Below are 48,911 nucleotides of genomic sequence, written 5' to 3' on the forward strand. Positions count from 1 at the left end.
CATTGATATGGAGGTCTCCCTGTCGCATAAGGATACGCACAACAAGCTCCTCCTCTTCCGTCAGTTCCGGAAAGAGATTACGCTGAATGCCTTCTATCCGGACAGGCTGCTCCGCTACAGCCCAGCCCATAATCCGCACAAATTCTTCCGCATCCTGGATAAGGGCGGCCTTGTTGTCGCGTATCAACCGGTTGCAACCGATGGAGGATTCATCCGTGATACGGCCCGGAACGGCAAAGCAGTCGCGATGATACCCTTCCGCCAGTTCGGCAGTGATAAGGGAACCTCCCTTTGCGGCAGACTCCACAACAATGGTAGCATCACTCATACCTGCCACAATACGGTTGCGGCTGACGAAATTATGCTTGTCCGGATTCGTCCCGGTAAGGAATTCGGTCAGCAGACCGCCTTGCGGCAGCATGTCGATGGCTGTTTTCCGGTGGACATACGGATAGATGCGGTCCAGTCCGTGAGCAAGAACGGCAACGGTGGAAAGATGATTTGCCAAGGCAGCGCGATGGGCATGGATATCTATGCCATAGGCCAGCCCGCTTACTACCAGCGCATCGGGACAAAGAACGGCCAAATCGCGCAGGAAGTCGGCACAGAATTGCTTGCCGTAGTCGGTAGCGCGTCGTGTACCTACCATATTGATGACATGCAGGCGATTGAAATCGGTGTTCCCTTTAAAGAAAAGTACAATCGGTGCATCTTCACATTCGCGCAAGCGGGAAGGATAAGCCCCGTCCTTCAACGTCAGGCAGGAAAGGCGGTTCTTCTCCACGAACTCCATCTCCCGTTCGGCACGCAGAAAGGCAGCAGGACAGTCAAGGGCCGCTACTATTCCTGGATTCACACCGGGCATGATTTCGGGAAGTTCCTCCCGCTGGAAGAACACTTCGACAGCGCTCCCCACCCCGTCTATCAAACGTTTCGCCCCAATATGTCCGATACCGGGACAAAGCGTGAGGGCTATACTGCAAATGCGTTCGTCACTGTTCATCTCACCACGGATTACACAGACCCACACGGATTGAGATAAGGAGCAAAGAGGCGGTCGAACAGTTCGCTGTCGCTCAAGCGGCCATTGACCACACACACGGTTTCGACTATCCCCTTGAGGCATACCTTACCGTCGGAAGCACGGAAAATGTCCTGATAAAAGACATACTTGATGCCTTCCTTCTTCATATAAAGCCTGGAAACAAACTCGTCACCGCTTTTCAGAGGTGTCTTGAAAGCCATACTGATGCGTGCCACCACCGGGTCTACCCCCTGCTCGTGCAAAGCAGCAAAGCTGGCACCCGCAGACAGAAGAAACTCGTGACGCGTATGTTCCAGATAATGCTGGTAATTGGCGTTATTGACGATGCCTTGCAGGTCGCATTCATAGTCGCGCACCTTCATCGCCAATTCATAAATATACTTCTCCATAATGTTCTTCATGCTGTATCATTTTAACCCGAAAATGTCTCATCAGCGTAAAATGATACACTTTCGCCTTAAAATGATACACCTTTTATACATGGTTTTCCGATTATTTCCTTATAGGTCAACCGCGTTGCTTCTCCACATCCAATCCTTTGAACTTCTTCAATTCTTCTACGGTAACCAGCTTGTAGAGTTTGTCACTGGGACGTATTTTCACCGATTTCATCGAGAAATGCTCTCCTTTCTTCACGGTCTGCACGGGTTTCAAATCAACGCGCGCCTCGTCCAGAGTGACGAATTCGGCACCCGTCGTGGGACCCGTAATCAGCAGTTTGTCGCCTACGTTCACTTCGGCCGCCTCTACCAGAAACTCCGCCACACCGATGTTGGAGAAGTATCGGATGCCCTTGCCCACATAGATTTTACGCTCCGTAGCGGCAGAACCGTAGTTCTTGGTCCATTCGCCCAAGCGTTGTCCCAAGTAGTAGCCATCCCAGAAACCGCGGTTGAAGACCGTCTTCAGGCGTTCGTCCCATCGGGCAATTTTCTCATCGGTAAACGTATCGTCCAGATAAGCCCCGATGGCCTCTTTATAACATTCCACCACCGTACGCACATACTCGGGACCGCGGGCACGTCCTTCAATCTTGAATACACGAACACCCGCATCCAGCATCTTGTTCATGAAGTGGATAGTTTTTAAGTCTTTGGGCGACATGATGTATTGGTTGTCCACTTCCAATTCCACATCCGTCTCCTTGTCGCGCACCGTATAACTGCGGCGGCATACCTGCATGCAGGCACCACGGTTGGCAGAGTGATTCATTTCGTGCAGCGATAGGTAGCACTTTCCGCTGACCGCCATGCAAAGAGCACCGTGACAGAACATCTCTATACGAATCTGCTCTCCGCCGGGGCCGCAGATATTCTCCTCACGGATATGGCGGTAGATTTCCGCCACCTGCTCCAGATTCAGTTCGCGTGCCAGCACCACCACATCGGCAAACTGCGCATAGAAGCGGAGAGCTTCCACATTGCTGATGTTGAGCTGTGTGCTGAGGTGTACCTCCTGCCCTATCCGGCGGGCATAGCTCATCACCGCCACATCGGCGGCAATGACTGCCGAGATGCCTGCCGCCTTTGCCGCATCTACGATAGTATGCATCAGCGGGATGTCATGGTCGTATATGATGGTATTGACGGTGAGGTAGCTTTTCATGCCATGCTCGTCGCACGTCCGGGCTATTTCCCGCAGATCGTCGATAGTGAAGGTATTGGCCGAACGGGCACGCATGTTCAGGTTCTCGATACCGAAATAGATGGAGTCGGCACCCGCTTGTATGGCTGCTGCGAGAGATTCGCGTGAGCCTACCGGTGCCATGATTTCGAAATCTTTCAAATCCATAAATCATATATTTTGAGCTACGGGCTACAAGTGGCCGGGCTCTGTTCCGAAAGGCACTCGTAGCTGCTGGTAGCTAGTAACTTATTTTCCCTGTGCCTGCAATTCCTGTTGAAGTTCAGCGGCAATCTCCATTCCCAGCTTTTGCCCTATTTGCATACCCTCAGTCATCATGGCAGGAGTAGAAGCACCCAGTTTCTTTCCGACAGGCGATTCATAGAAAGCAACGATTTTCTTCAAATCATCCAGTGTGAGGTATTTCTGATAAACGGGAGCATAAAGTTCTGCCAGCCTGCTGCCAAACTTTCCTTCCCATTTCTTCTGAAAACCGTCCCAGAAAGAAGCCGATGCCGACGACTGTTGCTTCAACATAGAAACCATCTGCGGCACCATAGTCTTTGCCGACGCCATAGCGCCGGACAGTTCCAGCATTTTTTCCAATGTAGCCTTATACTCATCACTCGGCACTTGTGCCAAAGCCGAAGGTGCGGCAGCAAACAACATTGCTACACATATCAGAATTAAAACCAAACCTTTTTTCATAATTCCATATTAGTTAAATAAATGAATGATACAAAGGTAGGCTTTTTTCCGTATTTTTGCAGTGAAATAATCATTTAGTTCAATCGATTCATGAAAATAGGCCACATAGACCTGGGCGAACGTCCCATATTTTTAGCTCCGATGGAGGATGTCACCGATCCTGCTTTCCGCCTGATGTGCAAGCATTTCGGAGCAGACATGGTATATACCGAGTTCGTTTCTGCCGATGCCTTGATACGCTCCGTAGGCAAGACCCGGCAGAAGCTGAACATCAGCGATGAAGAACGGCCCGTGGCCATACAAATATACGGACGGGACACCGCCACCATGGTAGAGGCCGCCCGCATCGTGGAGCAGGCACGTCCGGACACGCTGGACATCAACTTCGGCTGCCCCGTGAAACGCGTGGCAGGCAAGGGTGCCGGTGCCGGCATGCTGCAGAACATTCCGCTGATGCTGGAAATCACCCGTTCCGTGGTAGATGCCGTGAAGATTCCCGTCACCGTAAAGACCCGCCTGGGCTGGGATGCCAACAGTAAAATCATCGTCGGCCTTGCCGAGCAGTTGCAAGACTGTGGCATTGCCGCCCTCACCATTCACGGCCGTACCCGCGCCCAGATGTATACCGGTGAGGCAGACTGGACTCTTATCGGCGAGGTGAAAAAGAACCCACGCATGCACATTCCCATCATCGGCAACGGTGATATCACCACTCCCCAACGGGCCAAAGAGTGCTTCGACCTCTACGGTGTGGACGCCATCATGATAGGCCGTGCCAGCTTCGGCCGCCCGTGGTTCTTTAAGGAAGTGAAGCATTATCTGGAGACGGGCGAAGAACTCCCTCCGCTGAGTTCCGAATGGAGGCTGAACGTACTCCGCCAGGAAGTGGAAGACAGCGTCAACCTGCTGGACGAGCGACGGGGCATACTGCACGTACGCCGCCACCTGGCAGCAAGCCCACTCTTCAAAGGGATTCCCAACTTCCGCGATACCCGAATAGCCATGCTGCGGGCAGAGACGAAGGAGGAACTGTACCGCATCTTCAAGGAAATAGAGCCATTGCTACCTTAAACGGTTGTCTCACATTTTTACCGCCATCCTATTTGCTGACCGTTTTTGCTCCTACCCCTCCCAGAACACCTTACATAAGGGGGTAGAATGAGTCACTGACTGAAAGGCATTCAGTCAGTGAGTGAAAGGCATTCAGTCAGTGACTGAATCAGCTTCATTCAGCGGATGAAATGAAAACGCTGCGCAAGCATGACGCCACCAAGATATATTTGTATAAAAAACGGTCATTTAAACATCGGCTGCGCAAACCATCGCTTGAACATCCGCGTAGCCAGGATATAAATGCCGAAAGCCGATACGAAACCCACGATAGAGTCTATCAGGTAATGTGCCTGGATATAGACTGTGGCCCCGCACAGCAGCAGATAGAAAGGAAACAGGCAGGCAAACAGACGCTTGCTGCCACGCCATGCCATAATCATCAGTACCGTAGACATTCCGACGTGCGAACTGGGAAAAGCTGCCGTGGGACGCTCACCCACCTGCTGGGAACTCTCCACCAGATTGTAGAAGAAGCCGTGCTCATAGCCCGGACCGGGAAGAAGTTCCTGATGGTGATGGAAATAGTCACCGATGGACGGAAAGATACCTTGCGCCACATGGTCGCCTCCAATGGCGGGGAAGTAGAACTGCGGCCCGGCAACGGGGACGAAGATATAAATAAGGTAATAGATGAAGAAAGCGGTGACGATGACGAACGAAACCTTCTCGAAAAGGTCGAAACGATAAAGGAAATACCATACCACCACCAGCAGAATCATCGGATAATAGAAGAAGTATCCCATATTGAACGGCTCGCTCACCCACATCTGCGGATACCTTTCACAGAACCATACAGCAGGCTGTCCACCAAACATCCACTGCTCCACCGACGCGAACACGTGGTCGAGATTGGGAAATATCCGGTTGAACTCAAAGGTGTCGGGATACCAATAAGAAAGCAGCGACATCTGGATGGCTATGCGCACAAAGGCGGAGAACTTGCAGGGCGCCAGCCGATAAAGATACATCAGCAGGAAGGTCATGCCTGCAATGACGGCACGGTCTGCAAGCATCTGCACCGGATGGTCCATTTCCTGAAAGAGAAACAGAATGAGAATGGAAGTCAGCAGATTGTATATCAGCGTAACCTTCTCTACCGCAAAAAGCCCCTTACGGGTTTCTACCCTTCTAAATAAATCTAAAGCCATCCCTTATCCTTATACCAGGCAATGGTTTCCTTTACACCCCGTTCCAGATCGTACTCAGGACTGAAGCCCAGTTCCTCGACAGCCGGTGTGATGTCGCACTGCCAGTTGCGTTGTTTCATTATTCTATACTTGTCCGAATTGAGCGTACTGGTCTTGTTCTGCCGCTTCGCCCAGAATTCAGCGAGCAAAGATACGACTTTCAATACAATTAACGGACATCTCAGGCGAATAACAAACGGATTGCCCAGTTCTTTCCTTATCAAGTCGGAAAAAGCACGGCTGCTGTACACCTTCCCGTCAGCCAGGAAATAGGCGCGGCGTGACACCCGCTTCTCTATCCCGAGGAAGACGGCCTGCACGATGTCCTTTACATATACAAACGTCAAGTCCTGGCGGCGGAAGCCCACGGAAAAGTCCGTATGTTGCCGGATGGACTTTGCCATGAGGTAATAATCCTTCTCACGCGGCCCGTATACACCCGTCGGCCGGTAGATGACGTAGGGGAAACCCGGAACGCTCTGCAAATAAAGTTCTGTTTTCAGTTTACTGAGTCCGTAGGCGGTATTGGGCGAAGGGGTGTCGCTCTCCATAATCGGGTCGTAGGTCTTTTCGCGCACCGGGCCGAACACACTCAGCGTACTGATGAAGATAAACTGCTTGGGAATCATGTCCAGCTCCCTCAGCGTATCGATGAAGCATTTGGTCTGCAGGTAATTCACCAGCTCGAATTCGTTCTTGTCCACACACTTCGTTACACCGGCACAATGGACAATATAATCAAACTTATTGTAGGTTCCTTTATGTTCCGAAAGCTGCGCCCTCAGTTCATTGGGGTGCGCAAAATCCAATTCGAGGAAATGCAGTTTGCGGTCACCCAGATACTCGCGGCTGCTGGACGAGCGTACACCCGCCCACACGCCGAACTCGCGCCTCAACGCCTCCTCCACGATGAAACTTCCGATAAATCCGCTTGCTCCTGTAATTAAAATCGATTCCACTTCTTCAGTTACAAATTACTAATTACTTTTCATCCGGTCTGTCACCTTGACGCTCCTTGTGTTACTCTGTCGCCCGGTTGCTCTTCTTCACCGGCTCCACATGGATGCTGACCAGTGTTCCTTTGCCGAACTGCCTTTTCAACTTGTTCTCCACCGCCGTTGCCATCTCGTGAGCTTCCTCCAGCGAGATGCTGCCATCCATACGCACATGCACCTCGATGGCACAATAACTGCCGATGCGGCGCGTACGAAGGTGATGCGGCGAGCTGATACCGGGAAAAGAGAGAATTATCCTTACTATCTCATCCTCTACCTCGGCAGGCAATGATTTCTCCAACAGTTCATCCACACAGGGTATCAACAACTGCACGGCCACCTTCATAATGAAGAAGCTGACAACAATCGCCGCCACCGGGTCCAGCACCCGCCAATGGTCACCCAGAAGAATGGCGCCAGCTATACCCGCCGCCGTGCCTATGGACGAAAACGCATCACTCCGGTGATGCCAGGCATTGGCAACAACCGCCTGCGAATTCAACTTCCTGCCCTTGAATACGGTATATTGATAAAGCACTTCCTTGAAAATGATGGATACCAATGCAGCCACCAGCGCCAGCATGGCGGGCTCCTGCAAAGAGTCGCCTTGCAGGAAACGGTAAATGGAGGAAGCCCCGTTCCAGAAAATGCCAAATCCCACAAACAACAGTAAAATACCGATAATGGCAGTTGCCAGCGTCTCGTACTTGCCATGACCGTAATCGTGCCCTTCATCTTCGGGCTTCGCCGAAATGCGTACAAAAACAATGACAACAATATCTGTTATGAAATCCGACAAAGAATGCACCGCATCTGCCAGCATGGCGGCACTGTGACCCATAATACCTGCAAAGAACTTGAAGACAAGCAAGAGAAAGTTTACCACACTTCCCACAACCGTCACCCGGTAAATGGCCTTTTCCCGCGTGGCATCCGCTTTTTTATTCAGAGTTTGCATTTCCATCTGCTTTTCGTTCAAGATACAGCCTATCTTCGCTTTTTGTGCAAATATAGTACATAAATCCATTACAATCTGTCGTTCCTTCATTATTTTCAATAGGATGGTAATATTTTAAAGTCTGAGTGAACGAAAGGACGTATTTATTTGTTTACTTTGCAAGAAAGAATAATGTGCACATTAATTTATCATCATTATGGCCAAAAAGAAAGAAAAGAAAGCCGGCAAACGCATGAAGAAGAAAGAACTCGTCAAAGTGTTACTTGAATTCTTCCACACAAAGCAAGACGAAGTATTATCCCTGAAATACATCTTTGAACAACTTCATCTCACCACACATCCGCTGAAGATGCTGTGTATGGACATCTTGTCCGAACTGTTGATGGACGACTACATTACAGAGGTGGACAAACACAAGTACAAGCTGAACAACCACGGCGTGGAAATGACCGGAACCTTCCAGCGCAAAAGCAATGGCAAGAACTCCTTCATCCCCGAAGATGGAGGCGAACCGATATTCATAGCCGAACGCAACTCGGCACACGCCATGAACAATGACAAAGTGCGTATCGCCTTCTGTGCCAAACGTCGCGGACGCGAAGCCGAAGGAGAAGTCATCGAGATACTGGAACGTGCCAACGACACCTTCGTGGGTACTCTGGAAGTTGCCAAGTCATACGCTTTCCTTGTAACGGAAAACCGTACGCTTGCCAATGACATCTTTATTCCCAAAGAGAAACTGAAAGGCGGCAAGACGGGCGACAAGGCTATCGTCAAGATAGTGGAATGGCCCGACAAAGCCAAGAACCCCATCGGCCAGGTAATAGACATCCTGGGACGCGCCGGAGACAACACCACCGAGATGCATGCCATCCTCGCGGAATTCGGCCTGCCATACGTCTACCCCGCCGCTGTAGAAAAAGCAGCCGACAAGATACCCGCCGAAATCTCCGCCGAGGAAATAGCCCGACGCGAGGACTTCCGGAGTGTAACCACCTTCACCATCGACCCCAAGGATGCCAAGGACTTCGATGACGCCCTCTCCATCCGCAAACTGAAAGAGGGAGTTTGGGAAGTGGGCGTACATATCGCCGACGTGACCCATTACGTGAAAGAGGGCGGCATCATAGACAAGGAAGCCGAGAAGCGTGCCACATCCGTCTACCTCGTGGACCGTACCATCCCGATGCTTCCCGAACGGTTGTGCAACTTCATCTGCTCCCTCCGCCCCGACGAAGAGAAGTTGGCCTATTCCGTCATCTTCGAAATGACGGAAAAGGGAGAAGTGAAGAACTCTCGCGTAGTGCACACCGTCATCAAGAGCGACCGCCGCTTCACCTACGAAGAAGCCCAGCAAGTCATCGAAACAGGGAAAGGCGATTACAAAGAAGAAATACTCGAGCTAGACAAGCTTGCCAAGTTTCTGCGTGAGAACCGCTTCAAGGCCGGTGCCATCAACTTCGACCGCTACGAGGTGAAGTTCGAAATCGACGAGAAGGGCAAACCCGTCAGTGTCTACTTCAAGGAGTCGAAAGACGCCAACAAGCTGATAGAGGAGTTCATGCTGCTTGCCAACCGCACCGTAGCCGAAAAGATAGGCCGTGTGCCCAAAGGCAAGAAAGCCAAAGTGCTGCCTTACCGTATCCACGACCTCCCCGACCCGGAGAAACTGGACAATCTGGCACAGTTCATCGCCCGTTTCGGCTACAAGCTGCGCACCGGCGGAACAAAAACGGATGTGTCCAAGTCCATCAATCACCTGCTGGACGACATCCAAGGCAAAAAGGAAGAGAATCTGATTGAAACCGTATCCATCCGTGCCATGCAGAAAGCGCGTTACTCCACGCATAACATCGGCCATTACGGACTGGCTTTTGATTATTACACGCATTTCACCTCGCCCATCCGCCGTTTTCCGGACATGATGGTACACCGCCTGCTTACCAAGTATCTGGACGAAGGAGGCCGCAGCGTGACCGAACAAAAGTACGAAGCCCTCTGCGAACACAGCAGCAGCATGGAGCAGATAGCCGCCAATGCGGAACGTGCCTCCATCAAGTACAAGCAAGTGGAATTCATGACCGAACGCCTGGGACAGACCTTCGACGGTGTCATCTCCGGCGTAACGGAATGGGGACTCTATGTGGAGCTGAACGAGAACAAGTGCGAAGGCATGATTCCCGTCCGCGACCTCGACGACGACTATTACGAATTCGACGAAAAGAACTACTGCCTGCGCGGACGCCGCAAAAACCGGATATACAGCCTGGGAGACGCCATCACCGTCAAAGTGGCACGCGCCAATCTGGAGAAGAAGCAACTGGATTTTGCACTGGTATAGAATAACCCTATAATTTAAACCATCCCTGTCTCCTTTCTTTCAGAGAAAGAGAGAGGACGGGGACAAAACCTATACGATGAAGACAATTACGATTACAGACCCTACACAGATTGAGGAAATTATCCGTAAATGCCCATACTGCATAGTAGGCATCACAGACCTTGAAGGAAACCCATATGCGGTTCCCATGAACTTTGCCTATCAAGACGGGGTAATATACTTGCATTCCGGCCCGGAAGGCAGTAAAGTGGAGATGGTAACAAAGCACCCGCAAGTCTGCATCACCTTCTGCGAAGGACACGAGCTGGTTTATATGCACCGGCAAGTGGCATGCAGCTACAGCATGAAGTCGCGCAGTGTCATCTGCCGCGGGAAAGTACACTTCGTGGAAGACATGGAAGAGAAGCGACGCGTACTCGACATGCTGATGAAGCAATATACGGAGAATGAATGCAAATATGCCGAACCCGCCGTACGCAATGTCAAGATATGGGAAGTGAAAGTAGAGAAAATGAGCTGCCGGTCGTTCGGGTTAAGACCAAGCGAACTGTAACGGTACACAGTTCATTATTTAACAAAAACGACTAAAACCAACAAGTTGCCTCAATAATCAAAAGAGAGCTGCACGTCACATAAATGTTTCTTCAAAGCCTTTGCCCTTGGGAAAGTTGAAATAGCAGGCTCCTTAGAAGGTTGCCCTTGGAAAGGCATATCCTTTGCATTCAGCCTTTGCCCCTCAAATAAATCATTTTGCCCCGGCAGTTCTTTTCCATTGATGAAAACACGATAAGCATCTATTTCCGATGCCGTAACCCCTTCGATAGTAACATCCCCAATGATTTCCAAGACCTTAGATAAATCTATCCGCATCAACAGTTCGCAGTTAATTACCCGCTTTGCATCCGTAAAGCAGAGAGCTGATATGAACTGCATGACAACCGGACTATTCAATAAATGATGTGTAATTTTAGCAAATGCCCAATTGTCAAATCCCAGCATATAGCAAGTATCGTCCAACATAACGCTTTGCCCGTTGATTGGTGAAACAAGAGAGAATATTATGTTCTTATAGAATGACGACACCACAACCTTATATGGCTTGAACGAATAATCTCCCAACCCAAATACACAAAAGCGAGGCTTCCCTTTGTAGATGGAGCTTTTTCTCCCATCCAGCAGTTGACCATACTTTTCGAAATAAGCGTAAGTCAATGGAGTACGTTGCTTCATGGCAGAGTTGGGTTCAGCCAGGCTTCTATGGGGAAGAACGATATATTTTCTCACTTCGCCGGAAAAGCCATTGCCGATATCTGAGCTCTTAATCAACGGATATATACATACGGGTTCAACGTCTACAGTTTCACGAAAGCCATTCTCGTATCGACCAGACCTGACGATAAGTTCCATTACTTTTGAACAATCATGCTTGACCCCTGATCGCCAGACCAATTCTGATACGCCATCAATCATCGCAGCCTTATCGTACTCTTCAATATCCGACACAAATCTATCGTTTTTCCAACCATACGATTTCTGAAAAGCTCCGGTATAAAAATCATAATACCGGCATATATCTGTCTTCTCCTTTCCTATCGTACAGGAGAACAAAGAGGCAGATACAGAAACATCGAATTCTTTCTTGGCATCGAAAGCATATTGGCATACATGAGATATGAAATAGCCTTGAGGACGTTGGTGTATAAGGATGTTTTTTACAACAGAGTTCTTGACGAGTAATGCTATCCGCGTTCCTTCGTTAGACGCAAAGTTCTCAATAAGCAGGTTGCAGATACTCTCCGCTATATCAAAATTGCCCTTACCCGTTATCGCTTCAATACCTTTAGTTCCTCGATAATTGTATTTCTGAGGCAAGTTGGTACTTCCATTCTTGCCCAACTCGCTATTGGTCACCCATGGAGGATTGCCCAAAATCAGAACATTCTTGCCCTCCAGTTGCTTCTTTATCTCACTGAAATCAAAAGCAAATATATCTTCGTGGTAGAGGTGTATTCTTTGATTCTCCTTTACGACAAGACTCCTACGCAACTCGTCAAGATATGGCTTGTATATTTCTATGCCATAAACATCCGTGATTGTATCAAATATCGCCAACCCTGCTCTGATAAAATTCCCCAATCCACAAGTAGGCTCTAAAATAACCTCGGGAGCAGCACCCATGTCCTTCAGCTTGCGACAAACGGCACAAGCAAAGTCATAACCGGTCTGCCAATCTCCAAACTCTCCACGCATTTCAGGCAATCGCCCGGCAAAAGCTGCTGTAGCAGGATTCTCCATTTGTGCTGTTTCTTTAGTTTTTTGCATTATACTTAACAATCGGGGTTATACCATCCACCGTTTCATCAAGAGCGACGATACGAGAATATTGCAATCTCCACTGAAGGGCATTCGAAATAGTCAGATACCCTATTTTCGGCGGACTTTTCAATATCTCGTGTGCCATATTCATCAAAGTTACATCGTCTCCGGGAATCCTGTGGTCACTAAGAAAAGCAAATATATCATCTTCATTGCCATTGTTGGCTATAATCGCCCGTAAACCGGTTGTAGTCTGATAGTCCGCGGTACGTGAAGATTCAACAAATGTACAAGAAAGGAAGTTCAACTTACCCTTTTTCTGTTTTGTATCATCTTCCTTGATATAGACAAATACAATCAAATTATATCCTAAGCCATATATCTTCTGCTTACTGTCCCTATATGGACAACTTGACTGCGGCTGTACAACGGAGGTAACCTTTATATCTGTATTGACAGACGGCAAATCAAGCCCTTTGGCCGAGCTGCCAGCCATCATTTCATACCGGTCCCTAAGGAAATCCTAAAACAAATGTTCAACAATAGTTCCTACTTTTTTCCCGTCAGTAACCCCGAACAATTCTTCCCGATAGACTCCATCTTCTTTCGTACAGAATTCTTTGGCTGCTATAACCAATTCCTTTATATTCAGTTTTTTCATACCTGCATATATTCCATATTCACACTTTCAGGTACGAAGGTATGCAAATGCAAATTATCTCGCAAATTATAATCCGCTTAATTTATGGCAGGACACGGCTCTTTCCTTTAACTCCCTTAAATGAAAGAGCCGTGATGGCAGGAAAGGCAGCTTCCTCTTACAACGGGTATTCCTCAAACGCATACAACAGCGTCGAAAGATACCGTTCTCCCGTATCGGGCAGCAGCGTAACAATCGTCTTTCCTTCATTTTCGGGCAGTCTGGCCAGGCGGGCAGCCGCAGCAACGGCAGCTCCCGAAGAGATGCCGACCAGCAATCCCTCATACTTCGCCAGTTCGCGGCCCGTACGGATGGCATCGTCATTGGATACCAGCAGCACTTCGTCTACCACGGCACTGTTATAGTTCTTGGGCACAAATCCGGCACCGATACCTTGCATTTTATGGGGAGCGGGCTTCCCACCGGAAAGTACGGGAGAATCTTCGGGCTCCACAGCCACAATCCTTATCTTTGGGTTGTTGGCCTTCAGGGCTGCACCCACACCGCTCACCGTGCCTCCCGTACCTACACCGGCCACAAAAATATCCACCCGGCCGTCTGTATCACGCCAGATTTCCTGTCCCGTAGTACGCTCGTGCATTGCCGGATTGGCAGGATTATCGAATTGCTGCAAAATCAGCGAACCGGGGCTGGCTGCTTTCAGTTCTTCGGCACGGGCTATGGCGCCTTTCATACCGTCGGCACCCGGAGTCAGCACCAGCTCCGCACCGAGGGCTTTCAAGAGGTTGCGGCGCTCCAGGCTCATCGTGTCGGGCATCGTCAGTATCAGCTTGTAACCTTTGGCGGCGGCCACAAAAGCCAGCCCCACACCCGTATTCCCACTGGTAGGTTCGATGAGGGTGGCACCGGGCTTCAACAGCCCTTTTGCCTCGGCATCTTCTATCATGGCAAGCGCCACGCGGTCCTTCACACTGCCGGCAGGGTTAAAATATTCCAATTTGGCGATGACACGAGCTTTCAGCCCCTTATTCTTGTTATAATTATTCAACTCCAGCAAGGGAGTGTTGCCTACCAGATTGGTGAGGCGGTCTGCTATCTTCTTCATACCCATATATGTTAAATTACTCATTCGCCCACGGCTCTTTCAGTTAAGGGAGCTAAAGGAGTTATCGGGAGTAACCTGATTGTTTTGCCGAAGTTACTCCTTGATAATTACTATAGACAACTTCCCGGCAACTCCCTTAAATGAAAAAGCCGGGTCATTTCTTATGAGACAAAAGTAGCGCGGAATTGGTTCGCGGGAAATACCACAAATATGGTAAATACATACTATAAATGAGGGATATGTAGGATATTTGACGAGGATTTCCTATCTTTGTTGCCACTTTTAAACTTAAGGATATCATAATGAGTCCACTCAACTTTACCCACATTTTGACACAAGCAGTCGATGAGCTATCGGAAAGCGAGTCATACAAGGGACTGTTTCACCAGCATACGGACGGCAACCCGCTGCCTTCGGCAAAAGTGCTGCGCGACATCATCGAACTGGCGCGAGCCATCATCTTCCCCGGATATTTCGGAAATTCCACGGTCAACAGCCGAACGGTGACTTACCATATCGGTGTCAATGTAGAACGCCTGTTCGACCTGCTGACCGAACAAATCCTTGCCGGCCTCTGCTTCGCAGGCGACGGCGAATGCAACTGCTGCACCGAGCTGCAACGGGAAGAAGCCGCCCTGCTGGCTGCCAAGTTCATCAGCAACCTGCCGGCCATGAGACGGGTGCTTGCCACAGATGTGGAGGCTGCCTACAACGGTGACCCTGCCGCACAGTCGTTCGGCGAAGTCATCAGCTGCTATCCGGCCATCCGTGCCATCAGCAACTACCGCATCGCACACGAGCTGCTCAAGTTGGGTGTTCCCCTCATTCCCCGCATCATCACCGAAATGGCGCACAGTGAAACGGGAATCGACATCCATCCGGGAGCAGAAATCGGCGGTTATTTCACCATCGACCACGGTACGGGCGTGGTAATCGGCGAGACCTGCATCATCGGCAACAACGTGAAGCTGTACCAAGGTGTGACCCTCGGTGCCAAGAGCTTCCCGCTGGACGAGGACGGCAAGCCCATCAAGGGTATTCCCCGCCATCCCATACTGGAGGACAATGTGATAGTCTACTCCAACGCCACCATACTGGGACGCATCACCATCGGACAGGGAGCCACCGTGGGCGGCAACATCTGGGTGACGGAGGACGTTCCGGCAGGAGCGAGAATTGTACAGACAAAGGCGAAGAAATGAAAAGCCCGGAATCCCGTTTAAAAGGCAATATTGCTGCATCTGACAGGCACTTGTGTCTGTCACGTCAGACACAAATGTTCAACGCAACAGACACCAGTGTCTGAGCCGACAGACGCCAGTGTCTGGCAAACGGGAGACAAACTACTGATAAACAACAGAATAAAAACAGTAAAATAGTAAATAAATAGATGAGCGAACAATCTTTTGAAATGATTGCCAAAACCTTCCAAGGACTGGAAGAGGTACTGGCGCAAGAACTGACTGCACTGGGCGCCAACGATATAGAAATAGGCCGCCGCATGGTATCTTTCAGTGGAGACAAGGAAATGATGTACAAGGCAAACTTCTGCCTGCGTACAGCCATCCGGATACTGAAACCCATCAAACACTTCACAGCCAAGAATGCCGACGAGGTTTACGAACAGATTAAAGCCATCCGATGGGAAGACTATCTGGATACGGACAAGACCTTTGCCGTGGACGCGGTTGTATTCAGCGAGGAGTTCCGTCATTCCAAGTTCGTTTCCTACAAGGTGAAGGATGCCATCGTGGACTATTTCCGTGAGAAGAGCGGCGAACGTCCCGGCGTGCGTGTCAACAAACCGGACGTGCTGCTGAACATACACATTGCCGAAACCAAATGTACACTCTCTCTCGACTCCAGCGGCGAATCGCTGCACCGCCGCGGTTATCGCCAGGAAGCAGTAGAGGCCCCACTGAATGAGGTGCTGGCCGCCGGCATGATATTGATGACCGGCTGGCGTGGTGAATGCGACCTGATAGACCCGATGTGCGGCTCGGGAACCATTCCCATTGAAGCGGCGCTGATTGCACGCAACATCGCTCCGGGCGTATTCCGCAAGGAATTTGCTTTCGAGAAGTGGGTGGATTTTGACCAGGAGCTGTTCGACACCATCTACAATGACGACAGCCAGGAACGCGAATTTACGCATAAGATATACGGTTACGACAACAACCCGAAGGCAAACGAAATTGCCACACACAATATAAAGGCTGCCGGCGTAAGCAAGGATGTAGTACTGAAGCTCCAACCTTTCCAGCAATTCGAGCAACCTGCGGAGAAATCCATCATTATCACCAATCCGCCCTACGGCGAACGTATCTCTACCAACGACCTGCTGGGACTTTACTCCATGATTGGCGAGCGCCTGAAACATGCCTTTACGGGCAACACTGCGTGGATTCTTTCTTACCGCGAAGAGTGCTTCGACCAGATCGGGCTGAAAGCCACCTCCAAAATTCCTTTGTTCAACGGTGCGCTGGAATGTGAATTCCGCCAGTACGAAATCTTCGACGGAAAGTACAAGGAATTCCGTGCCGAAGGCGAGGAGCTGAGCAAGGAACGCAAAGAGTTTCGTCCGGCCGGGGGAGAACGGAAAGAGTTCAAGCCCGGAGAAAGAAGGGAGCCCCGTCCGAGATTCGGTGGAGAAAGACGCGAATTTAATAGGGAAAAACGTGAATTCAGCGGCGAACGCAGACCGAGAGAATTCAGAGACGGCGAGAAACGCGAATTCCGTCCAAGGGAAAGAAGAGAGTTCAAAGACGGGGAAAAACGGGAGTTCAAACCGAGGGAAAGACGTGAATTCGGCGGAGAACGCAGACCGAAATCGGGAGAGTCTTACCCGGAAAGAAAAAGAAGGGAGACGGAAGATAAACAATGAAGGAACTTTCCTGATTAGCGTCGTAGATTATTGAAATTCAAGGGGGATGTATCAAAACACCAAAAACATGAAAATCACCCCTGTCACAGATATCTGTAGCAAGGCTTTGCCAAACTCAGTGCTACCATACAAGTGAGAAGCACCCCCGACAGGCAGAGTAGAAGTGAAAGTATTCAGAAAAGAGAACAACAAAAACAATGACAAGGAGAATGAATGCAAAGGAAATAAGTAAGAGCATTCTTGCACTGTTGATGGCAGTGCCTGCTCTGTTTACAACAAACGTTATGGCACAAGAACTGAAAAAGCCGACTTTGGAAGATTTGATTCCCGGAGGCGAAACGTATCGTACCCCCGAGAACCTGCATGGATTGCAATGGTGGGGTGATGTTTGTATCATTGCGGACATAGACAAAGTAAAGGCCGTGAATCCGCAAAACGGCAAAGAGACAGTACTTTTCACCCGCGAAACCGTGAACCGCGCCCTGAAAGCCGCCGGACTGAAAGAGCTGTCGCACCTCTACAATCTGAAGTTCCCCTGGGCGGAGAATACGGAAGTCCTGCTCCCCCTACCGCAACGCTACGCCGTCTACAACTGGCATATGGACTCTGTGACCGGACGCGATGACCTGCCCAAAGAGCCTGCAGCCAATTACGACTACAATACTGCAAGCCATAACCTGGCTTACACCGTAAAGAACAATCTCTACGTGAACGGACAGCGCGTGACCAACGAACCCGAAGGCATCGTCTGCGGACAAAGCGTACATCGCAACGAGTTCGGCATCTCGAAGGGCACATTCTGGAGCCCGTCGGGAGACCTGCTTGCCTTCTATCGGATGAACGAAAGCATGGTCACCCCCTATCCGCTGGTGGACATCACGTCAAGAATAGCCGTAACGGACATGATACGCTACCCCATGGCCGGCATGCTGAGCCACGAAGTAGAGGTAGGTATCTATAACCCTGCCACCCAAAAGACCATCTACCTGAACATGGGAGCCCCCAAAGACCGCTACTTCACCAACATTACCTGGGCACCGGACGGGAAAAGCCTCTATCTGATAGAGCTGAACCGCGACCAGAACCACTCCGTTCTCCGCCAGTACGACGCAGAAACCGGAGAGCCCATAAACGGCATCCTCTACGAAGAGAAGCATCCCAAATATGTGGAACCCCAGCAGCCCATCCTCTTTCTGCCTTGGGACAGCAGCAAATTCATCTACCAAAGTCAGCGCGACAGCTACAACCATCTGTATCTGATGGATACCAAAAACCAGATGTATCCCGATACACACTCTGCATCCGCAGGAGGCACTTACCGTCAGGGCTGCAAAGTGAAGCAACTGACGCAAGGCGACTGGCTGGTGCGAGAGGTGCTCGGCTTCAACAAGAAGAAGAAAGAAGTCATCTTCACCGCTACCAAGGAATCGCCCCTGCAAAGCAATATATATAAGGTGAACGTAAACAATGGCAAGCTCACCGCAGTGGGTAACAACGAAGGAGTGCACCGCCCTCTGTTGTCTGCATCGGGAGGCTACCTGATAGACCGCTATTCCACTCCCCGGATTCCCCGCAATATCGACATCGTATCGACCCAAAACGACAAGGTCGCAAATCTGCTGGCAGCCACGAATCCCTACGAAGGCTTTGAAATGCCCAGCATAGAAGTAGGCACCATCAAAGCCGCCGACGGCAAGACAGACTTGTACTACCGCCTGATAAAGCCTGCCGACTTTGACCCGGCAAAGAAGTATCCCGCCATCGTCTACGTATACGGCGGCCCGCACGCCCAGATGATAACGAACGGCTGGATGAACGACGCCCGCGGCTGGGACATCTACATGGCAAACAAAGGCTATATCATGTTCAGCCTCGACAACCGTGGCAGCAGCAACCGCGGACTGGAATTTGAGAACGCCACCTTCCGCCAGCTGGGCATCGAAGAGGGCAAGGACCAGGTGAAGGGTGTGGAATTTCTGAAAAGCCAACCTTATGTGGACGGAGAGCGTATCGGCGTGCACGGCTGGAGCTTCGGAGGACACATGACCACGGCGCTGATGCTGCGCTATCCCGAAATTTTCAAGGTAGGCGTTGCCGGCGGACCCGTCATCGACTGGGGATACTATGAGATTATGTACGGTGAGCGCTATATGGACACTCCGCAGACGAACCCGGAAGGCTACAAGCAGACAAACCTGAAAAACCTTGCCGGTAACTTGAAAGGACATCTGCTCATCATCCACGACGACCATGACGACACCTGCGTGCCGCAGCATGCCCTTTCGTTCATGAAGGCGTGCGTGGATGCCCGCACCTATCCCGATTTGTTCATCTATCCCACGCACAAGCACAACGTTCTGGGACGCGACCGTGTGCATCTGCACGAGAAGATAACAAGATATTTTGAAGACTATCTTTAACGTACAATTTGCCATTTACAATGTACAATCTGCTATGCAGTATCACAGTATAGCCTGATTATACATTGTAAAACGGAATCATAAAGCGAAACAAATCATTAAAAGTATAACACTTGTACAGATTACCATCTGCCTGTCACGTAGCGCAGCCCGATTGTAAATTGTACATTGTAAATTGTAAATGGAATCATGAAAGTATTATTATTAGGCTCCGGTGGCCGCGAACACGCTCTGGCATGGAAGATTGCCCAAAGCCCGAAAGTAGAGAAACTATATATCGCTCCCGGCAATGCAGGTACAGGCGAAGCAGGCGAGAATGTGAACCTGAAGGCGACAGACTTTCCCGCACTCAAGACCTTTGCCCTTGAGAAAGGAATCGACATGATTGTTGTGGGTCCCGAAGACCCCCTGGTACAAGGCATCTTCGACAGCTTCAAAGAAGACCCTGCCACCCGCCATATTGACATCATCGGCCCCACCGCCAAAGGTGCCACTCTGGAAGGCAGCAAGGAATTTGCCAAAGGCTTCATGATGCGCCACAACATTCCCACTGCCCGCTACAAAAGCATCACTGCCGACAACTTGCAGGAAGGACTCGATTTCCTCGCAACCCTCGAAGCGCCCTACGTTCTGAAGGCCGACGGGCTGTGTGCAGGCAAGGGCGTACTGATTCTGCCCACGCTGGAAGAAGCCCAGAAAGAACTGAAGGAAATGCTGGGCGGCATGTTCGGCGATGCCAGCGCCACGGTAGTCATTGAAGAATTCCTCAGCGGCATCGAGTGTTCCGTGTTCGTGATGACAGACGGCCGCCACTATAAGGTCTTGCCCGTAGCCAAGGATTACAAGCGTATCGGCGAAGGCGACAAAGGCCTCAACACCGGCGGTATGGGCAGCGTTACTCCCGTACCTTTTGCCGACGAAACATTTATGGAAAAAGTACGCACCCGCATCATCGAACCTACCGTAAACGGCCTGCTGGAAGAAGAAATCGGCTATCAAGGCTTCATCTTCCTGGGACTTATCAACGTGAAGGGCGAACCTATGGTGATTGAATACAACGTCCGCATGGGCGACCCCGAAACCGAAAGTGTGATGCTGCGCATCAAGAGCGACCTGGTAGACCTGCTCGAAGGCGTTGCCAAAGGCGACCTCGACCAACGTGCATTGGAATTCGACCCGCGCACAGCCGCTTGCGTCATGCTGGTGAGCGGAGGATATCCGGAAGCTTACGAAAAGGGCAAGGCAATGACCGGATTCGACCTCGCCGCCCAGACCGACAGCATCTTGTTCCATGCCGGAACGACCACGAAAGACGGGCAGACCGTAACCGCCGGTGGCCGTGTCATCGCTGTCTGCTCCTATGGCGAAACAAAGGAAGAAGCTTTGCAGAAGAGCTACCGCGTGGCCGACATGATAGACTTCGAGAAGAAGTATTTCCGTCGCGACATCGGATTTGACTTATAAGAGCCTCTCCCCTAACCCCTCCCCCATAGGGAGGGGAATAGGGATGGTCTGTAAATGTAAACAGAAAAAAAGAAGCTTACGCAGGCAGAGGGGAACAAAGGACAGATTGTGAATAAGATAAACAGTAAACATAAAACAGAAGTAACCAACCTCCCCTCCCTACAGGGGAGGGACCGGGAAAGAGGCTTATGAGAACCAAACGATTCCAGAACCGGATAACGGCAGGGCGGTTCACACTACCCGCCGCTATCCTGATTTCAGTATCCTGCTGGACACTGACCGCCGTTCTGTTGTCCGAGACGGAGACACAGCAAAACGGATATTCCCTTTGGGAAACATTCTGCAACTTCTGCATCCCCACCTGGGCAAACCGTCTCTTCAGCTTCATTCTGTATGCCGTCATCGGGTATTTCCTGATACAGCTTAACAATACGTTTGCCATCATCCGGATGCGGGCATCGGTACAGACTTCTGTCTACCTTCTGCTGATATCCGTCTGCCCCAGCCTGCACATGCTGTATGCGGGAGACTTGGCAGCCGCCTCCTTCCTTGTGGCACTGTTCTTCCTCTTCAGAAGCTACCAGCAGGTACGGCCCACAGGCAGTCTCTTCCACGCCTTCTTCTTCATCGGACTGGGCAGCCTGCTTTTTCCGCAGCTCATGCTGTTTGTCCCCATCTTCTGGATAGGCGCCTACAACTTCCAGTCTCTCCAACCCAAAAGCTTCTTCGCTTCATTGGTAGGATGGAGCGTACCCTACTGGCTGTTACTGGGACACGCCTTCTATCACGGACAAATGGAACTCTTCCGCCAGCCCTTCCGCGAACTGGTGACCTTCGCTCCCACCCGGTTCGACTATCAGCCGTGGGAACTCGCCACCCTCGGGTATCTCCTTGTTCTGTTCATCGTCAGCGCGGCACACTGCCTCATTGCCGGCTATGAAGACAAGATACGTACCCGCAGCTATCTGCACTTCCTCATCCTGCTGAATTTCTGCATCTTTGTCTATATCGGACTGCAACCGGCATTATGTGTCCATCTGATGTCCTTCCTGCTCATCAGTGTCAGCATCCTGGCAGGACACTTGTTTGTACTGACAAATAGCCGCAGTTCCAATATATTCTTCATTTGTGCATTCATCGGATTATTCATTCTATTAGGATTCAACATATGGACGCTTTTGTAGATACACTCGTACAGCTGCTAATTGACTGGGGATATGTCGGTCTGTTCATCTCTGCCCTATTGGCAGGAAGCATCATTCCGTTCAGTTCCGAGATAGTGATGGTAGCACTGGTCAAGGTCGGTCTGAGCCCGGCACTGTGCATACTCTCCGCCACCTTGGGAAATACGCTGGGAGGCATGACGTGCTACTACATGGGACGTCTGGGACGTATAGACTGGATTGAGAAATATTTCAAGGTAAAAAGGGAAAAGATAGAACGGATGCAGCATTTCCTCCAAGGGAAAGGGGCACTGATGGCTTTCTTCGCCTTTCTGCCTTTTGTGGGAGAGGCCATAGCCATTGCACTGGGCTTCATGCGCAGTAATCTGATGCTGACCACCACGTCCATGTTTGCAGGGAAACTGGTGCGCTACATAGCTATGCTGTGGGCACTGCAAGGAGCCATTTCAATGATGAATTATTGACATGTAGTGAGTTTGAGCAATAGATGTATAGATACAACGCGTTGGATGTATAGATGCAACGTGCTGGATGTATAGATGCAGCACGCTGGATATATAGGCACAACAACACGCTGAATCACAGAGAATTAAACTAAATAAAAACATTCAACAAAAGCAGAAGTGATGCAACGAATCATAGAGAAGACGGAAGACGGAAGTGCGACACTGTTTGTACCGGAACTGAATGAACATTATCATTCGGTAAAGGGGGCACGTACAGAGTCACAGCACATCTTCATCGACATGGGGCTGAGGGCATCCGCTACTGTCCGCCCGCATGTCCTTGAAATCGGCTTCGGCACCGGGCTGAATGCCCTGCTCACACTGGAAACTGCCGAAAAGGAAAAGAAACATGTGCACTATGCCGGCATCGAACTTTATCCGCTTGCATGGCCGGAGGTAGATGCGCTGAAATATAGCGACAATCCTCTGTTCGAGGAACTGCATCGGGCTGCGTGGGAAGAAGAAGTCGCCATAACTCCTTATTTCACACTGAAAAAAGTGCGGGCAGATGTCGAAACAATAAGCATTGACAACTTGTTAATGATTAATAGATCTCCGTTCGATGTTGTCTATTTCGATGCCTTTGCACCCGAAAAGCAACCGGGAATGTGGGAGGAAAAAGTCTTCCGGAATATCCATGCTGCCATGAGCACCGACGGCGTGCTGACCACCTACTGCGCCAAAGGGGTGGTACGCCGCATGCTGCAAGCCATAGGATTCAAGGTAGAACGTCTTCCGGGCCCCCCCGGAGGAAAACGGGAGATATTGAGGGGAAGGAAAGAGGAAGTGAAAATAGATAATTGATGCCCCTTGCCACGGCGCCGCCAAATTGCAAATTGTAAATAATAGATTGTAAATGAAAAAGTTTTGTTTTTTACTCCTCATAGCCACCTTGCTCTTCTCATGCAAGCAAGAAGGCCAACAGAACAAGAAGAAGAAGAATGACGATAAACCCGTGATTACCGTCACCATCGAACCGCTGCGGTATTTCACCGAAGCCATTGCCGGTGATGAATTCACCGTCGTCAGCATGGTGCCCAAAGGTTCAAGTCCGGAAACCTACGATCCCACACCCCAGCAGCTTGTCGACCTTGCCCGAAGCAAGGCCTATTTCCGCATCGGATACATCGGTTTTGAACAGACATGGACGGAAAAACTGACGGACAACGCTCCCCACCTGCAATTCTTCGATATGTCCAAGAATGTGGAACTTATTCTGGACGATACTCATGCGCATCATCATAAAGACGGGCATGCACACGAGGAGCATGCACATGCCGGTGGTGTGGAACCACACATCTGGAATTCCACCATCAACGCTCAAATCATTGCCGGAAACATTCTGAATGCACTCTGTGCCATAGACAAAGCCAATAAAAGCGCCTACATGGAACGTTACAACGCACTCATCCGGCAGATAGAGCATATGGACAGCCTCATCTGCCAGATGCTTTCCAGCCCGAGTGCCGACCGTGCCTTCATGATTTATCATCCGGCACTTTCCTACTTTGCCCGCGACTACAACCTGCACCAGATTCCTATCGAAGCCGGTGGAAAGGAACCCTCTCCCGCCCATCTGAAGAACCTGATAAACTCCTGCAAGAAAGAGAAGGTACGCGTCATCTTTGTACAACCGGAATTCGACCGCAGCAATGCCGAACTCATCGCCCGGCAGACCGGAACCCGGGTGGCGGATATCAATCCCCTCTCATACGACTGGGAGGAGGAGATGATGAATACCGCCAGAGCGCTTGTAAAAGAATAAACGATGATTCTGTCCATTTAACGAAGAAGAAGCTATGCCTGCATCCCCCATTATAGAGATAAAGAACCTCAGTGCCGGATACGATAACCGGACTGTACTGCATGATATAAACCTGACTATCTACGAACATGATTTTCTGGGCATCATCGGTCCCAACGGTGGCGGAAAGACTACGCTTATCAAATGCATACTGGGACTGCTGAAGCCCACTGCCGGAGAGATACTTTATCATCCCTGTTCCCCGTTGCCCGAATCAGTCGGCTCTCAATGCCCCCCCCTCAATGCTCGATTATCCATGGGATATCTACCCCAGTACAGCAGTATCGACCGGAAGTTTCCCATTACAGTAGAAGAAGTCATCCTTTCAGGCCTCAGCAGCAAGAAGCCGCTTGCTTCGCGCTTCAATACCCGACACCGGGAAAAGGCCCGCCATGTGATAGCCCGCATGGGACTGGAAGGCATGGAACAACGCGCCATAGGTGCCTTGAGCGGCGGACAGTTGCAACGCGCCCTCCTGGGCCGTGCCATCATATCCGACCCGCAGGCAGTGATTCTCGACGAACCCAACACATACATCGACAAGCGTTTCGAAGCCCGCCTCTACGAGCTGCTGGCAGAGATAAACAAGGATTGTGCCATTATTCTCGTCAGCCACGACATCGGCACGGTGCTGCAGCAAGTCAAGTCAATTGCCTGTGTAAACGAAACTCTGGACTACCATCCCGATACCGGAGTTACGGAAGAATGGCTGGAACGCAACTTCAACTGCCCGATAGAGTTGCTGGGACACGGAACACTGCCGCACAGGATATTGAAAGAACACAAGCATTCTCACGGATGACTGAAAGCAAGGGAGGCCGGCCCATTGCGGAACCGACCTCCCGTAACCCTTCTGAATAACTATCCAACAATCTTCTTATCCGTCACTTATATTGGAAAGCCTTATACGAATGGGGCAGTAATGACAAACGGAAAGAGTTCTTTGGTGTCACCAGACGCCTGCTCTGTACGGGTTCGGCAGGAAGGGGAGCCAGAATATCCCCACTCTCCAGATTTTCCAACCTCGTCACCCCATCATCGGTAACGATACGCACTTCCACCGGTTCATCATTGAAATTCTCCACCACCAGTGTTTTATTGTCATACACAAACAATCCGACTTTGGAGGGAGCCTCCAGATAGACATCCATATCCTTACTCATAATGCGGCGAATCTCGTTCAAGACTTTTGCCGGAAAATCATATAAACTCCCCATATCGTCGGGAATGGTAAGAACATACAGATTACCGGTAGCATACGGGGCTCTCAACAGAATAGGATAGCCCGAAACTCCACCCGTCAGCGGACGACCGGCACTGACCATCTCCCAAGCATCATTCGTATAATACTGCACCTGCGGAATCAATAAGTCACGTCCGGACTGCCCATGACGGCCGAAATCATTGACAAGGGCTTTCAAGTCAGTACAACGCAACTCGGCTATCTCTGCAAGCTTCTCAGGAATGGCTTTCAGCAAACTGCTTGTCACCACCACATCACGTCCGCTTTGCAGTTGTCTCTTGATTTTAGCCACGATTTCCGTATCTTGCGCAGCTTGTGCAGTCAGCAGAACCACTTGCTGGTCTTCCGGAAAAACAGGACGCATATCCATCGGCAAACCTATCATGCCCAAATAGTTCTGAAGGAAATCATCACCGGCGGCATGAAAAGGCTTGTAGGATTTTATACCCACCGGATTCCCCAGCTTATGAATCAACTTATCCGTTTGTTTCAGCACAACACCGGCTATACGGGCCATCGTGGTAGGTTCTACCAAAGAGCCGTCTTCCAACCGGATGGGAGCGGTCACCTCATCATAGTTAAAGCTGGTACCCATTCCCTGCCAGGGAGTACGGTATTTAGGAGACAACTTCACATCCAGAAGCTGGTGATAGGCAAAGAGAATAATCTCGGGAGCCTTGGCAAGCATGGTCAAATGAAGCTGTTCGGCATACCGGTCCATACCCATGTTCAGTCCACCTACATCGACCCATCCCCCACCGTTATAACCCGGACGCAGGTTATCGAAATAACGGATAATATTATAACTCAGATAGTTCTGCAAATGCTGATTACCTGCCGGGTCCCTTGTTTCAGTACCGGTCCAGACACCGTCAAAGAGCTGGGGACCTTCCTCCAAATTAAATCCCAAACCTTGAAAGTGATCATACCAGTTGGGATATTTGATAATCACCTTTACCTGAGGATTCACTTTCTTGGCAGGTTTCAGCACGAGGTCACGACCGGCCTCGGTCATCAGCTTCAAGCGGTAGTCCGTCCAGCTCTGCATTCCTTTTGCCTTTATTTCTATGTCGGACTTGCAGCTGGTGAAGAAGAAATCATCCAGAATAAACTCATCAAAGTGTTTCGCCGTGTGTTCCGCAATCTTTTGCACCATCTTGCGGTGTTCGGGATTGGAATAGCAGAATGTCTCGAAACTGTTTGCCTCGTTGATGGTATAGGTAATACCTCCAGCTGTCTCTATACCCCGGTCATGAAAGAATTTCTTTGCCTGCTCCAGAGTGGCATCCTCCACAACCAGCAAGTCCCGGTGTGTTTCCAGATAAATCTTGTCCACTTCCAACTGTTGTGAAATCACATTCCAGGTAGAATCCAGCCAATGGATGTCCTTCATCTTGTCTACCTCGTAAGCACGGACATAAATGGATACTTTGAAACTCTCGTAAGCTTTTGCCTGCATGGTCATATTACAAACCATGCAGAGCAGAAAAACTACAATTACAAACTTATCTACCTTTATTTTACTATTCATTGCAATTCAATATTTTATTAGACGCCAATACCATATACATAAACCACGTAGCATGTCCACCCAGGCAATACTCACCTTCCTGCCACAAGAACGGAAAATGAAGCAGTTCCGGTAGATCGGGACGAATCAGATTAGTACCCGGAGAAACTCCACCCGGGATATAAGACCAATCAGCACGATTGACACCATAGGCGGCCTTCATCGTTTCGGCACCAACCCCCGTTACAAAAGCTGCCTGGTTACGTCCCGGATGCATACCCAGCAGATACTGGACGGCATTAAAAATGTAGTCCGGTGTAAATAAGTCAGGATAAGCAGCATGTAAATAACAGTAGTTATAGCCCAAATGCTGAGGCTCCCATGAACCGGAAGAACGGTTACCTCTGTCATGCGGCACTCCATACGGAGTTTTACTGCTATACTCCTGATACATAGACTGCAACTCCGGCAGTGCTTTGCGAACAGCCTTACTGAAACGTGCATTTCCCACAGCCTGGTCGAACCGTCCGATGAACCAGCCCGTCTGACGGATATTCTTGCAGATGAAATCCTGCTGCTGCAAAACGAAATCGCGGTACCCGGCTTCCTTCGTTGCCAGATAAAGCTCTACGGCGGCATGTACTTTCGTTGTCAGTATCCAATTGTTATCACAACGTGTAATCTTAAACAGCTCACGGGCTATTTCCAGACAATCTGCCGCCAGAGTATCATTATGTCCCTTCAGCACGCGTGAAATACCTGCCAGCCAAGCGGCCACCTGTAACTCACGTCCCGGATTGTCTTCCGTAAACACCCAACGGTCATCAGCCGTTCCACTGACATGATCAGTATGGGCCGAAGCATCTCCCAAGTGTGCATATTGCCGTACAGTAGGACACAAAATTCCTCTATAGAGGCGTCCCAATGCCTTCCAACCGGCTACTACGGTCAAAGCCCCGTTTTCCACTTGCTGTAACAAGTCGTTTTTCCCGTCAGGCTGGTGTATCTCTACAATCCGTTTTTCGAAATCAATGGAAGTCTCGTCCCAGTAGGCACCGAAATTCTCACAAGCCATAGCGAGGATATAGGCTTCACCTGCCTGCGACTCCACACGCAGGTCATAATCGCCTGCATCGTGCCAACCGCCTACGTTCAATCCCGGAACAAGATCGCCCGGCTGATATTTGCACAGAGTAGAAGGTCCCTGGCTATATCCGTCAATGTGATTGATATTCGTTTGGGCCATTCGGGCATCGTCCTGGTGACAGAAGTCATGCCATACACGATACTTCTCGTTGACACGCATGTGACACATCTGTACCGGCAGGAAATATTCCACCTCCGCCTGCCAGATTCCTTTATCCCAAACATCCTTTGCAATACGGAACACCGGAGAAGCCGCATCACCGTACATCACCTGATAAAGTCCCTCTTCCGTAATTTCCGTAAAGTCGAACTGCAAATAATGGTAACGCTGGAAATCTCCCCAATCCTTGGCAGCCTGCTGCTTCACCAGTTTCCTGCCATCAGCTGCAATACGGTAGAGGGCAGGTTGCCGGAAATCCGTATCCCGTTTGTCCAATTCGATGACAGCCACTTTCTTCTGTCCGGGATGATAACCCACTTGGGAAGTCTGTACTACCGGTGCATAGCGCCACTCCTTGGTAACTGTGGGACGGATAATCCATTTTACCGCATCCCCTTTCGTTCCTGCCGGAAATTCCGAACGAAGTACAAACCAACCGTTATTATGGTTTATCCGTCCGTCATACAGCATCAAATCCCCCTTCTCACTCTCAATCATAATCTTTGCCAACTCATCCTGCGGATTGAGCACAAACTTTTTTCCCGCGGCAAGAGGAGCAGAGACGATATCATCGGCAATAATCGGATTATAAGTCTTCCGGTCCAGAAGCAACTGGTCCAGGCTGGCTTTCCCCTTAGGATTGAAATCTCCGATATGTTCCATATTAGAGGTCTGCTTCATCGTGGGTCCCATCGCCTGATGAGGGAAAACGCCCGTCTGGTTATCCATTATCCAAGGCTTGCCCAACAAAGTAGAAGGCACCAACTCCAGATTGAAACCGAGTTTCCCGGCAAAGCGTTCCGGAACCGGCCGGTCCAAATCAACAGTCAATACCAAATAGTCCTTCTCCCCTTTCACCTTAATAGTATAGCCGAAAGCAAAATCCGGATAGAGCATCGGATTGAAACCCGCCATATGCTTGGACGAGTCAGGATAGCTCAGTGTGACACGGATTTCGTTAGCGACCTCATCCACCACCCGTTTCCGCATCTTGGGCAATCCCTGCCATTGTCCCTGCGAAATCTCAAAACGCACATCACCGCCTGCGGCCCTGCGGTCTCCATTCAAAACCAAAGTGACACCTCCCTGGTGTCCTTCGGGATAAACATCACTGAACACCATCACATTGGCCCCGTGGTTTTCAAAATACCCCGACGGGTTAATCTTGAAGTCCTGGGCTTGCAAACCTGCACAAAACATCAGCGATGCCGCACCTATTATCAATTTCTTCATACATATTATTTTAAACGATTATACATTTCCACTCCCAAACGTACCGTATGATATGGACAACGCCACATACTCACTTTGGGAGCTTCCTTTTTAGGCTCTCCGTCGAAACAGTCGCTATACCATTCCCCATATTCCTTGTCTATCATATGGTCTTTGACAAAAGTCCAGACCGTATCAACCGATTGTAGATAAACGTCACTCCCGCTGATTTGCCAAGCATTGACACAAGCTATCATCGTTTCAATCTGGCCCCACCATGAGGCATGCTTGGTTTTTCTGTCACCTTTCTTCTCGTAAATCATATAGCCTTTATCACTCATTCCTTCAGCCAGACAAGCTTCCGTCACATCCAATGCAAGCTGATTTGTCTGTTCTATCAGGTCCTGATTTTCCAGCGTACGGGCAGCCTCACAAAGCAACCATCCAGTCTCAACATCATGTCCGTAAGAATCCATTTCGACCAGACTATTCCACTCATTATCAAAGAACAGATTGAAATGCCTCCTTGACGGGTCGTAAATGCGGTTCATGAACAAATCGACGCAAAACTCAAGCCTTTTCTTCAAACTGCTGTCCTTCCAACACTGATATAAAAGAGTATAAGCTTCCAACACATGCAGATGGGCATTCATGGTCTTGGGAGCGTTATTATCATATTGCTCCAATTTTTCCCAATTTTCGGTAAAGGATTCCACATAACCGTCATATTGCGGTTCGCGACCTTTTTCTTCCAAGACATGATACAAACTAATAGCAGTTTTCAGACTTTCGTCGTTACCCGTCGCCAGATAGTGCTCTGCTAATCCATAAATAGCATAAGTCATGGCATAAGTATACTTAGAGGCATTCACTACTTCACCATCGGGGTTGACCAACCAATACACCCCACCGTTCTTCTTATCAATAAATGTATCGATAAAATAGCGCTGAGACTTGTTGGCAAGTTTCAGATAAGATTCATCTCCAAATGTACGGTATGCAGCAGAAAAACTCCACAGAATCCGGGCATTCAGAACCCCTCCTCTCGGAGCATCCACTACCGGAGTACCATTCCGCAATACAGTTCCATAAAAACCGCCGTCGGGAGCCACTGCATAATCCATCCAAAACGGCAACACGCTGTCCCTGACATTCGTGACAATCTCTGTACGCATGCGTGTCTGCATATCTGTCTCCCCTGAATGCGACCGGCAGCCTGCCAGACAAGACGCAACCAGCAGTGCTATCCAATAAAACATCTTCCTTTCCATAATTATTCTCTAAAACCGTCAAACTTTTCCTTGTATAACTCCCCTTTTATCAGAGACTGGTGTTCGTCGTCTCAAGTACTGGTGTTTATCATGTCAGACACTGGCTTTCATCACGACAGACACTGACATCTATCATAACAACGACCGGTGCCTGACATTTCACTCACAAATATTTTATTATTAAGTGTTTATCTATAATTTATCAATATCCCGGGTTCTGGTCTTCCTGATTGATGAGCGGATTCGTCAAAATCTCATTCGTCGGAATCGGGAAGATTTCCTGATAAGCCTCGTGCTCAAAGAAACGGAATGAGTCACCGGTCTGCAGACAAGCCTCTTGTGAAGAGTTGGCTGCTGTCTTCGGATATTCGGCGGCAAACCATTCTTTACACATACCCATACGGCACAAATCATGGTAAAGCGAGAACTCGGCATTGAATTCATGGCGACGCTCTATAATCAGCGCCACCTTCCATACCGGAGAAGTATAGCCTTTGGCTGCCTTATAGCTTGTATAATAGGTCTCTGCATCCGGCACTTCCACCGTCTGGGTATTCAACATGTCGGCGGGTAGGTCAATCATTGTCGCTTCCATCTCCAGATTACCCCAAGCGCGGTTACGTATCTGACGTATCATGTTCCATCCGGTAGCGTTGTCATCTGTCTCGAAACAACATTCTGCATAGTCGAGCATGATGCCTGCATAACGCTTCAGAGTCAACGAAATCGGATTGAACACCTTGTTGTTCTCACCCGGCTTGCATCTCCAGTATTTCAAGGAATAAACAGTAGGCATATTTTCGGAACCTTGGAAAAGACCGTCAAAACCACTTGTCACCCCTACAGTCTGCCCGGTAATAGGATGCGTATCCCCTTTGGCAACAGCAGAGTACTGGCGGCGTTTGTCACCCGGTTCAAAGGAACGTACAAACTCCCAAGAAAGACAGAGAGAACCCCAGCCTCCCCATTCGGGTGCCGCACACATATATCCGTACCACATCATGGCATCTGAAGACGAATCGGCTCCCCAACCCATATATCCTTGTTCATGATACATCACCTCAAATACGGACTCTTTAGTCCAATGTGTATCCCAGGCATGAAGGTTACCGAAGCAGGGCTCCAATGAATAGGTTCCGCTGTCCACTATATCCTTCAGTTCCGTCTTGGCTTTCGTAAAGTCTTTCTTCAACATATACAGCTCGGCCAAATAAGCTTTGCAGAACCCCTTGGTTATACGTCCGTATTCACCTTTCATGGGTAACCAGTCCAGATGGTCGCGTCCAAAAGACAAATCTTCCTCGATAGCCGCATAAGTCTCATCCACGGATTCCGGGCGTGCCTTTCCTACCGAAGTAGTATAGGTTTCACCGGTAAGCAACATCGGTACCCTTCCGAAAAGTTTCGTCAGGTAAAGGTAGTTATAACCGCGGATGGCACGTGCTTGCGCTTCATAAACGGTCTTGGAATTGCTGTCCGCAAATATAGAGGCATCCGCTGTCTCCAGGCCAGCCAGGAAACGGTTTGCACGGTCCACTGCACGATAACTCATCCGCCATGCAGTCTCCAGGGAACCCTTATCGGGTTTCCAGGCATGACGCTGCCATTCCGCATCCCAACCGGAAGCCTGACAGTCCATCGTAGAATGGTTGGCAGCAAATACCTGAGGCTTGAATCCCCATGTCTCGTCATCACCGGAACCGTGCTGGTCCGTATAAAAGGTATCATAAAGTCCGTTCAGTCCGGAAAGAACATTCTCCTCCGTCTTAAACATGAAATCCGCCGGAAGAATATCGTAATGATCCACTTCCAAATAATCGTCACAAGACGTTACGGTGCTTAAGACCAGCACACCGATCAACAGTTTATATAAGTTTTTCATAATCATATTTTTTATCCGTTAGTATTAGAACTGTACACTCAGACCGAAAGTAACCGACATCGGGAACGGATAACGTCCTCCGTCAAATCCCGAATACAATACATTGGAGTCACCGACTTCCGGATTACCGAACTTATTGTACGAAGAAATGGTACATACATTGTCGACACTGGCAAATACGCGTGCATTTTCCATTTTCACCGGTTTCAGCACATTCTTCGGGAATGTATATCCTATCTGAATATTTGAAATCTTCAGATAATCCCCCTTCTGGATGTAAGCGTCGGACACACGCATATTCTTATTATAGTCTGTCTTGGTGATACGCGGATATTTGGCACCGGTATTCGAAGACGACCATGCATTATTGATATATTCCTTCAGTACATTCTGATAACCGCCGTCGGGTGCATAGACAGAGGTCAAGCGGGCCGAAGAATAAGAAAGGATATCCATACCGGCTACACCGTACAAGTTCATTGAGAAATCAAAGTTTTTCCAGGAAGCGGTAAGGTTCATTCCGTAAGTGAACTTGGGATATCCATTGCCTATAACAGTACGGTCGGCATCGGTAATCTGCCCGTCACCATTCAAATCAACAAACTTATAGTCGCCGGGCTGGGTAGTCTTGTCCTGATATACACCACTTTCAACTCCCTTTTCAACCGCCAGCCTATTCATTTCATCAATTTCGGCCTGGGTTCTGAAAATACCTTCTACCTTCCAGCCATAGTAGGAACCTACAGGATAGCCGTTCTGTGTAATGGAGTGGTTGTCCCAGTTGTCGCCATCTTGTGCTGAACCTGACTTGCTGAATATCGGATCGCCGACTTCAATAGCCTCGTTCTTCAGAGTAGACCCATTCAGTCTTATGCCGATATTCCAATCGCTGAAGCTCTTGTTCCATGCAGCAGTAAACTCGAAACCTGAGTTACGGATATGTCCCGCATTAGTATAGACATTGGCGAAACCGGTGGAAGGACGAATCTGACGATACAGAAGCAGGTCTTTTGCGTCACGGATAAAGTAATCGGCAGAGAAAGAAAGCTCATTGTTCATAAAGGCAAAGTCAATACCGATATTTGTCTGCTCATTGGTTTCCCATTTCAGGTTGGTATCAATTTCTTTCTGCTGGGCGATACCGGCACCGTTAATCACACTCGAACCATTAAAGAACCAGTACATTGCATTTGCCGAAGACAACTGTGCAATGGACAAGTTGGTACCATTGCCCGCATTACCGGTCTGTCCCCATCCGGCACGCAACTTCAAGTTACTGAACAGTTCCAAATCCTTAATGAACCTTTCCTCGGAAAGACGCCAAGCTACAGAAGCGGAAGGGAATGTACCGTAACGATTGCCGGCACCAAAGTTCGAAGAACCGTCGCGGCGTACCGTTGCAGTCACAATATAGCGGTCGTTCAAAGTATAAGTCAGACGGCCGAAGTAAGAAAGGAATCTTGTCTTCAGGTCCAGCCCGCCATCCGTTTGCTTGGAAGAAGGATCATTGGTCAATGAAATTTGGCGGATGTTATCTGCCGGGAAATCGTTGGCACTGGAATTCAGCCAGGCACCGTTCGTATCGCTGGTAGAGAAACCGGCCATTGCACTTACGCGGTGGTGCTCATTGGACCAGTCATAGTTCAAGAACGCTTCCAGACCAAGTGAGGTAGACTGGCTCTGATTCAGCGAGAACGAGTCCTTACGGTCTTGAGTTCCAAAAGTTCTGTCATTGTAAGCCGTATAGCCATTATAACCTCTGGTATAATAATTATAGCTGGCAATGGTCTTGAAAGTCAATCCTTTGTACAAATCGAGCTGCAGAAAAGCACTGGCGAGCAAACGGTCCCATTTATTGATGCTGTCGGCAGTCTTGGCAGCAGCAACCAGATTGTCAGCTCCCTTGTTCACGTCACCGTTACCTTCTTTCTTGTAATGTCCCCAAGTACCGTCGGGCAACACAATAGGCATGGAATAGAAAACACCGTCCTCTACATAATCCATGGTTGGAATGGCTTGTGCATAATTTCTCAGGTTGCCTCCTCCCATCTTTTCCGAATGCGCATAGTTCAAGTTCAAGCCTACATGCAGGAAGTCTTTCACTTTGTGGGTGATATTAGCGCGTGCCGTCAAGCGTTTAAAATTCGATTCAATCACGATACCTTGATTGTTCAAGTAACCCAGAGATAAGTTGGCCTGGGTATTTTCGCTGCCTCCCGAAGCAGAAAGATTATAGTTCTGCTGTAATGCCGTGCGTGACATTTCGTCCTGCCAGTCAATGCTGTTCAGCCTGCCTATGTAATCCTCGCCATACGCCAGATTGGTCATGGCAATACCGTCATTCTTGACGGCGGAACGTACAGCGCTTGCAAACAAGTCCGCGTCAGCCACATCAATCTTATTCGAATTGAACTGAAGGGCATAGTTGGCCGAGAAGTTCACCTTTGCCTTACCCTTACCGCCGTTCTTGGTAGTAATCATAATGACACCATTGGCACCGCGGGTACCATAGATTGCCGTAGCCGAAGCATCCTTCAGAATTTCGATGGACTCTACATCATTAGGATTCAAGAAATCGATGGAAGTTCCCACCTGCACACCGTCCACTACATAGAGTGGGTCGGCAGAGCCATTCACGGTTGCCACACCGCGGATACGGATGGAGAAACCTCCTTCCGGGTCACCGGAAGAACGGATGACAGATACACCTGCCGCAGCTCCCTGCAAACCTTGTCCCAAGTTCACCGGATTCCGCTTCATCATCTCCTCCGCATTCACGGAAGCCACAGAACCGGTGAGGTCGGATTTCTTCATCGTACCGTAGCCCACAACAACCACCTCATCCAAGGTTTCGGTATCCTCCTTTAAAGTAATTTTCAGAGCATTCATATTCCCGGTTACTTTGACCGTTCGCGCCAGATAACCGATGTAACTGGTCTTCAGCGTAGAACCTACGGGACACTGCAAGGAGAAGTTACCCTCCAGATTGGTAATCATACCGTTTGTCGTACCTTCCACAATGACATTGGCACCGATGATGGGCTCGCCTTTCTCATCCACCACTTGGCCCTTCACAGTAACTACACTCTGCTGTACGACAGTGACACTTGCAAACGGCTGTACGCTTGTTGCAAAGAGAGGTCCGGCACATGCCAGCGATACTGACATAATGCCCAAATACTTCATCACATTTCTCATAAATACTAAATACTTAGGTTTAACAAATACCCCAATCATAAGTACAAAAGCTGTGCGACACAATTTTGTGCCACCTTAGAGGCACTGCCGTGCCATTGGGAAGGCACATCTGTGCCACCATAGTGGCACAGATTTCGGTAACTATATCCCGTTCTCTTCCATACCGGCTGGGGCGAATTCAATATAGATTTCCAAAGATTAAGTTCAGAAACTCAGGGAAGTTCCTTCAACCTTGTTCAACAATTGCGGTTTGGCCTTTCCGCAATCCACTTTCACAACCTGAATACGGTTGTCGGCAGGTAGACAAACCAATCCTTCCGCCTGCTTCTTGTCAGCACTGTATACCTTCAGATTCATTTTGCTCCAATCCATCTCAGCAGTGGACTGCACCAACTTCAGATGAGGAAGTACCGAACCGTCACGTACCAGCATGATTATCGGCAGACTGCCTGCTTCAATCTTATGCCATCCGCCTTCATACACTTTCTCTGTCTGGTAGTCTATCCACTTTCCTTCGGGAAGGTAAACAGTGCGACCAGTCATACCGGATTCGAGCAAAGGGGCAACCAGAATCTGCGAACCGAAGAGATACTCATCGTCCACCTTCCATGCTCCCGGATCATCGGGGAATTCTACAAACAAGGCTCTTAGCATCGGCAACCCCTTTTCTGTACATTCTTTAGCCTGAGCGTACACATAAGGCATCAGCCGATATTTCATCTCTGCACTTTTGCGGAAAACATCCTGCACACGCTTGCTGTCGTACAACCACGGCTCTGTCGGAGGTGCCCCATGTGCGCGGGTATGGGAGGTAAGGAAACCGAACGGTATCCAGCGGCAATACAAGTCCTCCGGAGTGGATTTTACAAAACCGCCCATATCATGGCTCCAGAAGGAGAAACCGGACAAGCCGAAGGACAAGCCTGCACGAAGCGTACCCAGTAGTCCCGTGTTCGTAGTTGCAGCATCACCGCCCCAATGCAATGGATAGCGCTGGGAACCGGCCCACGCAGCACGAGCCCACATGATGTTCTCGTTATGGAGTTTTTTGGTTATCTCGGATACTGCCATGTCATAGCGCACCGGGTAGAGATTATGCTCATACCATCCGCTCTTGCCAGAGGCATAAATACCGTTCAGTGGAGCAGCCTCGCCAAAGTCAACCTTGATGGCACCGACACCGATATTCAGCAATCCCGCCAGTTTGTCCTGATACCACTTTACTGTTTCCGGATTGGAAAAATCGAGCACAACATCTTCGTAGGGAAGTTCACCATTTCCATTCTTCACATACATGTCTTTCTCTATCAGTTCAGAGAAATAACGGTTTTTAGGAGTGAAATAAGGCAACTGCCACAAACATACATGGAAACCTTGTGACCTCAAATCCTTCAACATCTGCTGTGGATTCTGGAAACGGTTCTCGGAGAATTCATAGTCACACTGCCAGTCCACATCAAACCAGCCGGTATCGAAATGGATAACATCGCACGGATACTTGTTCTTACGGATATTGGCCGCTACATCATAACCTTCCTTTTCACTGAAATAGGTAATACGGCTCATCCACGTACCGAAAGACCACAAGGGGGGCATACCCGGCTTTCCTACCAAATCGGTGTACTCGTCCAGAATATCTTTTGGCTCGCCAAAAAAGACGAACAAATCCAGGTTCTCGTCACCCATGAACATTTTGGTCAGCCCAATATAAGTAGCACCAAAATCACAAGTCACGGGAGCGGATGTATGCATAAACATACCATACCCCCGGTTACTCATAAAGAAAGGAATCGGTTTGTACATCTGGTCCGTCTCAGGTCCTTGTGGATCTGTAACAAACAGATTTACTTTCTGCCCCACTTTGTTCAACCCTGTAGCAGACTCGCCACAGCCAAAAATCATCTCATCCGCAGTTAAAGTAAATACCGGATTGATGCGGCGGGCATTGTCGCTTCCCCGCTTCACAAAACAGAACGGCGTGTATTTTACCTGCGTAGAGTCCGCATCACTCAAAGCGGCAGTCTGACTCAAGATACGTCCGGCTTTATCCTTCAAGACAATTCTCCAGGGATTCTTGTTAATCTGAATGGTTCCATAGTCGCTGGAATAGACAATCTTGTCATTCGTCTCGGTAACTTTCCAGCTTCCATCCCTGCCCGGTTCCTTTGCCAACATGATGGAAGCGGCAGGTTTAGGTTCCACCGGGGTCGTTAGCATACGGATACGTACTGTACGCGGAGTTACAAAGTCAATCTTGAATTTGAGGTCAGGGTCATTTTCATAGGCAGTGAAAGGGAAATCGAGCATTCTCATTTTACGGGGCTGTGCACCGTTGGTATTGAAGGCTTGGCGGGGCATCAGATGCCCGCGTTTCCAGTTCACCAGCCCTTCACCCGACTTGGCATCGAATGACTCCAGGTGGTCTGCAAAAAACAAGGTATTACTCAAGTCACGGAAATCGGCACTCATGTCCAGAGGTTGGTTCATCAGATACGAGGTACCGTCATTGACATGTGGCTGTGCCAACAGATTGCCGCCGGCAAACAACAGCATCGCCACTGCTAAAAGTTCTTTCTTCATACTATTAGGATTTAAATAATCTTGCCTGCAAATGTATTTTTCTTAAAGGAAACACAGATGCCTTAAAAATGTATTTTAATATCCGGTTTTGTTTCATAGAACCCATACAGGGCCATTGGAAACAAAATGCATACTATTTTTCACCAAACGGAGGATATCATCCCACGCGAATACGCAAATCTTCCCTTGCTCGTTCGGAGGATTATATCTAAGTTTGCAGTTACAATATTGTCAATCCTTCCAATAAAGAAAATACATGAAACAACTGCTTCTATTCCTTATATGCAACCTGGCCTTCCTCCTTACTGCTCAAGGTAACTCAGCGGAAATCCCGCCGGCTGTCATGTTCAAGCAGCTCTCTACAACAGAAGGACTCTCCAACAACAGTATCCGAAGCATCTACAGAGACAAAAGGGGATTCCTCTGGGTGGGGACAGAATCAGGACTCAACAAATACGACGGCTACTCCTTCCAGCAGTATTACCAGAACAACTCCGACCTGCCGGACGATGCCATCAGCGAAATTTTCGAAGGACCGGACGACAATGTATGGATAAGGACTTCCAGCGGCTACAGTATCTATAATTATAAGACCGGTAAATTCGACAATGACTATAAACCCATACTCGATGGGCTGCAAATCCCCAGTAAAAACATTCTGAGGATGGGAAAAACCTCCAAGAATGAATTTTGGGCCTACGACTATTCCAAACTTTACATACGAAGCATTGACAACAGCTCCATCAAAGCCTATCCACTGACAGTTGAAAAGATTTCATGCCTCTATATAGGTGTCCAGTTCATTTATATAATGTACTCCAACGGTACCCTATACAGTATCAGCAAGCAGACTTCCGAAGTCAAGGAAATAGCCATTCCCGCCATCTATAGACCTTTGCTGGAGAATCATGAGCCACACATTTACATAGACCAAAACGAAAGCCTATGGGTATACACCTTCCAAAACAGCCTGCTTTTGCACAAGAACAGTTTTACACAGCAATGGGAGAACATCAGCCTGAACGATAATACCCGCATACAGTACAATCGCGTGCAACGCATCCTCGACCTGGGAGACGGCAACGTATGGATACTTACCAGCCATATGGGGCTGTTCGTTTACAACATCCTGGCCAAATCGCTTACCAACTTAGTGCACAACCCATTGAAACCGCACACCATTGCCAGCAACAATCTGAATACCATTTACCGGGACAAAGACGGAACCATATACATAGGGAATTTCAAACACGGTATTTCCTATTATAGCCCCACGTCCCAAATCATACTATGCAACAAATCCCTGGAATATGATGACATCCTGACCTTCTGCGAAGACACAAGCCAGGAATCCATTTACTACGGAACAGACGGTACAGGACTAATCCGACGCTCACTGGTGACTGATTCATACGAAAAAATTGCAACTCCCGCCAATATTGTAGTTGACTTATCCATCGACTCCAAAAACCGCTTATGGATAGGCACCTTCCAGAAAGGACTGCTATGCTACTCGAAAGGGCAAATCAAACAATACACAGTAAATAACAGCCAGCTTCTCGAGAACAATGTGTATACAGTAGAGGTGGACAAACACGGATACATCTGGATAGGCACCATGAAGGGATACATACAGAGGTTAAATCCGGAAACCGGGCAGTTTGACACCATCTTGTACCGTCCGGGAGAATTCTTTGTCCGTGATATGTACTATGACAAAGACAGCACCCTTTACGTAGCAACCAGAGGAGGACTCATTATTATCGATACGGAAACCCAAGCCTATAATATCTACACCGAAGCCGGCCGCTTCAAGGAGAACAATATGCTCACTGTCTATAAGGACAGCCGGAACCTTCTTTGGATAGGACATCCACACGGACTGAGCATATGGAACCAGAAGAACGACTCCATCTACTTCCTTGACCAGAAAAACGGACTTGCCGCCAATCTCGTCAGAGCCATCACAGAAGACAACAACAACCAAATGTGGATTGGCACCGGCAACGGCATCTCACGAATCAAAATAACAAACGATACATACGCCATCGTGAACTACTCCGCAAGCGACGGACTGATATGCAACGATACCAATGTCCACGCCATCCTCAAACTGCAGAACGGCAATATACTGATAGGTACCCCCAAAGGTTACCAGACTATCATTCCACAAGACATCCTGACCACAAGTTATGATGCCAACATTTACCTTACCGGTATTGAGCTCAAATCCGGAATGCCCCATCCGGACATCCTGAACGGCAGCTCACTTGAATGTGCACAACACCTTTCCTTCACTGAAAAGGAAAATTCATTCACTCTGTCCTTCTCTGCCCTCGACCTGGTGGAAACGGATAAGATAAAATATGCCTATAAGATTCATTCCAACTGGATTTATGCCGAAAACAACAAAGTAAACCTATCCATGCTGACTGCCGGAAACTATACTTTATCCGTCAAGGCATGCAACTCACAAGGCATATGGAGCCCCAACATCAAGGAACTGAAAATAAAGATACTCCCTCCTTGGTGGCGCACCTGGTGGGTCTATACCATATATACCGGTATCATTTTGTGTATCCTTCTGTCCATTATCCGCAATCTGCGCTTACGCCAAAAGCAGAAACAAATCATGCAAGCCATCGAGGTGGAAAATGAAAGGCAGCAGAAAATCAACAATATGAAACTACAGTTCTTTGCCAACATAAGCCACGAACTGCGGACTCCCTTGTCACTTATCATCAATCCGCTTGAAGAGTTTTTCGTAGACCATCCCGAATATCGTAAAGGTATTCTGGATATGGTCAAACAAAATGCCGACTATCTGCTGGAACTGATTAACCAACTGCTGGATTTCAGAAAGCTGGATGCCAAGGCTGAAACCCTAAAATGCAAACATGACAACATCCTTATCATTCTGAGTGAAATATTCCACTCTTTCGATCCGATAGCACAGAAGCGGAACATCAGCTACAGCCTTACCACTCCACAACATTCTGTCTTCATGGATTTCGACTATGACAAGATACGCAAGATATGCACGAACATACTGTCAAATGCATTCAAGTTCACTCCCAATAAAGGAAGCATCTCACTGGATATTGCCGTAAAAGGCACAAATCTGGAGCTGACCTTTACCGACACCGGTTGCGGTATAGAAGATGAATCCAAGGAGAAAATATTCCAAAGATTCTATCAGTCGGGCAAAAACCAGTCGAGCAACGGAGGCAGCGGCATTGGACTGCACATCGTTTCCGAATACGTAAAGATGCATCAGGGTATTGTCTGTGTCAGGGATAACCAGCCTTGTGGTTCTGTATTCCTGATTACCCTCCCCCTGCACCAGAACAGTAATGAAAGCAGAAATGGAGAACCGATTGAAAAACCGGAAATAAAGGAAGAACCCCATCCATTCACCATATTACTCGTAGATGACAACTACGACTTCTTGAAGTTTCTCTCTGAAAGTCTCGCCAGACAGTATCATGTATTAAAAGCCACAAACGGAAAACACGCACTGAATGTACTGGAAAAGGAAGATATTGATTTAGTGGTCAGTGACATCATGATGCCCGAGATGGATGGTCTGGAACTATGCTCAACCATCAAGAACGATATACGCTATTCACATATCCCCATCATCCTGCTGACAGCCAAAGCAAGCGAGGAGCATCAATTGGAGGGACTTGGCGTCGGTGCGGACGACTACATCACCAAGCCTTTCAATATGGAAGTCCTCAAGCTGCGCATCAACAAGATTATCGAGATGAACGTAAAACGGCAGGAAATATTCAATCAGGACATTAAAATCGAACCAAGCCGTATCACCATCACCCCTCTTGACCGGCAGTTGGTAGAAAAAGCCATCCGGATTGTAGAGGACAACATCAGCGAAACTGAGTTCTCTGTCGAGGAGCTGGCCAGCAGCCTGAATATATCACGCAGCTATTTCTACAAGAAAATGATTAAGATTACGGGCAAGAAACCCATCGAGTTCATCAGAACCATCCGCATGAAACGGGCACAGCAGCTCCTGACAGAAAGCCAGATGCAAATCGCGGAGATTGCCTACACACTAGGCTATAATTCTCCCAAAGTATTCTCCAAGCATTTTAAAGATGAGTTCCACATCAGCCCGTCCGAGTTCATAAAGCAGCAGGCTGAATAGTCACGTTATTTTGCCCCAATACATCCAACGCTACTAAAGCAGCACTCCGGTTGACAACAATCTCATTGGAAACATAAGAGCATTCCGCATCCGTAATAAGACTCATCCGACAAGAAGGGCACAATTGATTCCAATAGAGACTACCTTTGGACATCCGGCCCTTGCTTTATCAAGACCAATATCTGTCAGTTCCCCCCACACAATATTTGTCTTCGAAATATAGGCAAAAGACACATTCCATAACGTAATTGGCTACAAACAAGAACCATCTGTTTCCCAATTAGTCCGTATATTAGTGGAAAATTCTATAACTCAAAAATAGATACTATGAGAAAGAAACATTTCCTGTTTGCATCAGTCCTGGCACTGCTTTGCGGCAGCAGTACGCTGCATGCGCAAGACTTCAAGCTGACATCCTCCGGTTATTTCAAGAACCAGGGAGTCGACGTCATGGCTTTTGATGACATCTATCCCGAAGGACACCAGGGAGGAGTATGTATCATCATGAACGGACACCGCGTGGCAACGAATGGAGACATCCGACTGGAAGCCACCCCCGGACAATGGCAGCCTGTGCCGAAACAACTCGACCGGAAGCTCGGCGACAACAGCATCACCGCCACGCTCTGCTATCCCGACTCTTCACGCCACCTCACCGGATTCAATCCGATGATTTACCCGGACCTCCACCTTATATATACGGTAAAAGTGGAAAGCAAGGGTAAGCACATCGAAGTGACCGTAGACCTGGACCGCCCCATTCCCCAGGAATTCATCGGGAAAGTGGGCTTCAACCTCGAATTCTTCCCAGGTTCCCTCTTCGGCAAGCCTTGGATTATGGACGGTCAGAGCGGAATCTTCCCGCAACAGCCCAACTCCCCCCTGATGACAACCCAACCCAACCATCTGCATACAGGAAACTACCATGACGGCAAGCAATCGCTGGCAGACATGGACAAACTGATAGGAAAAGGTTACAGCCCGATTGTGGCAGACGACATCATCAGCGAACCTTACGCCAAAGGAACCAAGTTCACCTCCCGACCGGATGACCCCTACAACAAAGTCACCATCGAATCATTGGGCGGTGACCTGCAACTGTTTGACGGCCGGATGAACCACAACAACGGCTGGTTCGTACTACGCAGCAACATAAAGCCGGATGTCACCAAAGGCGCCGTCAAATGGATTATCACTCCGAACGTAGTGGCCGACTGGATGTATCAGCCGGTTATCCAGACTTCACAGATAGGTTATCATCCCGCCCAGGACAAGGAAGCTGTCATCGAAATGGATATACGTGACAATAGAAAGGAAACGGCACAAATCATCCGTATCGATGCCAACGGCGAAAAGGTTGTCAAGAACGTCACTCCTGCCAACTGGGGAAAGTTCCTGAGGTACAACTATCTGAAGGTGGACTTCACGGATGTGAAGGAACCGGGACTCTACAAGATTAAATACGATACCTCCGTATCCCCCATCTTCCGCATCGACAATGACGTATATGCCCGCGGCGTATGGCAACCCGTACTGGAATATTTCCTTCCCGTACAGATGTGCCATATGCGCGTCAACGAGAAGTACCGCGTATGGCACGACTGCTGCCACATGGACGATGCCCGGATGGCACCGGCACACAACCATATCGACGGCTACGACCAGAAAGAGGGCCTGTCCAAGTTCAAGTCCGGTGAAGTGGTTCCCGGAGTGAACATAGGCGGCTGGCACGATGCCGGAGACTTTGACCTCCGCATCGAATCCCAAGCCGGAGAATCCTATATCCTGGCACTGGCCTACGAAGCTTTCCACCCGAATCTCGATGTGACCTCCATCGACCAGATAAACCGTGTGACGGAAATCCACCAGCCCGACGGCAAGAATGATCTGCTGCAACAAGTAGAGAACGGCGCCCTTACGGTAGTCAACGGCTATCTGGCACTGGGACGTCTCTACCGGGGAATCATCTGCAACGACCTGCGCCAGTACGTACTTCTGGGTGATGCCGCCGCCATGACGGACGGAAAAATCGGCAATGAAGACGACCGTTGGATATTTACAGAGGACAACCCCGGACGGGAACTGTCGACAGCTGCCCAACTTGCTGCCGTATCACGTGTATTGAAAGGCTTCAATGATACATTGAGCGTGCATTGCCTCGACATTGCCCGCAAAGTATATGCGTCTACCGGAAGCGGCAACAACAGAGCCTTGTTCCCCAAAGTGCAGGCAGCCGTAGAACTGTACCTCACCACGGGCGAACAACCCTATATGGACTTCATCCTGGACAACCAGGAGCTCATCATCAAGCAGATAGGCCGCATCGGCTGGTACACGGCACGTGTGGAAAAACAGTTCGCACAGATGAAGAACAAGAAAGCCAAAGCTTTCTCCACCGCTTTCCGCAAAGCTCTGACCGGATACAAACAAGAACTGGACAAGCAAGTGCAGGAGACTCCCTATGGCGTTCCCTACCGTCCGAACATCTGGGGTGCAGGCTGGGATATACAGCGTTTCGGCTTCCAGCACTACTTCCTGACAACCGCCTATCCGGAAATATTCCCGAAAGCACCGGTATTCAATGCCCTCAACTTCATTCTCGGATGCCACCCAGGCTCCAACCAAGCTTCCTTCGCCTCGGGTGTCGGCGCACAATCGGCCACTGTGGGCTACGGACTGAACCGCGCAGACTGGTCGTACATTCCCGGTGGGGTCATTTCCGGCACGGCGCTTATCCGTCCCGACTTCCCGGAACTCCTCACGTTCCCGTTCCTCTGGCAACAAACTGAGTATGTGTTGGGAGGAGGTTCGTCCCACTATATGTTCCTGGTACTTGCAGCAGAACAGTTGCTGAAACAATAAGAAAGACAGAGGGGGAACAAAACCCTCTGGATATTTTCTTTTAGGCGCGGATTACACGGATTTCACGGATTTAGTTTACTGCATCCATGGATTCCGCGTAACCCGCGCCTAATATTATAGTATAATGAAAGTGTTTATCTACTTTCCGTTCTTTCACCAATTATCCGTCCGGAATGGAATAGTGGGCAGTTCGTTCCCGCCAATCATTGTACCGACCTGGAAATCACGGAAACAATAGCGCACGGCAACAGGACAGGACACCTTCTCCGAAAAAATCACGACCTCATTCGTCTGCCAGTGCAGCCATACTTTGTCGGCAGGATGGAACACACGGTCCTCACCCGCCACTTCGAAACCGCGAAGGTCATAGTTGCGGCAGATACCCATTTCCAGGTGGTCGAAAGAGACCCAGGCTTCATTGCCTTTAGCGGTCCATGACTTATATTGTGGGCCGAAACAGAGTATCTGCTTCAATCCATAGGTGAGGTTCAATGCCAGATAACTCAAACGTTGGCCCACCTTCGTCTTGTTGCGGGGATGGATATTGTATATCTCATAAGGCTCTACAAGGTCGTTTGTAGAAATCATGGCACTGTTCGGAATCAGGCTTTGGGCACGGAATTGCGCTTCACGTAGGTAAGCAGCTTTCTCTTGCTGGGTACCTCCATAGGCGTACGGCGCTATTTCGGCAAAGTAGAAAGGCAATTCGCCCAGTCCCCATTCTTTGCGCCACAGCTGCACCATATCGGCCAAGCGTTCGGCATATGTTTCATGGCGACCTACGTTCGACTCTCCCTGATACCAGATGAACCCTTTGATGGTATAGTTCTGAAGCGGCTTCAGCATGGCATTGTACATCAGCATGGGGCGGTGCATGGGATGCAGGTGTTCGATGGAATCGGGGTTGAGAGATATGTCTGGATAGTTTTCCAGCAGTTCACGGCTTATCCAACCTTCTACAGTGGCTCCACCGTAAGCGCTACAGATGATGCCGACCGGAATCCGAAGGGCACGGCTCAACGAAGTGGCAAAATAGTAGGCCGTCGCACTGAAATCAGGTGCGGTTTCTATGGAAGATATGTTCCAGCTACCTTTGCAGTCGGTTTGTGGTTCATAAGTCTGGTGCTTGGGAACGGTGAACATATGCACCCCCTTGTTCTCGGCAGAAGCTATGATGTCATCCGCTCCGTTCATGATGCAACAGCCGGCAAAACCTTTCAGGGGCATTTCCATATTGCTCTGGCCGGAAGCAAGCCATACTTCACCGATTAGGATATTCTTCAACGTAGTTTTTTCTCCGTCATCAAAGGTTATCTCATAAGGCGTGTATCCTGCTGCCGGAGTTTTCACGGCAAGCAGCCAATGGCCATCCTTATCGGCACGGCAAGTGGAGGTTTGTCCGTTCCACGAGGGGGTTACACGTACTTCCGCCTTCGGCGTTGCCGTTCCCCACAGTTTCACTTCAGTCTGCTGCTGCAGTATCATGTTGTCGCCTACCAGTGCAGGCAGTTTTACTTTAGCACCCAGCGAGGCGGCACAGCATAATAGAATCAATGCAAGAGTCTTACTTTTCATGGTATATTTGTGTTTAATACTATACTCGGAATCAATAACGTGAGCAAAAATAAGGCCTTTTTGCTCACGTTCTCCGTTTCATGTGCAAAAAGTGGGTGTTTTTGCACATGTGCTCAAACAAAATTATACATAGATGTATTATACATTGATGTATAATTTGTATATTTGTCATTAAATCAAGAACAGAAAGCTTATGAAATCACCTTTTCAATACGGCACACTGGTTGATAAAGAAAGTTTCGTCAATCGGGTAGAAGAACGAAAGCAACTGAAAGAATTGCTTGGATCGGGCATCAACGTAATGCTTATTTCACCGCGCCGATGGGGAAAATCGTCGCTTGTAAAAGTAGCTATGGACGAACTGACACAAGAAGACAAGCATATCCGTGTCTGCTTCATTGATGCATTCAGCATCAAGACGGAAGCTGAATTCTACCGCATCTTTGCGCGAGAAGTCATTTCTTGCGCCGCCTCCACCCTTGAAAAGAGGCTTGAAGATGTGAAACAGTTTCTTAAAGCCGTTTCTCCCAGTATCACATTGAAGAGCGACCCAACCGATACCCTCTCCTTTGACTTGAAATTGGAACTGGAAGAAAAAAGTGTCATGGAGATACTGGAACTACCCGAAAAGATAGCAGCTGCCAAAGGCATACACCTGATTGTCTGCATCGACGAGTTCCAACAACTGGCACTACTACCCGGCTACAAAAGTATGGAGGGAAAAATGCGCTCTGCCTGGCAGAAGCAGCAACAAGTTTCCTATTGCTTTTACGGAAGCAAGCGGCATATGATGATGGACATCTTCAACAATTCTTCTAGCCCCTTCTACCGCTTCGGACAAGTACTGTTCCTGCAAAAGATAAAGAAAGAGGAATGGGTGCCCTTCATCGTCAATGCCTTCCACCGGACGAACAAAGAAATCAGCGAACAGCAAGCAGAACAACTGTGCGACATCGTGAAATGCCATTCGTGGTATTTGCAACAGTTGTGCTATTTCATCTGGAGCGGTACGTCTGAAAAAGTGACAGATGAGATTATCAAAATCCGTACCCGCCAACTGATAGACACCAACATGCCTATGTTCATGAACGACACCGAGAACCTGACTGCTGCCCAAACTGCCATGCTTCGTGCTGTAGCCGATGGTGAATACCGCTTCAACTCCATCCCCGTAGTGCGGAAATATGAATTGGGCAGTGCACAGACCATCACACGCAACAAGCGTATGCTGACAGAACGTGATTTCATTGAGAAAGAAGGAAACAAGTATGCTTTCTCCGACCCTATATTCGAGCTTTGGTTCAGAAGGGAGTATTGCTAAATGCGAGAAAGGGCGTGAGCAGGAAGTGATGCTTCCTGCTCACGCCAACAACTAAAGTTTCATAGACATTAAAATACTTCTTCCTTGCAACTCATATATAGCAAACTCTATTAAGACCATCTTAGTACTTATTCCACTCCTACACAAATTACCTACCCTATGACTATCAGACAACCTTTGCCCTTGGGAATCTATATATTCAGTATGTACATATACATCTGCATCTTTCAAATCTGATAAAGAATATTCCAGTTCAATAGATGCATGCATTTTCTCCGTTATCGCAAGCGGATTAAAAGGCTTACAACTATGTGCATGATTCACTTTCGTAAACTCATTTAGTAACTAGGGTGTTCAGTTTGATGTTCCGAACAACGTCATTCAAAACACCTAAAAATTTAATAAAAATACGTGCTTAAAATATTGAATTTTAGCGCAAAGGAGTACATTGAAAATTTGTATAATTCAT

Annotated in this window: 33 protein-coding genes (1 of these 33 only partly in view); 15 read left to right on the forward strand and 18 right to left on the reverse strand. The window is 48.9% G+C overall.

What is annotated here, in order from left to right; genetic code table 11:
* The 4 genes from dprA to HU824_RS03535 all read right to left on the reverse strand — a co-directional run.
* On the reverse strand, nt 1-1,003 hold the 5' portion of the coding sequence (gene dprA / locus HU824_RS03520; RefSeq protein WP_136009191.1) for a DNA-processing protein DprA. 116 nt of this gene lie to the left of the window's left edge; only the first 1,003 of its 1,119 coding nucleotides appear in the window; the start codon lies at nt 1,001-1,003; its stop codon lies beyond the left edge, outside the window.
* An 11-nt stretch (nt 1,004-1,014) separates the two neighbouring features.
* Nucleotides 1,015-1,434, reverse strand: coding sequence for a thioesterase family protein (locus HU824_RS03525; RefSeq protein WP_176468126.1), 420 nt, complete (start codon nt 1,432-1,434; stop codon nt 1,015-1,017).
* A gap of 118 nt (nt 1,435-1,552) precedes the next feature.
* On the reverse strand, nt 1,553-2,836 hold the full coding sequence (locus HU824_RS03530) for a peptidase U32 family protein (protein ID WP_176468101.1): 1,284 nt from the start codon (nt 2,834-2,836) through the stop codon (nt 1,553-1,555).
* A gap of 81 nt (nt 2,837-2,917) precedes the next feature.
* Nucleotides 2,918-3,376, reverse strand: coding sequence for a DUF2059 domain-containing protein (locus HU824_RS03535; protein WP_136009189.1), 459 nt, complete (start codon nt 3,374-3,376; stop codon nt 2,918-2,920).
* A 90-nt stretch (nt 3,377-3,466) separates the two neighbouring features.
* On the opposite strand from HU824_RS03535, the gene dusB reads away from it, so the two are divergent.
* The gene (gene dusB, locus HU824_RS03540; protein WP_176468102.1) at nt 3,467-4,447 is read left to right on the forward strand and encodes a tRNA dihydrouridine synthase DusB; all 981 of its coding nucleotides are present in this window, start codon (nt 3,467-3,469) and stop codon (nt 4,445-4,447) included.
* Nucleotides 4,448-4,671: 224 nt separating this feature from the next.
* On the opposite strand, the gene HU824_RS03545 is transcribed toward dusB, so the two are convergent.
* From HU824_RS03545 to HU824_RS03555, 3 genes are all read right to left on the reverse strand, one after another.
* Entirely contained in the window at nt 4,672-5,637 is a 966-nt protein-coding gene (locus HU824_RS03545) for a phosphatase PAP2 family protein (protein ID WP_176468103.1), read from the reverse strand.
* Nucleotides 5,628-6,635, reverse strand: a complete 1,008-nt coding sequence (locus tag HU824_RS03550) for an NAD(P)-dependent oxidoreductase (protein WP_176468104.1) — start codon at nt 6,633-6,635, stop codon at nt 5,628-5,630. The genes HU824_RS03545 and HU824_RS03550 overlap by 10 nt, the downstream gene beginning before the upstream one ends.
* Nucleotides 6,636-6,696: 61 nt before the next feature.
* Nucleotides 6,697-7,635, reverse strand: a complete 939-nt coding sequence (locus HU824_RS03555) for a cation diffusion facilitator family transporter (protein WP_176468127.1) — start codon at nt 7,633-7,635, stop codon at nt 6,697-6,699.
* Nucleotides 7,636-7,825: 190 nt separating this feature from the next.
* On the opposite strand from HU824_RS03555, the gene rnr reads away from it, so the two are divergent.
* Both rnr and HU824_RS03565 read left to right on the forward strand, forming a co-directional pair.
* Nucleotides 7,826-9,970: a ribonuclease R gene (gene rnr / locus HU824_RS03560; protein ID WP_176468105.1), complete on the forward strand. Its 2,145-nt coding sequence runs from the start codon at nt 7,826-7,828 to the stop codon at nt 9,968-9,970.
* A gap of 76 nt (nt 9,971-10,046) precedes the next feature.
* A complete protein-coding gene (locus HU824_RS03565; RefSeq protein ID WP_117991563.1) occupies nt 10,047-10,523 on the forward strand; it encodes a pyridoxamine 5'-phosphate oxidase family protein in 477 nt (158 codons plus the stop codon).
* A gap of 50 nt (nt 10,524-10,573) precedes the next feature.
* Here the strand turns inward: HU824_RS03565 and HU824_RS03570 are convergent, their stop codons facing one another.
* From HU824_RS03570 to cysK, 4 genes are all read right to left on the reverse strand, one after another.
* The gene (locus tag HU824_RS03570) at nt 10,574-12,265 is read right to left on the reverse strand and encodes an SAM-dependent methyltransferase (protein ID WP_147392549.1); all 1,692 of its coding nucleotides are present in this window, start codon (nt 12,263-12,265) and stop codon (nt 10,574-10,576) included.
* A gap of 13 nt (nt 12,266-12,278) precedes the next feature.
* Nucleotides 12,279-12,785 (reverse strand): restriction endonuclease, encoded by a 507-nt coding sequence (locus tag HU824_RS03575; protein WP_255260456.1) that lies wholly within the window; start codon nt 12,783-12,785, stop codon nt 12,279-12,281.
* Between the two features lie 24 nt (nt 12,786-12,809).
* Complete coding sequence (locus HU824_RS19645; RefSeq protein ID WP_255260457.1) at nt 12,810-12,947, reverse strand: hypothetical protein; 138 nt, start codon at nt 12,945-12,947, stop codon at nt 12,810-12,812.
* Between the two features lie 157 nt (nt 12,948-13,104).
* Complete coding sequence (cysK, locus tag HU824_RS03580) at nt 13,105-14,052, reverse strand: cysteine synthase A (protein ID WP_176468128.1); 948 nt, start codon at nt 14,050-14,052, stop codon at nt 13,105-13,107.
* A gap of 302 nt (nt 14,053-14,354) precedes the next feature.
* Here cysK and epsC point away from each other — a divergent pair, with 302 nt between their 5' ends.
* From epsC to HU824_RS03625, 9 genes are all read left to right on the forward strand, one after another.
* Nucleotides 14,355-15,254 (forward strand): serine O-acetyltransferase EpsC, encoded by a 900-nt coding sequence (epsC, locus tag HU824_RS03585; protein WP_136009182.1) that lies wholly within the window; start codon nt 14,355-14,357, stop codon nt 15,252-15,254.
* Nucleotides 15,255-15,442: 188 nt separating this feature from the next.
* Complete coding sequence (locus tag HU824_RS03590) at nt 15,443-16,936, forward strand: class I SAM-dependent RNA methyltransferase (protein WP_176468106.1); 1,494 nt, start codon at nt 15,443-15,445, stop codon at nt 16,934-16,936.
* A gap of 209 nt (nt 16,937-17,145) precedes the next feature.
* Complete coding sequence (locus HU824_RS03595) at nt 17,146-19,356, forward strand: DPP IV N-terminal domain-containing protein (protein WP_176468129.1); 2,211 nt, start codon at nt 17,146-17,148, stop codon at nt 19,354-19,356.
* A 189-nt stretch (nt 19,357-19,545) separates the two neighbouring features.
* Entirely contained in the window at nt 19,546-20,820 is a 1,275-nt protein-coding gene (purD, locus tag HU824_RS03600) for a phosphoribosylamine--glycine ligase (protein ID WP_176468107.1), read from the forward strand.
* Between the two features lie 188 nt (nt 20,821-21,008).
* The gene (locus tag HU824_RS03605) at nt 21,009-22,004 is read left to right on the forward strand and encodes a hypothetical protein (RefSeq protein WP_176468108.1); all 996 of its coding nucleotides are present in this window, start codon (nt 21,009-21,011) and stop codon (nt 22,002-22,004) included.
* Entirely contained in the window at nt 21,989-22,468 is a 480-nt protein-coding gene (locus HU824_RS03610) for a YqaA family protein (protein WP_136009178.1), read from the forward strand. The genes HU824_RS03605 and HU824_RS03610 overlap by 16 nt, the downstream gene beginning before the upstream one ends.
* A gap of 162 nt (nt 22,469-22,630) precedes the next feature.
* On the forward strand, nt 22,631-23,314 hold the full coding sequence (mnmD, locus tag HU824_RS03615) for a tRNA (5-methylaminomethyl-2-thiouridine)(34)-methyltransferase MnmD (RefSeq protein ID WP_176468109.1): 684 nt from the start codon (nt 22,631-22,633) through the stop codon (nt 23,312-23,314).
* A 52-nt stretch (nt 23,315-23,366) separates the two neighbouring features.
* Nucleotides 23,367-24,275: a metal ABC transporter solute-binding protein, Zn/Mn family gene (locus HU824_RS03620; RefSeq protein WP_176468110.1), complete on the forward strand. Its 909-nt coding sequence runs from the start codon at nt 23,367-23,369 to the stop codon at nt 24,273-24,275.
* Between the two features lie 34 nt (nt 24,276-24,309).
* Entirely contained in the window at nt 24,310-25,116 is an 807-nt protein-coding gene (locus HU824_RS03625) for a metal ABC transporter ATP-binding protein (protein ID WP_176468111.1), read from the forward strand.
* An 82-nt stretch (nt 25,117-25,198) separates the two neighbouring features.
* Here HU824_RS03625 and HU824_RS03630 read toward each other — a convergent pair whose 3' ends face one another.
* The 6 genes from HU824_RS03630 to HU824_RS03655 form a co-directional block, all read right to left on the reverse strand.
* A complete protein-coding gene (locus HU824_RS03630) occupies nt 25,199-27,088 on the reverse strand; it encodes a hypothetical protein (RefSeq protein WP_176468112.1) in 1,890 nt (629 codons plus the stop codon).
* Nucleotides 27,081-29,606, reverse strand: coding sequence for a glycoside hydrolase family 9 protein (locus HU824_RS03635; protein WP_176468113.1), 2,526 nt, complete (start codon nt 29,604-29,606; stop codon nt 27,081-27,083). Before HU824_RS03635 ends, HU824_RS03630 begins: the two co-directional genes overlap by 8 nt.
* Nucleotides 29,607-29,611: 5 nt before the next feature.
* Nucleotides 29,612-30,856 (reverse strand): AGE family epimerase/isomerase, encoded by a 1,245-nt coding sequence (locus HU824_RS03640; RefSeq protein ID WP_136009172.1) that lies wholly within the window; start codon nt 30,854-30,856, stop codon nt 29,612-29,614.
* Between the two features lie 202 nt (nt 30,857-31,058).
* A complete protein-coding gene (locus HU824_RS03645; protein ID WP_176468114.1) occupies nt 31,059-32,738 on the reverse strand; it encodes a RagB/SusD family nutrient uptake outer membrane protein in 1,680 nt (559 codons plus the stop codon).
* 24 nt (nt 32,739-32,762) lie between these two features.
* Complete coding sequence (locus tag HU824_RS03650; protein WP_255260458.1) at nt 32,763-35,936, reverse strand: TonB-dependent receptor; 3,174 nt, start codon at nt 35,934-35,936, stop codon at nt 32,763-32,765.
* A 204-nt stretch (nt 35,937-36,140) separates the two neighbouring features.
* Entirely contained in the window at nt 36,141-38,516 is a 2,376-nt protein-coding gene (locus tag HU824_RS03655; protein WP_176468116.1) for a TIM-barrel domain-containing protein, read from the reverse strand.
* Nucleotides 38,517-38,772: 256 nt separating this feature from the next.
* On the opposite strand from HU824_RS03655, the gene HU824_RS03660 reads away from it, so the two are divergent.
* Both HU824_RS03660 and HU824_RS03665 read left to right on the forward strand, forming a co-directional pair.
* Entirely contained in the window at nt 38,773-42,684 is a 3,912-nt protein-coding gene (locus tag HU824_RS03660) for a two-component regulator propeller domain-containing protein (RefSeq protein WP_176468117.1), read from the forward strand.
* A gap of 327 nt (nt 42,685-43,011) precedes the next feature.
* Nucleotides 43,012-45,546, forward strand: a complete 2,535-nt coding sequence (locus HU824_RS03665) for a glycoside hydrolase family 9 protein (protein WP_176468118.1) — start codon at nt 43,012-43,014, stop codon at nt 45,544-45,546.
* A gap of 153 nt (nt 45,547-45,699) precedes the next feature.
* Here HU824_RS03665 and HU824_RS03670 read toward each other — a convergent pair whose 3' ends face one another.
* Entirely contained in the window at nt 45,700-47,121 is a 1,422-nt protein-coding gene (locus tag HU824_RS03670) for a sialate O-acetylesterase (RefSeq protein ID WP_176468119.1), read from the reverse strand.
* A 193-nt stretch (nt 47,122-47,314) separates the two neighbouring features.
* Between HU824_RS03670 and HU824_RS03675 the strand changes: the two genes are divergently transcribed.
* Nucleotides 47,315-48,442 (forward strand): ATP-binding protein, encoded by a 1,128-nt coding sequence (locus HU824_RS03675; RefSeq protein WP_176468120.1) that lies wholly within the window; start codon nt 47,315-47,317, stop codon nt 48,440-48,442.
* Nucleotides 48,443-48,911 lie beyond the last annotated feature (469 nt).

It is taken from the genome of Bacteroides sp. L10-4 (assembly GCF_013373675.1).
GTDB lineage: Bacteria > Bacteroidota > Bacteroidia > Bacteroidales > Bacteroidaceae > Bacteroides > Bacteroides muris.

Bases quoted from the DNA above. Each gene is read 5' to 3' on its own strand.
- HU824_RS03665 (WP_176468118.1), top strand. From the start codon at position 43,012: ATGAGAAAGAAACATTTCCTGTTTGCATCAGTCCTGGCACTGCTTTGC.
- HU824_RS03620 (WP_176468110.1), top strand. From the start codon at position 23,367: ATGAAAAAGTTTTGTTTTTTACTCCTCATAGCCACCTTGCTCTTCTCA.
- epsC (WP_136009182.1), top strand. From the start codon at position 14,355: ATGAGTCCACTCAACTTTACCCACATTTTGACACAAGCAGTCGATGAG.
- HU824_RS03570 (WP_147392549.1), bottom strand. From the start codon at position 12,265: ATGGAGAATCCTGCTACAGCAGCTTTTGCCGGGCGATTGCCTGAAATG.
- HU824_RS03670 (WP_176468119.1), bottom strand. From the start codon at position 47,121: ATGAAAAGTAAGACTCTTGCATTGATTCTATTATGCTGTGCCGCCTCG.
- HU824_RS03630 (WP_176468112.1), bottom strand. From the start codon at position 27,088: ATGAATAGTAAAATAAAGGTAGATAAGTTTGTAATTGTAGTTTTTCTG.
- HU824_RS03535 (WP_136009189.1), bottom strand. From the start codon at position 3,376: ATGAAAAAAGGTTTGGTTTTAATTCTGATATGTGTAGCAATGTTGTTT.
- HU824_RS03655 (WP_176468116.1), bottom strand. From the start codon at position 38,516: ATGAAGAAAGAACTTTTAGCAGTGGCGATGCTGTTGTTTGCCGGCGGC.
- HU824_RS19645 (WP_255260457.1), bottom strand. From the start codon at position 12,947: ATGAAAAAACTGAATATAAAGGAATTGGTTATAGCAGCCAAAGAATTC.
- HU824_RS03660 (WP_176468117.1), top strand. From the start codon at position 38,773: ATGAAACAACTGCTTCTATTCCTTATATGCAACCTGGCCTTCCTCCTT.
- purD (WP_176468107.1), top strand. From the start codon at position 19,546: ATGAAAGTATTATTATTAGGCTCCGGTGGCCGCGAACACGCTCTGGCA.
- HU824_RS03565 (WP_117991563.1), top strand. From the start codon at position 10,047: ATGAAGACAATTACGATTACAGACCCTACACAGATTGAGGAAATTATC.
- HU824_RS03590 (WP_176468106.1), top strand. From the start codon at position 15,443: ATGAGCGAACAATCTTTTGAAATGATTGCCAAAACCTTCCAAGGACTG.
- HU824_RS03610 (WP_136009178.1), top strand. From the start codon at position 21,989: ATGGACGCTTTTGTAGATACACTCGTACAGCTGCTAATTGACTGGGGA.
- HU824_RS03530 (WP_176468101.1), bottom strand. From the start codon at position 2,836: ATGGATTTGAAAGATTTCGAAATCATGGCACCGGTAGGCTCACGCGAA.
- dusB (WP_176468102.1), top strand. From the start codon at position 3,467: ATGAAAATAGGCCACATAGACCTGGGCGAACGTCCCATATTTTTAGCT.
- HU824_RS03625 (WP_176468111.1), top strand. From the start codon at position 24,310: ATGCCTGCATCCCCCATTATAGAGATAAAGAACCTCAGTGCCGGATAC.
- HU824_RS03555 (WP_176468127.1), bottom strand. From the start codon at position 7,635: ATGGAAATGCAAACTCTGAATAAAAAAGCGGATGCCACGCGGGAAAAG.
- HU824_RS03605 (WP_176468108.1), top strand. From the start codon at position 21,009: ATGAGAACCAAACGATTCCAGAACCGGATAACGGCAGGGCGGTTCACA.
- HU824_RS03595 (WP_176468129.1), top strand. From the start codon at position 17,146: ATGAATGCAAAGGAAATAAGTAAGAGCATTCTTGCACTGTTGATGGCA.
- HU824_RS03545 (WP_176468103.1), bottom strand. From the start codon at position 5,637: ATGGCTTTAGATTTATTTAGAAGGGTAGAAACCCGTAAGGGGCTTTTT.
- rnr (WP_176468105.1), top strand. From the start codon at position 7,826: ATGGCCAAAAAGAAAGAAAAGAAAGCCGGCAAACGCATGAAGAAGAAA.
- HU824_RS03675 (WP_176468120.1), top strand. From the start codon at position 47,315: ATGAAATCACCTTTTCAATACGGCACACTGGTTGATAAAGAAAGTTTC.
- HU824_RS03635 (WP_176468113.1), bottom strand. From the start codon at position 29,606: ATGAAGAAATTGATAATAGGTGCGGCATCGCTGATGTTTTGTGCAGGT.
- mnmD (WP_176468109.1), top strand. From the start codon at position 22,631: ATGCAACGAATCATAGAGAAGACGGAAGACGGAAGTGCGACACTGTTT.
- HU824_RS03645 (WP_176468114.1), bottom strand. From the start codon at position 32,738: ATGAAAAACTTATATAAACTGTTGATCGGTGTGCTGGTCTTAAGCACC.
- HU824_RS03640 (WP_136009172.1), bottom strand. From the start codon at position 30,856: ATGGAAAGGAAGATGTTTTATTGGATAGCACTGCTGGTTGCGTCTTGT.
- HU824_RS03575 (WP_255260456.1), bottom strand. From the start codon at position 12,785: ATGATGGCTGGCAGCTCGGCCAAAGGGCTTGATTTGCCGTCTGTCAAT.
- HU824_RS03525 (WP_176468126.1), bottom strand. From the start codon at position 1,434: ATGGAGAAGTATATTTATGAATTGGCGATGAAGGTGCGCGACTATGAA.
- HU824_RS03650 (WP_255260458.1), bottom strand. From the start codon at position 35,936: ATGAGAAATGTGATGAAGTATTTGGGCATTATGTCAGTATCGCTGGCA.
- cysK (WP_176468128.1), bottom strand. From the start codon at position 14,052: ATGAAGAAGATAGCAGACCGCCTCACCAATCTGGTAGGCAACACTCCC.